The sequence below is a fragment of the SAR324 cluster bacterium genome, assembly GCA_015232315.1.
In the GTDB taxonomy this organism is placed as follows: Bacteria; SAR324; SAR324; order SAR324; family NAC60-12; genus JADFZZ01.
The window spans coordinates 230,686-286,176 of the sequence record JADFZZ010000003.1 but is presented as its reverse complement, the minus strand read 5'-3'; the positions used below and the strand labels follow the sequence as shown (position 1 = coordinate 286,176).

51 protein-coding genes (1 of these 51 only partly in view) are annotated in these 55,491 nt (G+C 45.1%); 29 read left to right on the top strand and 22 right to left on the bottom strand.

Annotated features, from left to right (window positions below; all coding sequences use genetic code 11):
* Positions 1–2,417: fibronectin type III domain-containing protein (locus HQM11_04175; GenBank protein MBF0350200.1), on the top strand; the 2,417-nt coding region annotated here is incomplete at its 5' end.
* Between the two features lie 218 nt (positions 2,418–2,635).
* Complete coding sequence (locus HQM11_04170; GenBank protein ID MBF0350199.1) at positions 2,636–3,475, top strand: alpha/beta hydrolase; 840 nt, start codon at positions 2,636–2,638, stop codon at positions 3,473–3,475.
* Here the strand turns inward: HQM11_04170 and HQM11_04165 are convergent.
* A complete protein-coding gene (locus HQM11_04165; protein MBF0350198.1) occupies positions 3,463–3,825 on the bottom strand; it encodes a PilZ domain-containing protein in 363 nt (120 codons plus the stop codon). The genes HQM11_04170 and HQM11_04165 overlap by 13 nt on opposite strands.
* 814 nt (positions 3,826–4,639) lie before the next feature.
* Here HQM11_04165 and HQM11_04160 point away from each other — a divergent pair.
* Together HQM11_04160 and HQM11_04155 are read left to right on the top strand one after the other, a co-directional pair.
* A complete protein-coding gene (locus tag HQM11_04160; protein MBF0350197.1) occupies positions 4,640–6,286 on the top strand; it encodes an AMP-binding protein in 1,647 nt (548 codons plus the stop codon).
* Positions 6,287–6,453: 167 nt separating this feature from the next.
* Positions 6,454–7,254 (top strand): hypothetical protein, encoded by an 801-nt coding sequence (locus tag HQM11_04155; GenBank protein ID MBF0350196.1) that lies wholly within the window; start codon positions 6,454–6,456, stop codon positions 7,252–7,254.
* Positions 7,255–7,417: 163 nt separating this feature from the next.
* Here the strand turns inward: HQM11_04155 and HQM11_04150 are convergent, their stop codons facing one another.
* Both HQM11_04150 and HQM11_04145 read right to left on the bottom strand, forming a co-directional pair.
* Positions 7,418–8,443, bottom strand: a complete 1,026-nt coding sequence (locus HQM11_04150) for a hypothetical protein (protein ID MBF0350195.1) — start codon at positions 8,441–8,443, stop codon at positions 7,418–7,420.
* A gap of 97 nt (positions 8,444–8,540) precedes the next feature.
* Positions 8,541–8,732: a cold shock domain-containing protein gene (locus tag HQM11_04145; protein MBF0350194.1), complete on the bottom strand. Its 192-nt coding sequence runs from the start codon at positions 8,730–8,732 to the stop codon at positions 8,541–8,543.
* Between the two features lie 371 nt (positions 8,733–9,103).
* Here HQM11_04145 and lnt point away from each other — a divergent pair, with 371 nt between their 5' ends.
* Positions 9,104–10,669 carry an apolipoprotein N-acyltransferase gene (gene lnt / locus HQM11_04140; GenBank protein MBF0350193.1) on the top strand — a complete coding sequence of 522 codons (1,566 nt, stop codon included), beginning with the start codon at positions 9,104–9,106 and terminating at the stop codon, positions 10,667–10,669.
* Positions 10,670–10,703: 34 nt separating this feature from the next.
* On the opposite strand, the gene fabG is transcribed toward lnt, so the two are convergent.
* From fabG to rpsB, 6 genes are all read right to left on the bottom strand, one after another.
* Positions 10,704–11,441 carry a 3-oxoacyl-[acyl-carrier-protein] reductase gene (gene fabG, locus HQM11_04135; protein ID MBF0350192.1) on the bottom strand — a complete coding sequence of 246 codons (738 nt, stop codon included), beginning with the start codon at positions 11,439–11,441 and terminating at the stop codon, positions 10,704–10,706.
* 29 nt (positions 11,442–11,470) lie between these two features.
* Complete coding sequence (locus tag HQM11_04130; protein ID MBF0350191.1) at positions 11,471–12,727, bottom strand: phospho-N-acetylmuramoyl-pentapeptide-transferase; 1,257 nt, start codon at positions 12,725–12,727, stop codon at positions 11,471–11,473.
* Between the two features lie 31 nt (positions 12,728–12,758).
* Positions 12,759–13,328, bottom strand: a complete 570-nt coding sequence (gene frr / locus HQM11_04125) for a ribosome recycling factor (GenBank protein MBF0350190.1) — start codon at positions 13,326–13,328, stop codon at positions 12,759–12,761.
* Positions 13,329–13,334: 6 nt separating this feature from the next.
* Positions 13,335–14,045: a UMP kinase gene (locus HQM11_04120; protein MBF0350189.1), complete on the bottom strand. Its 711-nt coding sequence runs from the start codon at positions 14,043–14,045 to the stop codon at positions 13,335–13,337.
* Positions 14,046–14,053: 8 nt separating this feature from the next.
* Complete coding sequence (gene tsf / locus HQM11_04115; protein ID MBF0350188.1) at positions 14,054–14,902, bottom strand: translation elongation factor Ts; 849 nt, start codon at positions 14,900–14,902, stop codon at positions 14,054–14,056.
* Positions 14,903–15,055: 153 nt separating this feature from the next.
* Positions 15,056–15,856 (bottom strand): 30S ribosomal protein S2, encoded by an 801-nt coding sequence (gene rpsB, locus HQM11_04110; GenBank protein MBF0350187.1) that lies wholly within the window; start codon positions 15,854–15,856, stop codon positions 15,056–15,058.
* A 531-nt stretch (positions 15,857–16,387) separates the two neighbouring features.
* On the opposite strand from rpsB, the gene HQM11_04105 reads away from it, so the two are divergent.
* From HQM11_04105 to HQM11_04055, 11 genes are all read left to right on the top strand, one after another.
* Positions 16,388–17,407: an NAD(P)-dependent alcohol dehydrogenase gene (locus HQM11_04105; protein ID MBF0350186.1), complete on the top strand. Its 1,020-nt coding sequence runs from the start codon at positions 16,388–16,390 to the stop codon at positions 17,405–17,407.
* A 21-nt stretch (positions 17,408–17,428) separates the two neighbouring features.
* Positions 17,429–18,265, top strand: a complete 837-nt coding sequence (locus tag HQM11_04100; protein ID MBF0350185.1) for a PilZ domain-containing protein — start codon at positions 17,429–17,431, stop codon at positions 18,263–18,265.
* Positions 18,266–18,305: 40 nt separating this feature from the next.
* Entirely contained in the window at positions 18,306–19,370 is a 1,065-nt protein-coding gene (gene corA, locus HQM11_04095) for a magnesium/cobalt transporter CorA (protein ID MBF0350184.1), read from the top strand.
* A gap of 138 nt (positions 19,371–19,508) precedes the next feature.
* Positions 19,509–20,381, top strand: coding sequence for a hypothetical protein (locus tag HQM11_04090; GenBank protein ID MBF0350183.1), 873 nt, complete (start codon positions 19,509–19,511; stop codon positions 20,379–20,381).
* A gap of 213 nt (positions 20,382–20,594) precedes the next feature.
* The gene (locus tag HQM11_04085) at positions 20,595–20,822 is read left to right on the top strand and encodes a type II toxin-antitoxin system Phd/YefM family antitoxin (protein ID MBF0350182.1); all 228 of its coding nucleotides are present in this window, start codon (positions 20,595–20,597) and stop codon (positions 20,820–20,822) included.
* 1 nt (position 20,823) lies between these two features.
* On the top strand, positions 20,824–21,237 hold the full coding sequence (locus tag HQM11_04080; GenBank protein MBF0350181.1) for a type II toxin-antitoxin system VapC family toxin: 414 nt from the start codon (positions 20,824–20,826) through the stop codon (positions 21,235–21,237).
* A 302-nt stretch (positions 21,238–21,539) separates the two neighbouring features.
* The gene (locus tag HQM11_04075) at positions 21,540–24,152 is read left to right on the top strand and encodes a hypothetical protein (protein ID MBF0350180.1); all 2,613 of its coding nucleotides are present in this window, start codon (positions 21,540–21,542) and stop codon (positions 24,150–24,152) included.
* A gap of 110 nt (positions 24,153–24,262) precedes the next feature.
* Positions 24,263–24,799 carry a hypothetical protein gene (locus tag HQM11_04070; GenBank protein MBF0350179.1) on the top strand — a complete coding sequence of 179 codons (537 nt, stop codon included), beginning with the start codon at positions 24,263–24,265 and terminating at the stop codon, positions 24,797–24,799.
* Between the two features lie 222 nt (positions 24,800–25,021).
* On the top strand, positions 25,022–25,213 hold the full coding sequence (locus tag HQM11_04065; protein MBF0350178.1) for a hypothetical protein: 192 nt from the start codon (positions 25,022–25,024) through the stop codon (positions 25,211–25,213).
* Between the two features lie 183 nt (positions 25,214–25,396).
* On the top strand, positions 25,397–25,681 hold the full coding sequence (locus HQM11_04060) for a type II toxin-antitoxin system HigB family toxin (GenBank protein ID MBF0350177.1): 285 nt from the start codon (positions 25,397–25,399) through the stop codon (positions 25,679–25,681).
* 12 nt (positions 25,682–25,693) lie between these two features.
* On the top strand, positions 25,694–26,110 hold the full coding sequence (locus HQM11_04055) for a helix-turn-helix domain-containing protein (GenBank protein MBF0350176.1): 417 nt from the start codon (positions 25,694–25,696) through the stop codon (positions 26,108–26,110).
* A 354-nt stretch (positions 26,111–26,464) separates the two neighbouring features.
* Here HQM11_04055 and HQM11_04050 read toward each other — a convergent pair whose 3' ends face one another.
* The 6 genes from HQM11_04050 to HQM11_04025 all read right to left on the bottom strand — a co-directional run bounded on the left by HQM11_04050 (position 26,465) and on the right by HQM11_04025 (position 33,073).
* On the bottom strand, positions 26,465–27,409 hold the full coding sequence (locus HQM11_04050; GenBank protein MBF0350175.1) for a glycosyltransferase family 2 protein: 945 nt from the start codon (positions 27,407–27,409) through the stop codon (positions 26,465–26,467).
* A gap of 47 nt (positions 27,410–27,456) precedes the next feature.
* On the bottom strand, positions 27,457–28,485 hold the full coding sequence (locus tag HQM11_04045; protein MBF0350174.1) for a hypothetical protein: 1,029 nt from the start codon (positions 28,483–28,485) through the stop codon (positions 27,457–27,459).
* A 74-nt stretch (positions 28,486–28,559) separates the two neighbouring features.
* Positions 28,560–29,075, bottom strand: a complete 516-nt coding sequence (locus HQM11_04040) for an O-acetyl-ADP-ribose deacetylase (GenBank protein MBF0350173.1) — start codon at positions 29,073–29,075, stop codon at positions 28,560–28,562.
* Between the two features lie 7 nt (positions 29,076–29,082).
* Positions 29,083–30,369: a hypothetical protein gene (locus HQM11_04035; protein ID MBF0350172.1), complete on the bottom strand. Its 1,287-nt coding sequence runs from the start codon at positions 30,367–30,369 to the stop codon at positions 29,083–29,085.
* A gap of 556 nt (positions 30,370–30,925) precedes the next feature.
* The gene (locus HQM11_04030) at positions 30,926–31,234 is read right to left on the bottom strand and encodes a hypothetical protein (GenBank protein MBF0350171.1); all 309 of its coding nucleotides are present in this window, start codon (positions 31,232–31,234) and stop codon (positions 30,926–30,928) included.
* A 54-nt stretch (positions 31,235–31,288) separates the two neighbouring features.
* On the bottom strand, positions 31,289–33,073 hold the full coding sequence (locus HQM11_04025) for a sigma-70 family RNA polymerase sigma factor (GenBank protein MBF0350170.1): 1,785 nt from the start codon (positions 33,071–33,073) through the stop codon (positions 31,289–31,291).
* Between the two features lie 127 nt (positions 33,074–33,200).
* Here HQM11_04025 and HQM11_04020 point away from each other — a divergent pair, with 127 nt between their 5' ends.
* From HQM11_04020 to groL, 9 genes are all read left to right on the top strand, one after another.
* Positions 33,201–33,536: a hypothetical protein gene (locus HQM11_04020; GenBank protein MBF0350169.1), complete on the top strand. Its 336-nt coding sequence runs from the start codon at positions 33,201–33,203 to the stop codon at positions 33,534–33,536.
* A 77-nt stretch (positions 33,537–33,613) separates the two neighbouring features.
* Complete coding sequence (locus HQM11_04015) at positions 33,614–33,853, top strand: hypothetical protein (protein MBF0350168.1); 240 nt, start codon at positions 33,614–33,616, stop codon at positions 33,851–33,853.
* 13 nt (positions 33,854–33,866) lie between these two features.
* Positions 33,867–35,243: an anthranilate synthase component I family protein gene (locus HQM11_04010; GenBank protein MBF0350167.1), complete on the top strand. Its 1,377-nt coding sequence runs from the start codon at positions 33,867–33,869 to the stop codon at positions 35,241–35,243.
* Positions 35,243–36,148, top strand: coding sequence for a lytic transglycosylase domain-containing protein (locus HQM11_04005; protein MBF0350166.1), 906 nt, complete (start codon positions 35,243–35,245; stop codon positions 36,146–36,148). The genes HQM11_04010 and HQM11_04005 overlap by 1 nt, the downstream gene beginning before the upstream one ends.
* A gap of 37 nt (positions 36,149–36,185) precedes the next feature.
* Positions 36,186–37,028 carry a 3-deoxy-8-phosphooctulonate synthase gene (gene kdsA / locus HQM11_04000; protein ID MBF0350165.1) on the top strand — a complete coding sequence of 281 codons (843 nt, stop codon included), beginning with the start codon at positions 36,186–36,188 and terminating at the stop codon, positions 37,026–37,028.
* A 25-nt stretch (positions 37,029–37,053) separates the two neighbouring features.
* Positions 37,054–39,723 (top strand): methyl-accepting chemotaxis protein, encoded by a 2,670-nt coding sequence (locus HQM11_03995; protein MBF0350164.1) that lies wholly within the window; start codon positions 37,054–37,056, stop codon positions 39,721–39,723.
* 369 nt (positions 39,724–40,092) lie between these two features.
* Entirely contained in the window at positions 40,093–41,772 is a 1,680-nt protein-coding gene (locus tag HQM11_03990) for a hypothetical protein (GenBank protein MBF0350163.1), read from the top strand.
* A 158-nt stretch (positions 41,773–41,930) separates the two neighbouring features.
* Positions 41,931–42,218: a co-chaperone GroES gene (gene groES / locus HQM11_03985; protein MBF0350162.1), complete on the top strand. Its 288-nt coding sequence runs from the start codon at positions 41,931–41,933 to the stop codon at positions 42,216–42,218.
* A 45-nt stretch (positions 42,219–42,263) separates the two neighbouring features.
* Entirely contained in the window at positions 42,264–43,889 is a 1,626-nt protein-coding gene (gene groL, locus HQM11_03980) for a chaperonin GroEL (protein MBF0350161.1), read from the top strand.
* 43 nt (positions 43,890–43,932) lie between these two features.
* Here the strand turns inward: groL and HQM11_03975 are convergent, their stop codons facing one another.
* The 6 genes from HQM11_03975 to acpP all read right to left on the bottom strand — a co-directional run bounded on the left by HQM11_03975 (position 43,933) and on the right by acpP (position 48,493).
* Positions 43,933–44,718: a hypothetical protein gene (locus HQM11_03975; GenBank protein MBF0350160.1), complete on the bottom strand. Its 786-nt coding sequence runs from the start codon at positions 44,716–44,718 to the stop codon at positions 43,933–43,935.
* A 110-nt stretch (positions 44,719–44,828) separates the two neighbouring features.
* Positions 44,829–45,332, bottom strand: coding sequence for a copper chaperone PCu(A)C (locus HQM11_03970; GenBank protein MBF0350159.1), 504 nt, complete (start codon positions 45,330–45,332; stop codon positions 44,829–44,831).
* Between the two features lie 10 nt (positions 45,333–45,342).
* A complete protein-coding gene (locus HQM11_03965; GenBank protein ID MBF0350158.1) occupies positions 45,343–45,909 on the bottom strand; it encodes an SCO family protein in 567 nt (188 codons plus the stop codon).
* Between the two features lie 16 nt (positions 45,910–45,925).
* Positions 45,926–46,897: a pentapeptide repeat-containing protein gene (locus tag HQM11_03960; GenBank protein MBF0350157.1), complete on the bottom strand. Its 972-nt coding sequence runs from the start codon at positions 46,895–46,897 to the stop codon at positions 45,926–45,928.
* Positions 46,898–46,967: 70 nt separating this feature from the next.
* Positions 46,968–48,206 carry a beta-ketoacyl-ACP synthase II gene (gene fabF / locus HQM11_03955; protein MBF0350156.1) on the bottom strand — a complete coding sequence of 413 codons (1,239 nt, stop codon included), beginning with the start codon at positions 48,204–48,206 and terminating at the stop codon, positions 46,968–46,970.
* Positions 48,207–48,253: 47 nt separating this feature from the next.
* On the bottom strand, positions 48,254–48,493 hold the full coding sequence (gene acpP, locus HQM11_03950) for an acyl carrier protein (GenBank protein ID MBF0350155.1): 240 nt from the start codon (positions 48,491–48,493) through the stop codon (positions 48,254–48,256).
* 715 nt (positions 48,494–49,208) lie between these two features.
* On the opposite strand from acpP, the gene HQM11_03945 reads away from it, so the two are divergent.
* The 3 genes from HQM11_03945 (at position 49,209) to HQM11_03935 (ending at position 54,155) form a co-directional block, all read left to right on the top strand.
* Positions 49,209–50,255 (top strand): type II secretion system protein GspG, encoded by a 1,047-nt coding sequence (locus HQM11_03945; protein MBF0350154.1) that lies wholly within the window; start codon positions 49,209–49,211, stop codon positions 50,253–50,255.
* Positions 50,256–50,278: 23 nt separating this feature from the next.
* Positions 50,279–51,118 carry a type II secretion system protein GspG gene (locus tag HQM11_03940; protein ID MBF0350153.1) on the top strand — a complete coding sequence of 280 codons (840 nt, stop codon included), beginning with the start codon at positions 50,279–50,281 and terminating at the stop codon, positions 51,116–51,118.
* A gap of 61 nt (positions 51,119–51,179) precedes the next feature.
* Positions 51,180–54,155 carry a type II secretion system protein GspG gene (locus tag HQM11_03935; protein ID MBF0350152.1) on the top strand — a complete coding sequence of 992 codons (2,976 nt, stop codon included), beginning with the start codon at positions 51,180–51,182 and terminating at the stop codon, positions 54,153–54,155.
* A 226-nt stretch (positions 54,156–54,381) separates the two neighbouring features.
* Here HQM11_03935 and HQM11_03930 read toward each other — a convergent pair whose 3' ends face one another.
* Complete coding sequence (locus HQM11_03930; protein MBF0350151.1) at positions 54,382–54,960, bottom strand: hypothetical protein; 579 nt, start codon at positions 54,958–54,960, stop codon at positions 54,382–54,384.
* Positions 54,961–55,331: 371 nt separating this feature from the next.
* Between HQM11_03930 and HQM11_03925 the strand changes: the two genes are divergently transcribed.
* Positions 55,332–55,491 carry the beginning of a 2-oxoglutarate dehydrogenase E1 component gene (locus HQM11_03925; protein MBF0350150.1) on the top strand. It continues 2,561 nt past the right edge of the window, so 160 of the gene's 2,721 nt are visible here — the first part of the coding sequence; its start codon is at positions 55,332–55,334; the stop codon falls past the right edge of the window.

The window sequence follows — 55,491 nt, the reverse complement described above, 5'->3', positions numbered from 1 at the left end:
CGGCAAGCAGTGTCAGTGTGACCAACACCGATAATGACACCGCGGGACTCACTGTCTCAACCATCAGTGCAAACACCACCGAAGCAGGAGGAACAGCCACCTTTACGGTTAGACTCAACAGCCAACCTAACGGGAACGTAATATTGAATGTGTCCAGTTCCAACACTAATGAAGGCACTTTATCGGTTTCAACCTTAACATTCAGCATTTCCAACTGGAACACAACCCAGACGGTTACAGTTACTGGTGTGAATGATTCTATAGCGGATGGCAATCAGGCTTATACGGTGTCTGTGACTGTAGCCAGTACGACCGACACCACGGGTTATGCAACACTATCCTCAAGCAGTGTGAGCGTGACCAACACCGATAATGACACCGCGGGACTGACGATCCCGGCAATCAGTGGCAACACCACCGAAGCCGGCGGAACTGCCACGTTCACCGTCAAACTCAACAGCCAGCCCACCGGAAATGTTGTTCTGAATATAGCCAGTTCCAACACCAATGAGGGCACTGTCTCACCATCAACTTTAACATTCATCACCTCTACCTGGAATGATACTCAAACAGTTACAGTTACTGGTGTGAATGATTCTGTAGCGGATGGCAATCAAACTTACAGCATATCTGTCTCCATTGATACCACAAGCACGACGGATACCAGCGGTTATGCCTCTCTAGCGGCAAGCAGTGTCAGTGTCACCAACGATGATAATGACTCAGCAGGTTTCTCACTCAGTGCGACCAGTGGAACAACCACAGAAGCAGGAACTTCATCAACGTTTACGGTTCAATTGACGTCACAGCCTACGGCAAATGTTTCTTTCAATATTTCCAGCAATGATACTACGGAAGGGACCGTAACGCCGTCGTCCATGACCTTTACCAGCAGTAACTGGAATACCGCGCAAACCCTAACCGTTATCGGACAACCCGATGATCTTGGTGATGGCACGGTGTCTTATTCCATCGTATTGGCCGCGGCGACAAGTTCTGACGCAACTTATAATTCATTGAATCCCAGCGATATCACCATGAGCAACACCGCGGATAACACGGCACCCACAGTGAGTACCTCCTCATTATCGGTTGCATCGGTAACCAGTTCTAGTATAGCGCTAGCCTGGACTGCCGCCAGTGATACCGTGACAACAACAGCGGCCCTTCAGTACAAAGTAGTTTACTCCACCAGCAATAATATCAGTACTGTGACAGATGCTGGAACCAATGGTACCACAGCCATGAATTATACCGCGAATACCACCAGTTATAACATTACTGGCCTCACAGGTTCCACTACCTACTATGTGAATGTACTGGTCAAAGATACAGAGGGCAACGTCAATGTTTATACGTCAACATCCCAGGCCACTTCCTTTGGAGCGGTTGTTACCACAACCTCAACCTCATTGGGAATTGGGACAGGCACAACAGCAAATATGCTGGACGCGGTGGCGCTGGCCAATGATAGAATTTTTGTGGTGTATGCTCACGATTCCCCCACAGCCAATAATGCCTTATACGCGATTTATGATTCTGCATTAACCCAGCTATCTTCCGGGGCAGTCACAAACGTTAGCGCTGTAAGTAGTGCTGAACTTAGTCGTATTTCTGTAACAAAATTATCAGGTGGGAACATTGTGGTGGGGTATGTGACAAGCAATACGGCCTATTTCAAGATTTATGATGTCAGTTCCTCAACTCTGGGAAACGAACTCACTGTTAAATCAAGCAATAATCCAATATATCCTGTAAAAGTTGTAGCCTTGACAGGCGGCGGGTTTGCTTATGTTTACAACGACGTAGGTTTAACAAACATGTATGTTGGCATTTACTCGGCGACCGGACAGGTAACCGTTACGCCTACAATAGCGGCTGTAGCCGCTGATTCACCTTATTATCTGGACGCAACACCCTTATCTACTGGAGGTTTTGCTGTTGCTTATTCCAAAGTAGCAACCGGAGTTTATTATTCTACGTTTAATTCTTCGGGAACAAGGTTAGTTGGTCCTGTTTCAGTTGATGCCGTAACGCAAAACGTCAAGTATATCACCATTTCAGCCTTTTCAGATGACAAGGTTTTGATCACTTATGAAGGCAGTTCGCGAGGCAATGCGGTGGTCTATTCAGGAGCCTCACAGATCGGTTCTTCTGTGTTATTCAATAATTCAATGGATGTCAGTTATACCAGAACGCTGACACTTGCGGATAATACAGTATTTGCATCTTATCGAGGCAACACGGCTCTCACATTAGGAACCAGTGTCTTCACCTCCTCTTTGAATATAAGTGATGTAACCTCTACCACTGGTTTGACTTCAATTGTCCAAACTGTTCCTGTTCAGTTATCGAATAACGCTGTTTATGTATTTCATATTGATGGGTCAACCATTAAATACGCTATTATGAAATAATTCTGAACTTTGAACATTTTGGGGTTGGTCACATTTTTGGCCATGTGTCAAAAAACGGTCTTTGATTTACCACCTGTTTGGGGTTTTTTCCCGTAGGGGCAGACCTGTGTGTCTGCCCGGGATCAGGGCGAACACACATTTTTGCCCCTACAATGTGTGGCTGAAAATGTGACCAACCCCCTGATTCTCAACAAATCTGATTCCCATAGGTTCGAACCATGCTGAATAACATCCCATACACTGATTTTGGAGGAACGGGGCCGTTGCTCCATTTTGCGCATGCCAATGGATATCCTCCAGGCGCTTATCGCCAACTGATTGAACTGTTGAAACCTCATTTTCACGTCATTGCCATTACCTCACGGCAACTCTGGCAAAATCCTGATCTGCGGTACCAGGTATCCGATTGGCAGGTGTTTGCAGATGATTTGATTGTTTTGCTGGAGACTCAGATTCAGGAACCTGTTTATGCGGTGGGACATTCCATGGGTGCGGTGATGTCGTGGCTGGCGTCAATCAAACGTCCGGAGTTGTTCAAATCGCTGGTGCTGATGGATCCGGTATTTCTGCCTTCCAGATATGTATTCCAAATGAAACTCATGCCAGAATTTTTGAAGACGCGTGTTCCTCTGATCCGTAAAGCATTGAATCGGCCGGATCTCTGGAATTCCCGGCAGGAGGCCTTTGATTTTCATCGAAGCAAAAAAGTGTTTGCGCGGTTATCTGATGAAAGTATGTGGGATTATATCAACCATGGAACCAAGGCTTATGGCAATGGACAATTTACCTTGACCTGCCCTCGAACCTGGGAGGCGCATTGCTATGGAACAGTTCCTTATGTCTGGAAGAAATTAAGGCGGAAAACACCACCATTGTTGGGCTTCCGGGGCGAATGGTCAGACGCGCTTCTTCCTGAGTCGTGGCAACGGTGGCAGTCCCTTCAGCCAGAACATCATTTTGTCGAAGTTCCCCAAACAGGGCATTTGTTGCCAATGGAACGGCCCGCTATCATCGCCCAGGAAATTCTGGCTTTTTTACGGCCAGCTCACTCAGGATAAATCTGTAATATCGCTTCCGCGCTTCTGGTGAATGCGGAAAAAAACTGTTCAAGATTCAGATTTTCTTCAAACGCCAGTCCTATGAGTGATTCATCTTCATGATTTTCGACCCAACGAACCTCAACCCTGAGTTTTGACAGTGTTTTGATTTGCGAATCCTCTATCCGCTGTATGGAAAAGGCCCCGCGGTATCCCACAATTTCGCCTGGACTGTGAGTGAGATACACCTTGATCCCGGTTTCTGAAATATCGACCGTTTTCCCATAAAAATAGGTGGCTCGCTCCTCCAGTTTCAAAACCTGGATATAGTTAATACGATCTGTTTTTCGGTGGTTGTTTTTTTGATCCATAGGGCGTTCCTAAGCTGAAAGATCACAAAAAAATGTTTATTGACCCTCAACAGCAAAAACTGTACCGCAATTATGATAACTCATGTTACGTGTATGAATCTTGCGAAGCCTGTGAAATCTCCTGTTTCATGAATAAACGTTCTGGAGATCAAACTCTTAAATTGACGACATTGCGATCAAGCCGAGGGTAAGCTTTCCCAGGAATGGGAATTCAACAGAAATCCCTCAAATGCAAAATAAGTCGAAAAGATTCTGATTATAACGGGTTTAGGGGAGGGCTCCGATAACCTCCCAAGGAAGCTGAAATCAAGAGATTTTGGAGCCAACTATCATGATAATGGAATTGGTTGAGCCGTTCAGCCGGGCTTTGTGCACCTTTATGATGTTTAACGGTGTTTGGATTGGATGGGGTAAAGTTATGGAGGAGAGCCCATCCCCGGATGCTGAGTTCCGCTGAAGAGAGATTCCCATGGAGATACTGAGTAGAGAAGGGTAGAGCCTTAGCGAAACCCATCGAGTTTTGTTGGGTTTCACTTCGTTCTACCCAACCTACCCACCATGCCAAACTGAAAATTAAACAACCCTGACTTTGAGGGTTGTCTTTTCATTCAGGTTTAGTTCTAATTCTATAGCTCAATCAGATTGGTGATGTTAGCAAGTTTGTCGAAAATTCTTACTACTCTTCATCTGATTGAGTCTCAATCGTTAACCTTTGACTATTGCTATTTTGTCTAAAGTGGCCGAAAATATGACCAACCTCAAATGGTGCGACAGCGACTATTTATTATTTTCAACAACAGCTTGAAGGACTTATATGACTGATTCATACAAACTCCCCCTTGAGGTTTTGTATCAATGGGAACAGCAAACACCTGATAAAATCTATTTCCACCAGCCCCGGTTAGGGAAAATGGAAACGTATACCTGGAAAGAAGTGGGCAATCAGGTGCGTCGGGTGGCCGCATGGCTCAAAGCCTTGAATCTTGAACCAGGCAGCAATATCGGGATTTTATCTAAAAATTGCGCGCACTGGATCATGGCCGATCTGGCAATCTGGATGAGCGGTCATGTGTCTGTGCCACTTTATCCCAATCTGACAGCTCATACAATCAACCAGATCATGACGCATAGTGGTTCCAAATTGCTGTTTGTCGGCAAACTGGATGGCTGGGAAGATATGAAACCCGGTGTGCCCGGGAATGTTCAATGTGTTTCATTTCCTTATGGAACCACGCATGAGTATAAGAATTGGGAAGATATTGTTGCAGAGACACAACCCCTGACAGAAAATCCGCCCCGAGACAAGGATGAAATTGCCACCATTATTTATACGTCAGGAACAACGGGGATGCCCAAGGGCGTGGTTCACAGGTTTTATGCCATGGCGTTTGCCATCACCAATTATGTGAGCCTCATGAATATGTCTCATGAAAAATTCTTTTCCTATCTGCCCTTATCGCATGTTGCTGAACGAGTGTTGGCAGAAATGGGCAGTCTCTATTCTTGCAGTGAAGTCACCTTTGCGGAATCGCTGGATACCTTCGCCCAGAATCTCAGAGATGCCAGCCCAACCGTGTTTCTGGGGGTCCCAAGGATCTGGTCCAAATTTCAGCTCGGCATTCTGGCCAAGCTGCCTCAGGAAAAACTGGATCGCCTGCTATCCATTCCCCTTGTCTCGTTTTTTATCAGAAAGAAGCTCAAAAAAGCTTTGGGGTTGTCCCGTGTGAAAGTCGCGATTACAGGCGCGGCACCCATGCCGGAATCGTTGATGTTATGGTATCAGAAACTGGGAATTGAAATTCTGGAAGCCTATTCCATGACTGAAAATTTTGCCTATTCCCATTTAACTCGTCCTCACATGGTCCATGTGGGTTATGTGGGTCAGCCCTTGCCTCACAATGATGTCAAACTCAGCGCTGAAGGTGAGGTTCTGGTAAAAAGTGAAACAACCATGCTGGAATATTATAAAGAGCCTGAAAAAACCGCGGAAGTGATGACAAACGGTTACTTACGCACCGGGGATCAGGGAGCCATTGATAAGGATGGATATTTGAAGATCACGGGAAGAGTGAAGGATCTTTTTAAAACCTCCAAAGGGAAATATGTGGCCCCGACACCCATTGAGAAAAAATTCACAACCGACCCCATGATTGAACAGGTTTGTCTTGTGGGTGCAGGACTTCCTCAACCGATAGTATTGCTGGTGTTGTCCGATATTGGCAACAGTCTTGCTCATCATGAAGTTTCAGATCGACTGAAAGCGTTGATGGCCTCCATCAATTCCACGCTGGATAGTCATGAGCGGGTTCAAAAAGCCGTTCTGGTAAAATCACCCTGGACGGTTGAGAATGAACTGCTCACACCTACCATGAAAGTGAAACGCAATGTGATTGAGAAGATGTATCAGTCTCAGGTGGAACAATGGGATCAACTAAAAGAATCCATTATCTGGGAACATTGATATAATTCCAGAATCCCTCATCGTGATAAAACTGTTCAGGCCAGAATCCTGGACAGGATTTCATGAACATGACTGTTTATTTCCAGAAAAAAATTGGTTTGTATTCTGCATAAGTTTGATCCATTGTTTTTCCAACCCGTTTCCTGAAACTTACAACTTTTTGTTCCATGACTGCTCCGTTCAGATTGCCGCTAGAAAAAACACATCAGGAATTCATCCTGACCTTCCTGCAGAATATTGAAGATCAAACAGCGATCTCCCTTGTTTATAATAAGCTCTTTATCACGACAGGGCGTAAAAAATTCACAGCAGTTCTTCCACTGGCACATGAGTTTTCCTACTCCGGAAAAATTCCACTTTATGGAAGCGAAGATGTTTTGAAATTTTTCCAAGAACATCATCTTGAAACCATTGCCATCAGTATGGATGAAAGATTTTTATCATTTTATACCGAAGGGGAAGCCTTAAGGTCTGAACGAGTTCAGTCTTTTGTTCCTGAAAAATGGCTTGATCCTGTGTTGACCATGCCTGCCGTTCTGAGTTTTGATCTTAGCAGGGAACAAATTGATGTCATTATACAAAAATTTCACAACATCTATCCTCCTGAAGAACTGAGACATGAACATCGTAAAGCGCAATGGATTCCAACATTTCTGAATAAATTTTTCATTTCTTTCACCCGGGAATCCATTAAAATCAATGATGATCTGTTTTATTACGAGATTAGGGATTTGAACAATCACACGCATCATGTGGACATTTTTCACAACAAACGGATGGGGATTGCTTTTTTCTTTCTATTGCTTTTTCCGGGAGACTATCACGTCAGGGTTTGCCTCGCAGGAGATCATTCGCAGTCATATCTCATACTTCAGCACAAGACTCAGCCCTTTTGCTATATCGCATTCAATGATTTGATTATTGATGTCGGGGAGGAAGTCCGGCACATGAAATTGAATCAGGCATAAGGCCGGTTTTTATCTGGGTTGTTCCGTTTCCGGTAGGATGGATGGGACTACGTGGCCGTCAAACAGACGGTTTGCGCCTGCCATAACCTGATCAGGGATATTGTAAGACAAGTGACTGAAATAAAAGTTTATCTCATGATAAACCTTAGAAAATCACAGGATACTATATAAAACGGTCCAGGTGACTGATCAAGGCTTCGAGTTCAGGCAGATTTTCATCCTGATGGATGGATATTTTCAGCGATGTTGTAATGGGTTCCAGCAAATCATAAGCTAGATCTGAGCCAACAAAGATCTCCTGTGGAAGATTGCCAACTTTTTGCAGAGTGTCAAGAAACGCATTGGGAAGCATTGTTTCAAGATCATCAGGCTTGAACATTTCCATCATGACCATGAATCCCTGCTGATTGATGACAGGAAACGCCACCGGATAAAAAGGCCTTGGGCCTTCCTCAACGCGGACAGGCAACGTGATGCAATCACAAATCCAGGTTCCCAGACGAGGGAGTTTCTGGTTTTTAAGTTTTTTCAGCAAAATCTCATTCACAATGATCTGTTTTTCAGGTTCACTGGTGACTTCTGGTGTATGCCACTCATTGAGCCACTGTCCATTCCGTAACCGGCGAACCAGATACATCTCCTCATCGACTCTTACGGGTTCGAGCAATTCCGGTTTTTTTTTCACTTCCTCTGCCATAATCAGCGCCTGTTCCAGGGCAACCGTCATGAATTGAACATCCTGCTCATTAAAAAACCAGGGGGCATAACCTGACAGGTAATTTCTAAACAGGGGCCAGTTGTGAGAGCCTTTGAATTTCAGATTCAATGATTTGATTTGATCAAGGTCTACTTTTTCGAGGTCCTTCCTATTTTCAAAGGAAGCCATCAGACAAATCTGGCTGGTCATGATTAAATGCATGGGAATATGAACGCCTTCCTCCATTAATTTTGCGTATTCATAGATTTTCCAGTAACTTTCCAACCCTTTTGAGCCTGGATAGACATTCAAGGCGAATACTTCGCCCAGATTGCCCAGAATTGAGCAATAGCCAATTTCTCCTGTTTCAGGATTTTCAACCCCGAACAGGTCTCCATCCATCATCCAGTTCCAGCAGGCATGATCACGAAATTTTATGGCGGCTTGATATAGATCAGATAATTTCGGGGTGTGAGACAGATCTTTTTTCATAGGTAGCAGGAGAGGAATCAGATTGGAGTGAAAAGGGAGCGGTCAACTCCCTTTTTTTGAAAAAGAAGCGGTGCTTACTTTTTTGTAATATGATGGCTCAGACAACTTTTACGTTGATCGCACATGGCCCTTTGCGTCCCGTGCCTACTTCAAATTCAACTGAAGCACCATCGCTCAGCGGGGAGCCTTTTACCTCAGAATAGTGCACAAACAAGTCAGGGCCTTGTTCCTGCTGAATAAATCCATAACCTTTCTGGGAATTGAACCATTTTACTTTACCTTTTGACATATTTACTCCATAAGATTCAAAATATTACACCTTCCCAATACTGTTTCCCCTGATTCCATCATCTTATGAAGTAATAACTCTCAATAAAACTAGGTCTCTGGTGCAGAAAGTTATATTTACAAAATATTGTATGCTCTAACTCTGAAAACAGGTATCAAGATGGCTGTTACTAAAAAGGTGAAACTTCCCACCCTTCCAAGGGTCGAAATAACGTTTTTGTTTTCAATACGCAAGGGGAAAGCCTGTTTTTTTATAAAATTATTGGTGCTTCTTTTCTTTCAATCGACCGTTGCCAATTCCCGGTTTTTATCAATCAGTTTTCTCTAACATGCTGAAAGAGCGCTTTTTCACAAAAGAACTCATGAATATCTATGAAAAACCTTCCCCCGACAGTTGTATCATCCAAGTCATTTTTATATGAAATGACTCTCGCTGCTCTCAGTGGTCTATGCCTGGTCCTTGCGTTTCCAGCCTTTGACTGGAGCCTGCTTGCCTGGATTGGATTTGTTCCCTTGTTGATTTCCGTGAAAAATGTTCCGTTATCCCGTGCCTGGTTGTTATCCTCAATGACAGGCACTCTCTGGATTCTGGGGGGGTACTGCTGGCTGAATTATGTGGCAGAACATTTCATGCAATTGTTTTTTCCACTCAATTGGCTGTTTGCGCTGGGATACAGCCTGTTCTGGTCCCAATTGCCCGCAATCTTTGTGACAGGAACGCTGTGGATCCAGCGAAAAACATCATGGCCCGAAATGTTTGTGTTTCCAATCCTCGCAACAGGTTGCTGGTCTGTTTTTCCCAATATCTTTTTTTTCAATCTTGGTAATGGGACAACACCCCTGCTGACTGCTCTACAAGGAATTGAATGGACAGGAACTTATGGTCTAGATTTCATGATGATGCTGGTCAATGTCACCGTGTGGAAACTATGGGAGTCCCGGGGAAAAGCCTGGAAACAACCGACGTTTATCGCTGCGCTAGTGTTGATCAGTATCTGGTTCGGCTATGGTTCATGGCGATTATCAAACTGGCAAACCCTCATCAGTCAATGGCATGAAACCATCATCGGAATTGTTCAGCCAGACAATGAGGCCTCTTTTCAAACCCTTCCTCCTGAACCCGGATATTCCAAAGTTTACCCCCCTGAAATGGAAATGAGCTTAAAATTGGCCGGTCAGGGAGCCACCATGATCGTCTGGCCCGAAGGAAACTCTTTTTATTTTACCCAGGATCTTGAGGTCCGGAAGGCCTTTCTGAAACAAACCCGTGAGATGGGTGTCCATCTGGTGTTTCATGACAAAATGGTGGAATGGCACGGAAGACAACCCCTCTTCAGAAATTCTACATTCTGGCTGATGCCCTCGGGACTCCTGGGTGGGATTTATCATAAACGAAAGCTTGTTCCCTTTGGCGAATACATTCCCTGGTTGGAGGATGGTACTGCCATCATGGAATGGTTTGGCATTGGCGGTGTTTTGACACCAGGTACAGAAACCGCCGTGTTTGATATTTCCGGGATGCGAGTCGTTCCGCTTATTTGTTACGAAATCCAGTTTCAGGAATTTGTCGGGGATGCCATTGGTGAAGACTCAAAAGGCAAAATTCTGGTGGTGCAAAGCAATGATGGCTGGTATGGGCAGGGAGCACAATCCGCCCAGCATCGGACCTCGAATGTGCTACGTGCTGTGGAAAACAGGGTTCCGGTGGTGCATGTGATCAATAATGGCGCGTCCTCAGTAGTCATGCCTGATGGCGAAACAATATTTTTATCACCCGAAGGACAACGCGGCAGTTGGGCCGTAAAGGTGCCCTACAGTTCAGAACATGGTGGAACTTTTTTCAGCAGACATCCTCACTGGTTTATCTGGTGGATGCGAGGAATGGCCATAGTCATGATGCTGATGGCCATTTTTAAAAGCAGATCAAAGAGGGGATGAACGTGACTGCGTCAAGAAGGTTTGACACTAGCCCTCAGTACATCCCGCCATTCACGTGCAGGACTGTTCCGGTAATGTAAGAGGCTTGTTCTGATACCAGAAAACTGACAGCCTGAGCGATATCGTCTCCGGTTCCCAGACGTCCGAGTGGTATTCGTTCCAGAAGTTGAGTGGTTCGTTCCTCGCTCAAAACATCGGTCATGTCTGTTTTGATAAACCCGGGAGCCACCGCGTTGCACGTAATATTACGGCTGCCCAATTCACTGGCTATGGATTTGGTAAAACCGATGATTCCGGCTTTTGACGCACTGTAATTGACTTGCCCCGGATTTCCGGTGAAACCTACTACGGAGGTAATATTCACAATGCGACCGTAGCGTTTCTTGATCATGGATTTGATCACGGAATGTGTGACATTGAACATCCCGGTGAGATTGATATTCAGAACATCTTCCCAGTCTTCCTGTTTCATTCTCAGAAACAGGTTGTCTCGTGTGATTCCTGCATTATTGACCAGAATATCGATCTTCCCGAATCGTTCCATCGCCTGCTCTGTCATGGATTTGATGGCTGTGGCATCGGACACATCCACAAGACAGGACATACATTCCCTGCCTGTCGCCTCAATTTCCTGTCGAGTCTGATCTGCTTGTTCCGGAGTTCTGTTGGTAAAAATTATATGAGCGCCTTCCCGGGCTAAATGCAGGGCAATGGCTTTTCCAATTCCTCTGCCAGCGCCTGTAACCAGGGCAACCTGTCCTTCAAGTTTCATGATAGTTTTTCCAGAAAAAAGTTAACAAATCATCGGATTTTGAAATAAACGATGATGGCAATCACAAACAGCCAAATGGATTTAAGATGCATCAACCAGATCACACGACTATTCACTTCATGAGGATGAAGGAGTTTTTCTTCATCCGGGATGGGTGGAATTCCAATTTTTTGCAGAATTTTGAGCCATACGGATTCTATTTCCTGTTTTTGTTCAGAATAAGTCCAGAGTTTTTGCAGATGGTGATGATAGGGCGACCGCAGAAAAAAACGGTGTTTTTCCGCATATTGACGACCTTTCCAGCGTAACATGATTTTGAAAAATGTCCGTTGAATGACCGACGACAAGGCTGAGAACACAAAAATGCCGCCAACAATCGGCAAAAATAGCTCGGCTTTTACAAAAATAAACATCGTGGAAACCAGGCTTCCCAGAGCCAAGGCCCCCAGATCGCCCATATAAATGGAGGCAGGCGGAGCATTGAAGCGCAAAAAACTGAACCCCGCACTCAGAATGGCCATCGCGATGACGGTCAGTTCCTTGACTTCAGGTGACAATAAGGGGATTTTAAGCCTGAAGGCCCATTCCGGATCGCCGCCAATATACGCAACAGCACCGATAAACAGGGCACAGGTCATGAGGGGCACCGTGGCCAGAGAATCCATACCATCTGTCAGATTGACCGCGTTTGCGCCACCGACGATGATGAACAGCATGAACGGAATGAACAGGTATTTATAGAGATAGGGATACCAGACTTTGAGTGGGACAAATGGCACCACCAGATGGCCGTCGATATCAATATAGACATATAAAATCATGACCACCAGAAGCGCAATGCCAAATTCCGCACCCAACCTGACTCTGCCGCTGATGCCATCTGCTTTTTCACTATAAAATTTGCGCTTTTCCTGTCCCGATTCCACTCTGCGTTTATGCAGAACCTTGGCGACATCATCAATGGCGCCAATGACACCGAAGGCAACCATGATGGTCATGAGCGCGACAACAAACTGATTCAGTTGACACCAGAAACCCACAGAAAGACAGATAGCGATGATCAGCACGCCGCCCCCCATGATCGGGGTCGCACCGGAATAGGGTTTTGATTCCATATTCGCCGCACTGAAATCTGAAGTGATTCCTTTTCTGCGAAACCAGCGTATGGTGCGTGGCATGAGCCAGGAGATAATGAGGTAAGCCGTGAGGAAGGTCATGCCTCCACGAAACAGAACGGATTTAAAAATCTGATACTGCCAAATAGAATAAAGAAAATTTGCCAGCATGGCGTTCCTGTTTCGTGAAGAGAAGAAGAAATTAGATGGTCATTAATTCTTTTTCTTTTACTTGAATGATCTCACCAATAATTTCAATGTGTTTATCTGTTACTTTTTGAACTTCATCGAGTGCTGTTTTTTCTTCATCTTTGGAAATCACTTTATCCTTTTCCATTTTTTTCAGGTGATCATTGGCATCTCGCCGCACATTTCTAACCGCGATCTTGGCATCTTCTCCAATTTTTTTAACCTGCTTGACCAGATCTTTCCTGCGTTCCTCAGTCAGGGGAGGCATGACCGCACGCAGTACATTTCCATCATTTGAAACACTCAGACCCAAATTTGCCTTGAGAAGAGACCGTTCGATTTCCTTGATCATGTTCTTTTCCCAGGGATTGATCACCAGCATCTGTGGCTCTGGTGTTGAAATGTTTCCCACCTGATTCACAGGCGTGGGGTTGCCATAATAATCAACTTTGATATTTTCCAGAAGGGCTGGACTCACACGACCGGCATGGATACTCCCGAATTCACGTTTGAGAGCGTCCAGGGTACTGTCCATCTTCCGTTGTGTGTTTTTTCTTACATCATTCAAGGATTCTTCATTCATAATCATTCAATGGATAAGGGTTCCGATAGCTTCACCGCAAACACCCTGAACGATGGCATTCGCGGTATTGACATTCAATACAAGAATAGGCAGATCATTGTCTTTGCAAAAAGCGATCGCGGTCAGGTCCATAACCTTGAGATCCTGGTCAAGCACCTGGCTGTAGGTCAGTTTCGCATAATGGATCGCATCACTGTGAATCATGGGATCCTTGTCATACACACCATCCGTTTTTGTCGCCTTGATCACAATCTCCGCGCCAATTTCCGAAGCTCTCAGCACAGCGGCTGTGTCTGTCGTGAAAAACGGATTTCCCGTGCCTGCGGCAAAAATGACAACCCTGTTTTTTTCAAGGTGACGATCAGCCCTGCGTTTGATGTATGGTTCCGCGACCGCACTGATATGTAATGCGGACATAATCCGTGTCACCATTCCCTGCTGTTCCAGAATTTCCTGAAGACAGATGCTGTTGATGACCGTGGACAGCATACCCATATAATCACCGGGAACCCGACCGATATTGCCTTGAGCCGAGCGGGCGCCCCGAAAAATATTTCCACCGCCAACCACGATTCCAACCTGCACACCCAAGTCATGCAACTGCACAACATTTTCTGTGATACGCCGGATCGCATCATAGTCAAAACCGCTGCCACCAGCGCCACCCAATGTTTCGCCACTGAGTTTCAGAAGGACTCGTTTATAAATCGGGGTCAAGGGTTACCTCAGAATTGATATTTGGAAAAAGCTTTGAATGTGATTTTCACACCCAGTTCTTTTGACACGTTCTGGATCAATTGTTCAACAGTTAATTCAGGATTTTTTACAAAAGGCTGAGAATTCACACAAACCTCTTTTTTAAATTTTGACAATCGGCCTTCAACCATTTTGTCAATAATATTGTCTGGTTTCCCGGATTCCTTTGCCTGTTCTTTATAAATGGACTTCTCTTTTTCCAGCACAGCCGGATCAATTTCAGCTTCAGAAATCGCTTCAGCATGCGATGCCGCAATGTGCATGGAGATATCTTTTCCCAGGTCATACAAGGCGTCTTGATCACAGACTTCATTTGTTTCCAGTTGCACCAAAACGCCGATTTTGCCATTGGTATGCACATAACCGGAAACCATTCCGTTCTGTACCGCATAATTGTTACTGCTGACCAATAGAATATTTTCGCCGAGACCCGCGATGATCTGGGTTAGAGACGCCTGGACTGTCGTTCCGTCCATGGTCTGTTCCAGAAGATTTTCGGAACCATGCTCTGCCACTTGACGGGCGACTTTGCGGATGAAATCCTGAAATTTGTCATTTCTTGCGACAAAATCAGTTTCACAGGCCAGTTTGACGAGTCCGCCTCTTTTTTTATCTGGAGAAATATACAGACCAACCGCGCCTTCATTGGTTTCTCTTGAGGATTTTTTGAGAGCTTTAGCCTGACCTTTTTTTTGCAGATAGTCTTTGGCGGCTTCCATATCTCCGTTTGTTTCCACCAGAGCTTTTTTACAATCCATCATGGCAGCGCCGGTGATTTCTCTCAGTTCTTTTACTAAATTCGCAGAAACATTTTGCATAGTCACCTTTTTACGGTCAATGAATTAAATAGTTGAAGTCCTGTCTCAGAGTCACACAGAAACAGGTTGAAACCCGGAAATGATCTGAGAGGAAACATCTAGTTGGAGGCGCAATCCGCCAGGGCGGATTGCTTGACATGTGCGGGAACAGGATTATTCGTCTTCTGATTCGCTTTCAATTTCAGTTTCCACGTTTTCTGGCTCGGGAAGTGCCGGTTCAGCAGGGATCTCTTGTTCAATTTCAGAAATTCCAGTTGCTGCCGCCCGCATTGCCTTGCCTTCCTTGACAGCTCTGGCAATCACGCTGGTGATCAATTCAACAGATCGTGGTGCGTCATCATTCCCCGGAATCACAAAATCAATATGACCAGGCGCACAGTTTGTGTCAACCAAAGCGATAATGGTCATTCCCAGTTTTTTTGCTTCCTGAATGGCGATGTGTTCTTTTTTACAATCAACCACAAACATAATCGAGGGAGGGCGTTTCATGTTTTTAACGCCACCAAGCGATTTTTCCAGCTTCAAACGTTTACTTTCCATTACCAGTGCTTCTTTTTTCAGAACACCGGGATACGTTCCATCAGAACCGCGCAGTTCTTCATATTCATGGTAACGGTTGATGGACTGCCGAACGGTGGTGAAATTGGTCAGCATCCCACCCAACCAGCGAAAGCTGATATAGGGGCTGTTCGAACTGATTGCCTGCTGTTCAACCACCTTCTGAATCTGAGGCTTGGTTCCGACAAACAGAACATCTCGACCTTCAGCAGAGGCATGTTTCACATATTCATAGGCGTCTTTGAGACTATGAAGTGTTTTTCGTAAGTCAACAATATGGATGCCTTGTTTGGCAGCATAAATATAGGGTTTCATTTGTGGATGCCAGCGGCGTGTCTGATGCCCGAGATGAACGCCCGCTTCCAGAAAACTTTTCAGTGAAATGATGTCAGCCATGTATTAACTCCAAATGAAAATGGCTTAATTTTTTGCCTTGATGCAAATGCTCAAGGCCGTCAGCATAGTGATTAAAACAGGGAATATCCCCTTGGTCTCATGATATTTTCCAGTTGAGTCCTGAAAAACTACGAATTAATAGGAGATGCTTGTCAGGATTTCAAGTTTTTTTTATGAAACCATTTATTCCCATTGATTTCAAACACTTGGGTGTGCCCTTGTTTCCATGAAAACCCTGGCAGGGTCCGTTTTCTGATGAGCCCTGCCAAAGCTGCAACTATCTGAACCAGCAGTCACAAAAATTTCTAGCATAAACAACACCAAGATGTTAATACTACGAAAGTCGAGAGACTCAGACCATTCACTTCAGGAGGACACTATTACAATTACATCTGTTCCAAGTGTTCCCTGTTATTTTTTGAACGTTTCTACAGTACAAAACCCGAATCGGGAAACACATCCAAGGCCAGGTGTTGATACATCCAAGGCCGAAAAGATGATCGAGCCCTTCACATTAACAGCTTCAAGGAGATGGTAATGAACATTGATAGTTATGCCGCAAAAAAAGAAGGTTCCACGCTGGAACGTCATGCTTATGAACTCGAGGATGATCTCCAGACCGATGAAGTGACGGTTCAAATAACGCATTGCGGAATCTGTCACAGCGATCTGCATCTGATTGACAATGATTGGGGCATCAGTTCGTATCCGATGATCCCCGGACACGAAATTATCGGCACCATTCAACAGCTTGGATCGCATGTCATGGGACTGACCGAAGGACAACGTGTTGGCATTGGTTGGCAATGTGGCGCCTGTCTGCGTTGTGAACAATGTCTGGAAGGCTATGACAATCTTTGTTCGAGTCAACAGGCAACCTGTGTGGGACGGCCCGGAGGATTCGCCTCGAAAATCAGGGTTTCCAGTCACTACGTTTTTCCAATTCCTGACAATCTTGCTTCGGAAAACGCGGCACCCCTGCTGTGTGCTGGCGCAACGGTTTATTCGCCGCTCAGAATTTATGAAGTGCGGCCCGCCATGAAGGTGGGCGTGATCGGAATTGGCGGTCTTGGCCATCTGGCACTTCAATTTGCCAGTGCGTTTGGTTGCGAAGTGACGGCTTTTTCGTCATCGCCGAATAAGGAAGAAGAAGCACGGTCTTTTGGCGCGCACCATTTTGTCGCATCCCAGAACACTCGACAATTACGGAAGGCCTCCGGTTCACTCGATTTTATTTTGTCCACCGTGTTTGCTAATCTGGACTGGCCGGCTTATGTAAGCCTGTTGAAACCGCGTGGCAGATTGTGTGTGGTCGGCGCTCCTGCTGAACCGTTGCAGATTCCCGCGTATCTGCTGTTGGGGCATCGTTCGGTTTGTGGAAGCCAGATCGGCAGTCGGATCATGATCAGGGAAATGCTGGAATTCGCGGCCCGACATCAGATCCTCGCCAAAACTGAAATATTTGAAATGAAGGACGCCAACCTCGCTCTGGAACGGGTGAGAAAAAACGAAGTCCGCTATCGTGCCGTTCTGAAAAACGTCGTGCATTAACCCACCCATTCCGGAGAGCTTATGTCCAATACAGCCTTGAGAGTTTTTCCCAGGAAAAAATTCGAATTAGCCATAAACATTGTTCTGGATCAGATTGTATACGAGGGGACCTCCACGGATATTTCTCAGGGTGGCCTGGGATTCACCTCCAGATTAAAGATTCCGCAAGGTATGTTTTTATGGTTGAATATGGATATTTACGAAAAAAGCCATTCCTTCGCCGCAGAAGTGGTGGTGAGTAAAAATATTCAGGAGGGCTATTTTTACGGAGTCTCATTTTTTGATCTTTCTGAAGAAGAAACTGAAACACTTGTAATGCATCATGAAGGCATTCAGTCTATCATTGTGGAAATTATCCTCCCTGAAACTCCAATGGCTCTGGAGTCTGAAGACGCACAGGATTTTCAGGTTGAAATGGCTCGTGTAGTCAGTCTTGCGGCACACATTCCTTCAATTTTGGTATCAGCCTCGCAAAAAAACATGGACCATGTGCTGAATGTGATTGAGGAAAAAATCAAAACGCTCGGGCGGGAATATTTCATGAGTTACAAATATGTCCGCAAACACTCGGAAAATACCAGTATGCCGCCGATCCTGATGTCCATGCAGGATGAACAGCATAAACTCATGATGGTTCATGAGGGCTGGTATGGTTTCACGGGTTTTTCCAGAAAACTTTTTTTATGTGTCAAGGGGCCCTGGATTCCGTCCCAATACAAAATCCTTTCGTCCTACATCCAGACTTGTGAAATGGCTCTGGCCCAGTTTGTCCTGTTCCAGTTCTTAAACAATTTTTCAGAAGACTATGAAAAACTGAGACAGCAGGTTGCGTCTTATAAAAACAATGCGGATGACTGAGTAAGCAAAATTGATATTTTATTCTGCATGAAAAGGATTTATGGCTTATCTGAAGGAAGAGTATCTTGAAAAATCTGGAATGCCTCCGGGAACACTGGTGCATATCGGTGAGAAAAAAAGCGACACGGTGCAGATTGCGGTGATGGATTATGATGAATCTCACCTGTGGGAAAGCGAAATGCCGACGCCTGAAGAATTCATGGCGTGCAAAACCTCTTCATCGGTCACATGGATCAGTGTGAATGGACTGCATGTCCCTGCCAGGGTTGAATCCCTCGGCAAATATTTCAATCTGCACTCTTTGTTGCTCGAAGACATCCTTCACACAGGGCAACGACCTAAAATTGATGAGTATGACAACCATTTGTATGTGGTCGCAAGGGTTCTCACTTACGACCAGACGACCCAAACGATCCATCAGGAACAGGTCAGTCTGGTGCTGGGTGAAAATCTCGTCATTTCTTTTTCGGAAAAACCCCGGGGGTTGTTCAACCCCATTCGTGAACGTCTGCGTAAAGACAAGAGTCGTATCAGAAAAATGGGGGCTGATTATCTGCTCTATGCCCTGCTGGATGTGATTGTCGATGACTATTTTGTTCTTCTGAAAATGATTGAGGAATCCCTGGAAAATCTGGAAGATGAATTGATGGAAAAACCCGGCCCAGAAACCTTGCAGGAAATCTATCACATGAAGAAACAGACCATGTCCATTGGCAAACTCATCCAGTCCATGAGCGAATATTTATGGGAACTTTCCAGCGATGAAACCGGCTGGATTTCTGAAAAAACCCGGCTGTTTTTCCGTGATCTGCATGACCACTGCATCCGTGTCATGGATCTGCTGACCCTCTACCGTGAATGGCTCGGCGGTATGATGGAAGCCTACCTTTCACTGATGAGCAACCGCACCAATGAGGTGATGAAAACGCTGGCCATCATCGCGACTATTTTCATGCCGCTCACCTTCATTGCCGGGATGTACGGCATGAATTTCGAGTATATGCCCGAATTGAAACACCACTGGGCCTATCCGACCGTTCTCGGAATCATGCTGATGGTCGGCATCGGCATGTGGTTTTATATCAAGAAAAAGGACTGGTGGTGACCACAAACGGATGCCATCATTTCCCCATGATCTCTGGATATCAGACTTGCCTATGCAACGGCTCATCTCATAACATGATTCAAATATTTGCCTGATACACTTTTGCCATATCCCGCAAATAAACCCTGGAAAGGTGTTATGAAATTGAGTCTCCTCAAAAATTTTCTGCTTATAGGCGTTGCCCTGCTGGTTTCCAGTTGTTCCCAATCTGTTCCGAAGCCGGTTTCAGACTGGCAGATCACAATATCCAGTGGCGATGCCTTCAACGCGATTCAGTGGAACATGCTTGAAAATAACGTGGGTTATCAGCTTTACTGGTCCACAGAACCGAATATTGACGAACGATGGGCCAACCGGATTTCCATGGTTCCAAGCCCCTTGATCCACCGCTATTTGAAAAACGGGCAGACTTATTTCTATCGACTGGTGCAGGTTGATCAGGAGGGAAACATCCTGAGTCGAAGCTCTGAATTTCAGGGTACTCCTCATGTGAAGGAGGAACAATCCTTGAGGCCGACAGAAACCGTGGAAATTTCATCACAACCGGCATCGGCCAATGCTGTTCCTGAGGAAACAAACAAGGAACCGGCACTTCCCGCCATCATTCCATTCACACCCACACCAACCACCGCTGAAATGGTTCCATCCGGACCACTGTCCGTGCAACAGGAGCAGGCGATGATCGTCGGGATGTCGATTGCTGTGTTTGAAAAAGCCGGCATCCAGTGCGTGGAAAACAAACGCTATCCTGACGCTATGGCTCGTTTTAAACAGGAATCGTCAGGAACGGCTGAGGCTCTTGAAAAATTGAAGAACTATGAAACCGAACTTCAGGCACAGGCCGAAATCCATTACCGGGAGGGAATTCAGTATTTCATCAATGAACACTATGAACAGGCCATCAAGGAATGGACTGAAGTTCTGGCGTTATATCCCTGTCATGCCAGGGTGCGTGATAATCTTTCCCGTGCCCATGGAATTCTGAAGAAACTCCAGCAGATGGAACACTGAAAAGCGTCATAACAAAGTTCTGGTCGTTTTATACAAAAATTAATGAATGATCATTTTTTGATTTTTCACAAGATCATCAGATATGTTGACCAACAACAAATCGTCTCAAAATATCACACAAATCTCTTGTTTTCATCGCACACCATAGTGTACATTAATTGCACAATTTACATGACATTTGTACAGTATGGAACTTTTTTGAGAAGAGGATTTATGATTAGTGTCACTTTTACAGAATTTCGGAAAAATGCGTCCGCCTTGATTTCCAATGTAGAACAGGGCGAAGTCATTCAAATTCTCCGACATGGAAAACCCATTGCAGAGATCTCACCAATTCCAGGTCAAGCAAATACCCCAGCCTGGAAAAAACCAGGCCTGAAACTGGTTAGTAAAGGCGATGGATTGTCAAAGGCTATTCTGCAAGAACGTGAGGTGTCCTGATATGAGGGTATTATTTGATTCATCCTCATTTGCGAAACGTTTCATTCAAGAAAACGGCAGTGAAGAAGTTGACAAGATCTGTGAACAGACATCTGAATTGGGATTAAGCATTATCTGTTTTCCTGAAATTATATCCGCGTTAAATCGAAGGGTACGAGAAAAAAATATCATGCGACATGAGTATGTCATTGCTAAGCAACGCCTTGTAGATGAATTGGAAGATGCTCAAATTATTCACCTTACATCCAGTGTGATTGCAACAGCGGGAACCTTATTGGAAACCAATATACTAAGAGCAATGGATGCTTTACACATTGCATGCGCTATTGAATGGAAGCCTGATTTATTTGTAACCTCAGATCAGCAACAAGCTATTGCAGCCAAACAAGTACGATTGAGTGTGAAAATTGTATAAGCTAAGGCCAAAGATGTCTGAAGGTTCTTTCTTCCAGTTAATCAATTAGGACTCAACTATTAATAAAATCCGAAACTCAATCCAGCAATCTCCGCACCTAAAACTCGATGATCTGGTTTTTACATCTTGTCTCTAATCATCACAGATCAAAAATCTTTCCCGTGCCCATGGAATTCTGAAGAAACTCCAACAGATGGAACCATGACAGCAGGTCAAAACATTATATTTTGACTATTTGTCATCTCCTCGATATGCGGAAAAGAGAGTCTCAACATTTTTTAAAAAATAATTTTTGGGAGAAAATGATGAAAAAAAAGGGAGTTATCTGTGGTGTCATGGTGTTCATGTTTTTATTTGCAGAGGCTCTCTGTGCCGCTCCGAAACAAAACAATCGTTTCATCATTCTGATCAATGGAACAGGTTCCATGGTACGGGGCGTTTCTTATCGCTCAGGCGATGGAACCGTGACCAGACAATTATTGCCAAGAGATACAATTTATTCGGAAAGGCGTTCCCGTATCGCAAAACTAATCACAACCAGTTTTTCCATGATTCTGAATCAGGAATCAACTCCCGGATCGCTGATTCCACCTTTTGAGGATGGTGATCATCTGGAGATGTTCAATTTTGGTTGGTTGCCCCAAAATGGTGAGATATTTACTGTGAAAAATTATCTTTCACCCATATGGAACACCTGTGAGAAAGACAAAGTCATTCAGCGGATGAATGATCGGAATCAAACTCTTTCTCCCAATGGCGATCCTGCTCTGGATTATAATTATGACTATGGTCTTTCCGCTCTGGCCGTGCCTTCAATTTTATCTCAAAAAACAACCAACGCTAACAATAACAACTGTCTCACTGTTGAAGGACGTCTGTTTGTTTTTTTAATTACCGACTATGATTTCAATACCTCAGAAGAATATTCTGAACTCGCTTCATTCCAGCGTCTGTATGATATGAGCCAGGCATTTCAAATGCTTGAGCAATTCAAACGTTTTTATCAAACGTCAGTGATCTGGAGTCAAACTGATCCTGATAACGCATATCCTGCGATGACTGATCGTGTGTCAACAATTTTAAAGGGAGAGAACGCAACGGAAAACAGAAATAAAACTGTTGAAGGTGTTGTGAGTTATCTGCTGGGATTTGGCTATGAAGTCGTTCCGAACGTCATTGCGGATTTTGGAAAACTGCTTCAATGGGATAAAACATCAAATCCGACTCAATTGATTTTACACCAAACCGAGAATCAACTCATCTTGTCTGAACCCTTCAGTTTCCCCATTATTCCCAGCAATCGCTATTGTTATAAAAATGATTGTCAGATATTCAGTCTGTTTCAACCTCAGTTTCCTTCCGGTGTCACACCCTCTATTGTCAGCATCCCCGGAGCCTCATCCTCTTCTTTTGATCTGGTCTGGGAAATAACTGGCTCAGATTGGAAAACTCCTGAAGCACTAACTGTGGAAATCACCATCGAAAGTAAAGATCCGCTCCATGGAAAATTCACTCGAACCTATTCCAGGACCTATCCGGAAATTCATATTCTGAACGCACCAGTTCCTGAATCTTCTGAAATCATTGCCGCAGTGAACAATCCATCTTCCACAATTCAGGCAATGTCTTCAGAGTTTCCTCAAACGGATCTTGGCGCTACTCAATCCGGAAACCAGACTTCTGGCGGCTATCTATGGATTATTCCGGGGTTGATGCTGGGGTTGATTGGTGGCTGGTTTTTTTGGAACTCCAGAAAAAAATCGGTATTGGTCGAAAATTTGGAAAATCAGACCTCTGACTTTCAGGAAAAAGAAAAGTTGATTGAGCAACATCAGAAGGACATCGAAAATTTATCGTCAAACAAGACAGAAGAAATCGAACAACAACAGAAAATTATCCGACAACAACAGGAAGAAATCGAGAATCTTCGAAAAGCCTCTCTTGAAAAAGAAAAAGAAATCGAAATTTTTGAAAGAGTTGAACTTCAGAAACAACAGAAAATCATCCAACAACAACAGGAAGAAATCGAGAATCTTCGAAAAGCCTCTCTTGAAAAAGAAAAAGAGCTTCAAATCCTTGAACAGAAAGAACCCGAAAAACTTCAGGCAGAGCCTTTCCCAATTCACTCAACGCCTCAAACCTTCTCAGAGGCAGTGAAACAGGAATCAGGGCGGGTTCAACAAACAGCACCAACTTATATAATAGCGGAAAACAACATGGCGATGGATCGAATCAACAGCAACAACGACTCAACACAAGATACGGGAACCGTGACTGAGCAACAACCGGAGCCGGTACAGGAAAACAACAATCTTGAGGAACACATTTCCCTGATGCAGGAACCAACCCTAAGCACATCCAGTGAGGAAAACATTTCAGAACAACCCGAAATTGCCGACTCTCAGTTGAGAGAAGATCCAATTCCAGAATACAATGAAAATAATGCTTCCTCGCTTTATGCCAGTTTTGAAACAGGGGCAGTTGAGGAACGACCAGAGGTTACGGAAACCATATCAGCCATGATGCCGGCCAAACTGGAAGCAGAGAAGGCTGACTATCCGGAAAAAACCGGATTGGACAAGACCATGATTCATGCCTCACACCGGAAACACAGACAGGTACAAGTGACTTCCTTATTTCCTCATTGGGTAACAGAAGGCACACATCGGAAACACAGACAGGTACAAGTGATTTCCTTATTTCCTTATTGGCATAATCCGTTTAGCAAACCTTTAAAAAGGATAACGTGGACCACAGGTACTGATTATGAACTTATTGTAAAATCCAAACATGATCTGACGGCTCCCCACAAACCCAAACATTTTCGGGCGCAGGTCTCTTCAATTTCCGGCATGGACTCTTTAGAGAGATTCTTTTCGACAAAAACAGTAAATCAGGCGCAATTTTTGCTCTGAAAAATTAGTTCTTGCATTTATTGGCAATATGTCTACACACAGCCAATGATCCATGGGGATCTTGAAGTGCAAGACTGTTTTTGTTGGGGGAACAACATACGAGAAAGAGCATGCAAAAAACATTGGTTTGTGGAATTGGGGCATTTGTTGGAGTCTTTCTGGCATCAGGTCCAGTCGTTGCCAAAGACGCTGTGTCTTCTATCAACTACTCAAAGAAACTCGGAACATTGCATATGGATCGGCTTTATGAACTGGAAACCTACTCTGTAAAAAATCGTGATGATATTTCTGTTTTTGCCGGAATGTCTCCAGAAAAGAATCAAATCAGTATTTTCTTTTTTGAATCCCGTGAACATGTGCTCCGCACAAAAGAAACGGCTACAGAGATATGTTCAAGTACAATCAATCAAATCAAAGAAGATTTAGGGATGCAAATCTATAAAAAGACAAAAAAAATGGTATTACAACTCCGTAGATCTCCATTTCCCAACCATGAAAAACACAGCATAGGTGAGGCTATTGATGAGGCAACCATTATCGGCGGACAGATTCTTTTTGCAAATAGTACGGTTGAATGCAAGTCCTCATTGCTTAACAAAAAAGTCGTTTTCGCGACTAAAAAAATGGAATCCCTCGTAATGAATTGATAAGGTAGCGCTCCACTAAAACGTGGAAGACGGGTAGTGCACAGGTAATGCTTTAGAGATCATTTTCATATTTTTCAACGTATCTGATTATAATGGATTTAGGGGAGTGGTCTTTTCGGAATGAACACTACATGATACTTGCATTCCCATTTGACAGGGGTTTGACTTTGCCAGTCTCTCATTCTGAACGCGTTTTTAGACTATGCCTGGGAAAACGGCTTCATGTATCGTGATAAAATTGTGGATAATTTGACCTTACATAAAGGGAAACTCTATTTGATCGATTTTGGCGTCGCCGATACCTTTGACCCGCAAAGACCTCCCAATCCCGCATCTTACCAGAAACATCGGGAAGAAAAAATTCAATGCTCAGCTCCTGCCGTTTATCATACCATCCGCATAACGACAAAATGATACGTTCCCAAACAAATATACATATATTGTATATTATGCTTGATATAAACAAGCCGCATTGATATTCATTTTATGTATTTATGCCAAAAAGTTTCTTAAACGTTCAGAAAATAAAATGGAAAACTTTCTGGTTTCGAACGGGAAAGTTCGTAACCGTTCCATATTTATTTACGGGAGGAAATAGTGCACATCATATCAAAAAGAAGATTGATCCAATTCTATACAATTCACCCATTATCGAAGTCATCATTGACCCAATGGTTTCAGGAAATTAAAAAAGGGAATTATCAAAATTTAGAAGAAATACGAGCCTTATTTCCTCATGCTGATAAAGTCGGAAGGCGAACTGTTTTTAACATAAGCGGGAATCATTACCGCCTGATCACCCGGATTAATTTTCAGACACAGAAAGTCTTTGTGATCAGTATACTGACTCATGCGGAATACGACAAAAACCATTGGAAATAAAAGGAGAACATCATGGAAACATCTATCGAATCCATTAAAACAGCATGGCCTATCGTTGCTGATTTTCTAACGCCCCCTCAAACACTGTCAGAGTATCAGCTTTTGCAAGCTCGTTTGGATCAATTAGAGCAAGAAGCTGAGGAAGGCAGCAATTTGGAAACTTTGCTGGACTATTTGGGGGAATTGCTGGACGAATATGAATTAAATCATTTTCCAGAGGTTGAGAGATTAGATCAGGCTGAGGTTACCGCAGGCGAAATTTTAAGGCGTTTTATGGAAAAGAACGGAATAAAGCAAATTGATTTAGCTCCTGTTTTTGGTGCCCAAAGCAGAGTTTCAGAAGTATTGAATGGTAAGCGCCAAATCACTTTGTCACAAGTGAAGCAACTTCATGAAATATACAAACTTCCAGTGAATCTGTTTTTATGAAAATTACGGCATGGTTCAGAACAGGGTAAAGGTGCCTCTCGACCGAAGAGAGATCCGCACTGGAGTCCGGGGATCTCTCACATTCGTTCTGGATGACACGGATGCCTGAACAGCCGAAATCAGGCAGAGTTATGACTTTGAATGGCTATCAACGTAAGCCGATACACTTTTGTATTCAATAACTTAGCTCTTCATTTTTTAGGACGCCCACAAGATGTGCTTATACATGTGTTTCTTCTGTAAGAATATTCCTTGTGAGTGCTCAGTCACACCAGATAACTGTATTGGCTTAAATTGGTAGCCGTATGGGTATAAATTGCCCTTGTATTTCTGTCAAGTGAGGAGGATCACAAATCAATCTTCTTCGGATTTGATGGAAAATTCCGGTTGCTGGACCTTGCGCCAATGCACCATTAATTCCGCAAGAAAGCCTGTCATGAAAACCTGGACACCAACACCAATCAGCAGAAAACTGACGGAGAGGAGTGGGCTTGTTCCCACCGATTGTCCCCAGATCCACCTTCCGAAAAACAGGTAACTGAACACGCCCCCACCCATCAGCATCAGCAGTGATCCGATCGTTCCGAATAAATGCATCGGACGCACAAGGTAGGAGGTGATAAACATTACGGTGAGCAGATCCAGTCCACCACGGTAATAGCGTTCAAACCGGTATTTGGAAGAATCATGCAGTCTGGGATGATGGAGAATGGGAACTTCGGCGACCTTGAAGCCACGTTTATGAGCCAGAAAGGGCATGAAGCGATGCATATCTCCATAAAACGCCACTTCCTTAAGCACCTCCCGGCGATAGGCTTTGAATCCGCAATTGAAGTCATGGATATCCAGGCCGCTCATCCGGGATGTCACGTTGTTGAAAAATCGTGAGGGGAGTGTTTTTTCAAGGGGGTCCTGACGGTCTACCCGCCATCCGCAAACCATGTCGGCGCCATTTTCAATTTCTGCCAGAAATTTGGGCAAATCAGCGGGATCATTCTGCAGATCCGCGTCAATGGTCACAATGACGTCGCCCCGGGATTTCTCAACACCGGCAAACAGCGCGGCTGATTTCCCAAAATTTTTTCGCAGGGTGATGACTCTGAGCGGAACAGTATGCGACTGTTTCAGTTCGCGTATCACCCGAAGTGAACCATCGGTGCTGCCATCATTCACAAACATGATTTCAGCGGTTTTGCCGGAGGGGATGACACTGGCGTCAATCCGTTTTACCAGTTCAGGCAGGGAGTGTTCTTCATTGTAAACAGGAATCACAAAGGAAATATCACAAGTTTCTGACATGAGTTTTCATACCGCTAAAGGGGGATTGAAGAAAAAACACCCGAGGACTAGAACCGGAAGCTGATGCCGCCCTTGAGTGTGTACTGACTATACGATTCGTCAAAAACAGTTATTTGCTGAATGATGCCCACCGCATGCCAGCGATAGAAGGCGGCCGAACCTTCCGGGAAATATTCGACACCCAGTTGTAATTCGTTGAGCAAACGATAATCTGTGGGCTGGGCATTTGTGGAAGTGTTGGTGTTGTAACTCCATTTCAGCAACGGCACCAGGGGTGCCAGAATACGATCGCCCTGCTGGACAAAAAGGACTAGGGAAGTGGCCTTATGCCGGGTTCCTTCCTGCAAAACATTCTCTCCACGGAACTCACCCTTAAGATAATCCACATTGATTTTGAAATTGGCCACCTGAAACCGGGTACCCAGGGAAAGCATGTTCAAAGGTTCCAGAGCTTCCCAGTCAGATCCGCAAGCCACCGGGGAAACAGCACAGATTCTGTCCTGTGGAAACAGGCCCAATTGCAGGATTGTATCAAAAAATCCTTCCAGAAAACGACCATACCAGGCAATGTTCAGGGCGGGAGAAGTCTGTTGAGCGTTTCCCCCTCCGGGCTGATTCAGAATCTGGGCAATGATTGTGTGGTCGGCAAGTCCCAGGGATTCCAGTGAATAAATGCCGCTGAGTCCCACTTCATACAGTTCGCGTACCTGTTGTCCGAGCAGGGAATACTGATACACATCCATGCTGTTCAAACTGCCTTCCCAACCGCCCTGGTAGATGAACTGTTTGCCAAACCGCCAGGAAAAATCAGCAGATAATTTTTGTTCGAGATACCAATACTCCAATCCGGCACCTGAGCCATCCGGCCGCTGAGCCAGAGAATCCTTCAGGCTGAAGCGCATGCGGTATTTGAGGGTTTCATCCAAAGTGCCGGAAAGATTCAGATGGGCACGGTCAATTTGAAACAGATAGACCATTTCATTCTGTCCCGGATCAAACGACGAATCACTTTTTCGCAGAACAGTATCCGTGCGGAATTCGGCATCCCAGACAGGAGGCTGAGTTTCAGCAAGCAAGTCACTTGAGAAAAAAAGGAGAAGGATCAGTAGTGATAGAAGGCTTCGATGAGACATGGAACACTTTGAGATCATTAACTGAAAATTTCATTGAATGCGTTTTGATAGCAATGATAAACACGGTCATCAAAACATACAATAATGATTTTCTGAAGAGAGGTCCGTGTTGTGTTTAGAAAATGCCGGATCGTTGTCAGCGCGATTCGGGAGGCCTGTTCCACTGGATATCGAAACACGCCGGTACTGATTGAGGGAAAGGCGATGCTGACCAACTGATGTTCCTGAGCCAGACGAAGTGAATTTTGATAACAGGCTCTGAGCTGATCATTTTCCCCGAGGTTACCACCATGCCAGATGGGCCCGACAGTGTGGATCACCCATTTGGCTGGCAGACGATACCCCTTTGTGATTTTGGCTTCTCCGGTTTGGCATCCCTTCAGTGTTCGGCATTCCGCCAGCAGTTCCGGCCCCGCGACACGGTGAATGGCACCATCCACGCCGCCGCCGCCCAGCAATGAATTGTTGGCCGCATTGACAATGGCATCCACCTCCTGATGGGTGATGTCTCCCTGGACAATGCTGATCGTCATGGTGTTCCTAAAATTGATAATTCCAGGCCAGTCTCAAGCCTTCCGGTCCGGCTGAAATGGATGGCATCAACTGGGAAAAATATCCTTTAACCCGGCCTTCCGCAATCAGTTCGCTGACCAGTTTACGTTGCTGAATATATTGATACCCCGCATACAGGGTGATGCCACCGGCCATATGGGGCAGAAACTGGTTGAGACTGTTGGTGAAGGGACTGAAATCATTTTGTAAGATAATCAGCGTGGCGACAAAACCACCGCCTGTCATGATCATCCAGCGTTTTTCCTCTTCCTTGGCCTTGATCACCCGTCTGGCCCATTTTTCCTTTTCATCATCTTTCTGAACCACCAGTTCCGGAACCAGTGGAATGGGTTTTGTTTTGGGCATTAACCGTTTCTGGGTATCCAGTTCGCTACGGACTTCCGCGATCATTTCAATTTGCCGGGCAAAATTGATGAACGTTTTCACAAAATATCCCGGTTTGATTTCTTCCATTTGCTGAAGCACGATCAATTCGGAGGAGGCGTCATTGAGTCGATGAACCTGGGCAATAGCGATGTTTTCCTGAAAAGCGCCAATCGTCTGTCCATCCAGATTCACCGTGGGGGGTGTTTCCTTGTAGATGACCATCTGCAAGCCTTTTTTAAGGCCATGCGACAGACCGAGGTCGGTTGTGATCCGGTTTTCATTCATATTCAGAACATGCCCTCGAAGCAAGGTGTTTGCAGAAACACGTTGCGCCAGAGCAAACAGGGTACTTTGAATGTCCGCGTCAGTGAACTGCACTTCATCCACAAACGTTTCCCGGTTGGTCACCACATCAATGACCCTGATGGAAAGAATCATCCCATCAATTTCCCGGGCATATTCGTCAAGAATTTTCTGGGCACTGATCCGGCCCACCATTATTTTATCCGCACTGAGCTGTTTTCCCAGATCAATACCGCAGGCAATATCGTGGCAATCAGCCAGCGAAGGATTTCGCATCTGCATCTGGGCATTCCATTCTGAAGGTCCGACCAGTGTGAAATGATTGGTGTTCGAGAGATTAAGATACAGGGATCTGAGAATTTCTTCCGAGGCGGTTTCGGTCATACCGGAGGGCATGAGCGTCAGTAGAAGAATCTTGATTCTGCCATCTTCGCTGAAACCACTCATCAGATCATTCTGATAATTGAAGGATTGATCTAAGGGTTGGCTTTCGGAAAAAAAATCCGTTTGTGCTCTCAGTGAATGCGGGTGCGCCTGCCCAAGGCAGATTATGATTGCCAGCCAGAACCAGATTCGTAGGATCATTCGCTAAATCCATGACACGGAGATTTTTCACAACATCTCCAGTTGTTCAAAATGGAAGTCCCTCAACGGAGAAGGCTCCCGTACAAATTCAATTTTCAGTGATTCCCCCTTCTGGAATATGTTCGCCCTTCCGCAAAAGCCAAGCAAGAAAAAGGCCAAAAAAACGTAGGGTAGTGACCAGGGTTATTCACTTCTCTGGTAGGACGAGACTACGTGCCAATGTCATCAACTTAATAAACAGACGAATCCATTATATATCCCGACAGGCCCATGTGAACCATGATTCCCGCATTTTTCTTACTGGCCACCGTATGAAACTGGCGAAACAACGACTATGGCCATATGGGGTTGTTTAATTTTCAGTTTGGCATGGTGGATAGGTTGGGTAGAACGAAGTGAAACCCAACAAAACTCGATGGGTTTCGCTAAGGCTCTACCCATCCTACGCATCTTTTTTTGGAAAATTAAACGACCCTGATAGCCATATGGGGTTAATCTCCGGGAAAAAACTGTCAGAACCAGACAGGCTCTAGCCTAGCGATTTTCTATGCGCTACTCATAATCCATTCAGTTCAAATTTCAACCACGGAAAAGCTCTGAGAGCCAAATCATTTCGAAAATTCGATTGTTCAAGCATGGTGCTGATCAGAAAAGCGATCAAACAGGCGGGAACAAACGCACTGAACAGTGACGTCATCAGGATGGTGGAATAGTGATGTATCTGCGAAGAATCCGGAATCAGAAGGGGCCATTTGAAAAATGTGAGTGGAGCAAGAAAGGCGGCAATGAGGAAGCAACCACCGGTGCTGATGCTCCAGCATGCCCATGAAATATAACTAAAAATGGAATTCAGATGATGTTTCAAGGGACCCTCGTGTGATACTTGTTGTGAGAGTCCGAAGTTTCATAATTGGAAGGGTTATTTGTCAAGACAACTCAGCAGTATTTTACTGCGGGAAGCATGACTGAGTTTGCTCAGCGCTTTTGCTTCAATCTGCCGGATACGTTCCCGTGTGACATTGAAGGTCTGGCCGATTTCTTCCAGGGTGTGGTCATAATCACATTCAATGCCAAACCTCATTTTGATAACTCGTGCTTCACGATTGCTGAGTGAGTCAAGTGCCATGTTGATACGGTCCTGATCATCCTTGAGTGTGGCCCAGTCGCCAGGTGTGAGGCAATCGTCATTGGACAGAACATCGAGTAACGACATCCCTTCCTCATCTTCAAGAAGTGTGTCTAAAGAGGATGGTTCTTTTACAATACAAAGAGCTTCAAGAACTTTTTCCAGGGCGATACCTGTTTTATCTGCCAGTTCTTCCATGCTCGGTTCACGCCCGAAAAAACTCACCAGACGTCGTCTCACCCGCTGAAGTTTTGCGGTGGTCTCCACCATATGAATCGGAATCCGGATGGTCCGGCCTTTGTCCGCAATGGATCGCACAATGGATTGACGAATCCACCATGTGGCATAAGTGGAAAATTTGTATCCGCGGCGGTATTCAAAAGACTCTACAGCACGAATCAAGCCGATATTTCCTTCCTGAATCAAATCCAGGAACTGAAGTCCACGATTGCAATACCGTCGTGAAATCGTAACAACCAGATGCATGTGGGCTTCAATGAACTGATGTGTCAGTTGGTCGGTTTCCCTGTTGATCTGATTGATATGCCCGATGCTTTCATGGAACGCCTCGAATGACACCCCTGTTTGTCGTTCCAATCGTTCCAACCGATTGCTCTGGATCATCTTGCATTCGACATAGCGCCTGATTTTCCTCAGATCAAAACCGGTTTTCTCAAGATTATCCCTACGGACAGTTTCCTGTTCGTCAGGCGGAAGTTTGAGCCAGAATTCGAGTGGTTCCAGCATGGGTTCATGGATCATCCGCATGTAGTTCTGGAGTTGGTTCCGTGTCTGCACCATGTGTGCGTAATGACGGCGCATCACATGATACAAGCGTTGAATCTGCCGTGGTGTAAACTTAACGGCCATGATGCATTCACTGATTGTCCGGAAGTGCCGTTTGGCCTTGGCCCCTGAACCGTTTTTTTCAACAATTTCATTCCATTTGTCATAGGCCAGTTGCAACTCTTCCAGGGTTTCCATCAGGTTGTCCCGAACCTCATCATCTTCCTGCAATTCATTGTTGTCATGGTTGATCGTGGAAACATATTGCCCCACATCGCCGACCCCCTGTTTCAGGGGTTCAATCCATTCCAGCAGATATTTTACAACGAGAGTTGACTGACTGAGAATTTCCACCATGCTGGTACGCAGGTGTTCAATTTGCTGAGCCATCCGGGTTGCTTCCTCTCGACTGAGAGTCTTGATCCGGCCGATTTCTTTCAAATACTGATTGACCAGATCCTCAAAGGGCGAGGTCAGCGAACCTTCACTTTCGGATTCAATGCCGTACTGGGCAACAGTCTTGCGCTCTGTGGCTATTTCGACAAAATCATGATCGTCATGTTCTTCTTCCTCTTCAAAGGATTCTGGTGTTTCTTTGGCTGTTGAACTGCTGGAAACCACCTGGATTTGAAGTTCTGACAACGCTTTTGAAATGTTTTTCCATTCCGAATTACTCAGACTTTTCTGAGGAAACAACGACTGTAGTTCTTCCTGGGTGATTGTATTTTCTTCCCGGTTACGCAGATAGGCATGAAGCGTATCCATCGAAATGGGAGATTCGTTTGTTTCCATAAAAGACTTGCCCATATTGGCCTTCCATTTATTAATTTTAGAAAAATGTGAGTCCACTCAAACGGGAGTTCCAAACGACCGAAAGTCACAGCAAGATATATACCAACATATTTGTCAAGCCATATTTATGCTTATTATCTATAGACGCTGGCTTTGGATATTTTTCATTTCAATCACTGGTTGTTCTTCCGGTTCGGAAGCCTTTCGTTCCTCGTACAGTGATGAATACAAGTTGCGTGGTTATCAGGCTTCCGATATCAAGGTCACTGGCAGTGCCTGCGCGTTTGATCCACAGCAAGCGGTTATTGATGCGAAAAACACAGCTCAATATAACCTGCGATCCCTCCTTGGAAATGATCATTACCATGCCATTTTCCGGGAACGGAAACGCACCACAGAAGGCAAGCAAACCTGTGTTGAAATCATGGCGACAGTCCGGAAAAATAATAGATCCTCGCAATAGAAATGGAACCGGTTGACATAATCAATTCCGGAATTCCGGCAAAATATTGAATTTTCCCTGCCTGTTGGACGGCCCTCATGACATTGTTAGTGACTGACTTGAAACAAAATTGTGATGTTTGCCAGGGAAGCGGTTTTGTTGCGGGTTTCCATGAATATGGATCGATCCTGCCTAATGCTTCGGGCAAATGTTCCCGCTGTCATGGTATCGGTTATCATCTCACAGAACTCGGGCAGGAAATGCTGGAATTATTTCGTCCCTTCCTGAAAGAAATGATCCGTCAGGAATTTCAGCAACCGGCACGTCCCAAACTATGACACGACCCCCCTCATGCTAATTCCTGATCTGCAAACTCCCCCACATCAGATTTTTGCGTTCCTGCATCAGATGCAGTCCAAAGCTGTCTTCCTTGAAAGCAGTGTCCCGCATCCGGATCATGGCCGTTACTCCATTATCACCTCTTCCCCGGAGACCGAAGTCTATCTCCACAACGGGATCCTGCATGTCATGGAAGAGCCCCCGATTCCCGGAAATTTTGAAGCAATGGCTCGGGTTGTTCGCTCCTGGCTGAATAAATATCCCGAGATGAAATCAGCAACCCCGCCCCCTTATTTCACAGGCGGAGTTATCGGTTTTGTGAGTTATGACATCAACCGCTATTTGTACGACGGACATCAAGTGGGAAAAGTATCGTCATGGCCGGAAGGATGCTTTCGCTTATACCGCTGGAGTCTGGTGTATGATCATCAGCAACAGCAATATTCGGTTCATGGAGTCCCCCCCTTTGATATCCGCGAATTGAATCGGATTTCTGAAAATCGGGCGCAAACTGAAGCTTCTCCCCGGTTGTCGGAAGTCCATCCGCTTTCCAGTTACAAGGAATATCTGGAACAGATCCTGACGATTCAGGAATGGATTCGAAGGGGTGATGTCTATCAGGTGAATCTGACACGGCAGTTTGAATGTTTCTGGAATACAGACTCATGCGCACACATCCATCAATCCACCGGACGACTTTACCAATTGTTGAGGAAACACAATCCGGCCCCGTTTTCCTGCATGTTTCCCCTCATGAATGGACAATACATCCTCAGCAGTTCACCGGAACTTTTTTTTTCATTGAAACAGCGACACGTCACATTGCGCCCCATCAAGGGAACCTCTCCCCGGCACGCTGATCCAATCCATGATCAGACATCCAGAGATTTTTTATGGAACAGTTCCAAGGATCAGGCAGAGTTGCTGATGATCGTGGATCTCGAAAGGAATGATCTGGGAAAAGTCTGTGAATTTGGCAGCATTCATGTTCCACAAATAAAAACCATTGAGAGCTATGCGTCTGTTCATCATCTGGTTTCAACCATTCAGGGCACTCTTAGGCAAAATCTTGATGTATGGGATTTGATCCGGGCGTTGGCTCCTTGCGGTTCGATCACAGGAACACCGAAATTGCGGGCCATGGAACGCATCCATGAACTGGAATCTTTTGCGCGGGGAATATACACAGGGAACATTGGCTGGATTGATTTTTGGGGGAATGCCTGCTTTAATGTGGCGATCCGAACCTTGCTGATTGAAGAAAACCGGCTGATGTTCAATACTGGTGGTGGTATTGTCATTGACAGTCGTCCTGAACAGGAATATCAGGAGACCCTCGACAAAGCCCGTGGAATCCAATTGGCCTTGACTCAATGGAATCATTCATAATGAAGCACTTATCACCGATGCAATTACGAACGTTGAAGCTCTCTGGTGTACTGTTATCACTCATTGGACTCATTGCGTGTTCCGGGTCATCCCATCAATTTCCGGATATACCCAACAATCCCTTCCTTCCGTATTACATCAAACTACATCCTGAAGGCGTCCGGGATAGTCTGGAACGTTTCATGGTGTATCGCGATATGATACGGCAAATTTTTTTAGAAGAAGACTTACCTGTATTTCTGATGGCACTGCCCGCGCTGGAAAGCGGCTTTCGTGCGGATGCCATTTCTCCGGCAGGCGCTGGAGGATTATGGCAATTCATGCCTCAAACAGGGACAACCTTCGGATTAAAGAGCGATGAATGGATGGATGAACGTTTTGATCCGGTCAAGTCCACCCGTGCCGCGGCTAAATATCTAAAAAAGCTGTATGCCCAGTTTCAGGACTGGCATCAGGCACTGACAGCCTATAACGCCGGTGAAGGCAGAGTGCAGAAAGCATTGACGACAGAACAGAAACATACGATGCCGGCAGGATACTGGAAACTGGAGCTCAAAGCCGAATCCAGAGATTATTATCCCAAATTCATGGCTCTGGTTCATATCTTTCTTGACAAGGATCGGGCTGGCTTTGAAGAGGTGCGGTTTGAACCGGAAAATGCACTGGCGTCCCTGAACGTTCCGGTGCTTCTTTCACTGGAGGATGTGGCCCGGCGCCTCAATGTTCCCTATACCGAAATCAGGGAGTTCAACAGTTATCTTAAACAGGGAAAACCGGCACCGGGGCAGACTGAATATACCCTATATCTTCGCAAAGGACAGCAAACCCAACTGCTGGAATCACTCAACAAAAACCCGCCGCTTCCGGCCCCGGCGTTTACGGAAAAAACAACAGCCCGACTTTAACTGCATCAAAAGCGACCTCACAAACAGGAGAAAATGAATGGATAAAATAATCACAGTTCAGGATATTGCCATTTCCAACGCATCCCCGATGGTGCTCCTGGGAGGCATGAATGTGCTCGAATCCCGAGAGATCGCATTGACAGTTGCGGAACAGTTTTGCAATATCACCCGAAAGTTGAATATCCCCTATGTTTTCAAAGCGTCTTTCGACAAAGCCAATCGGTCCTCCATTCATTCATTCAGAGGACCCGGTATGGAGGAAGGGTTAAAAATTCTGGAAGAAATCAAACATACCTTCCAGATTCCGGTGATCACAGATGTCCATGAACCCCATCAGGCAGCACCTGTGGCAGAAGTCGCGGATATTTTACAAGTGCCCGCCTTTTTGTCCAGACAGACAGACCTGGTTATGGCTATGGCACAGACCGGGGCCGTGATCAATATCAAGAAGGCCCAGTTTCTGGCACCACAGGAAATGAAGCATATTCTCAGTAAATGTGAAATGTCTGGAAATTCCAGATTGCTGTTGTGTGAACGGGGTTCGTGTTTCGGTTATAACAATCTGGTGGTAGACATGCTGGGATTTCCCATAATGAAATCGTTTGGATACCCTGTTTTTTTTGATGTGACGCATTCTCTACAACAGCCTGGAGGGCTTGGAAATGCTGCCGGTGGACGCCGTCAGCAAGTGAGAGAGTTGGCTCTGGCCGGTATTTCACAGGGAATTGCCGGTATTTTTCTGGAAGCGCATCCAGACCCGGATCATGCACGGTGTGATGGTCCCTCGGCTTTGCCCCTGGATCAACTGGAGTTGTTTTTAACACAGATCAGAGATGTCGATGCCCTGATCAAATCATTACAACCGTTAACTATCCATTAACCTTCATTGAAAACAAGGAACTCTTATGCAAATAAAAATCCGCTGGAAAATCATGATCCTGAGTTTTACTATGGTCTTAATGGCCGTCGTGTCCATCGGGGTGTATGTGATCGAACACAAACGAAACATTGAAGCCGCTCAAATCGCTGTTTTTCACAAGGAAGAAACGGAAAAACGGAAACGTGAACTGATTGACGTGACCAACGTTGCCATTTCCGCCTTAAAAGCAGCCTATAGTCAGGCTAATGATGAGCAACGTCTTCGACTCAGAACAGAAAGCCAGCTCACATCGGTCATTGACGTGATTTATGCCGCTATCGAAAGCCGCTACCAGCAGGCACTGGAGGATAAGAAAAACAAAAAAGCACAGGAGAACGCACAGCAGGATATTCTGCAATATCTCAACAAATTACGGTTTGGCCCCCAGAATAACGATTATGTATGGGTGCATAATTTTGACAGAAAAAATACAGATCAGATCAAAATGCTCATGCATCCGACGGTTCCCGCTTTAAACGGAAAATCCATTTCAGAATATACCTATGCTTCAGGCGACCGTAAAGGCCAGCTTGTGCGAGCCGCAGGTGTCACAGAAAATATTGGATTTTTTATTCAGATGAACCGGGTTGTCGCACAAAATGGCAAAGGCTTTGTCAGCTACGAATGGCCGAGACCTACCGAAAAAGGACTGACGGATTATCAGCCGAAACTGAGTTATGTGCGGTTGTTTGAACCCTGGGGCTGGGTCATTGGGACTGGCGCCTATATGAGCGCGCTCGAATCAGAAACCCAACAGGACGTTCTACGGATGATCCGTGATTTTAGATATGGAGAAAACAACAAGGAATATTTCTGGATTCATGAAACGTCCCCGGAACATCCTGACAAGGCCACCGTTCTGATGCATCCGGTCACCCCGTCGCTTGAAGGACAGAACATGGCAGAATACCGGTTTGCCCAGGGCCCCAGAAAAGGTGAGCTGGTCTATGCCCGCGGAGAGGGCCCCAGAACCCAGTTCTTTGTAAAAATGAATCAACTGGCGTTGAAACATGGCGAAGGATTTGTAGAGTATGACTGGTTTTTACCCAATGACCGTGAGTTCCAGAAACTTACGACCAAACTGAGCTATGTGAAATGGTTTGAGCCATGGAAATGGACCGTAGGGACAGGGGTTTACATGGACGATATTCAAAAAGCGGTGAATCAGCGTTATGAAGATCTGGACAAGGATGTCAATGAACTCATTCAAACAATAGTTGTCGCGGGTCTTGTTGTGCTGATCCTGGGATATTTGGCGATTCTCTGGTTTTCAAGAAGCATCACACAACCCATCCGTCTGCTGATGGATACTTTAAAAATCAACACCAACGGTGATCTGACACAGCGCATGAATATTCAGACACGGGATGAATTCAGTGAGTTAGGCAACATATTCAATGGTTTTATTCACCATTTGTCAGATATGATTCGTCAGATTGCCGGAGTAGCGCAACGTCTGAATTCTTCTGCCGATGGAGTGACAGAGGAAGCACACCAGATGATCTCGCGTACTGAAACCGTCAAGACACAGGCCTCGGCAATTTTAAATTCAGCCAGTGACATGACTAAAAATATCACTACGATGGTAGCAGCTTCTGAGCAGTCTTCGGTGAATATCACCTCTGTCACAGCAAATGTGGAACAGCTCAGTTCCAGTGTCGCCACTGTTGCCGCGGCGGCAGAAGAAGCCGCGGCCAACATGACAGACATCAATAACAATGTTCTGAGCATTTCCAGAAACATCAAAACTGTTTCAGAGGCGGTTGCCAACATGTCAAATGCTCTTGTCAACATCACCGATCATACCCGGGACGCCTCAAGTGCCTCAAGTCAGGCGGATCAGCACGCACGTGAAACATTACAGGCCATGCAGAAGCTCGGGGAAACCGCCACGAAAATTGGCAGTGTGATCAAACTCATCAGCACCATTTCCTCCCAGACCAACATGCTCGCCTTGAACGCTACGATCGAAGCCGCCAGTGCGGGTGAAGCAGGAAAAGGATTTGCCGTGGTGGCCTCGGAAGTTAAAAGTCTGGCACAACAAACCGCAGAGGCCAATAACCAGATTGCGGACGATATTGAACATATTCAACAATTAACCCAGTTATCACTGAAACGAACTCAGGGGGTTGGTGAAATTATCAAGCAGGTGGTGGAGATCAATCAGTCGATTTCTAAATCCACCGCAGAACAAAGTCAAAATGCGGTTCAAATTGCCGCATCGGTGGGTGAACTGACGGAATCCAGCAAAATTTCAGCACTCAATGTGCAGGAAGCCTCTCAAGGGCTGAAGGAAATCACCAGGTCAGTGGCTGAAGCCTCTGTCGCGGCCAGAGAGGCCTCCCGGAGTCTGTCAGAAAGTTCTGTTGGTATTCGTGAAATAGCCCGTTCCACAACAGTCATGGAACGTTCTGTCAAAACTGTCTATGATAGCATTCAACATATCCAGAATGACATTGAAAACATGGCACAGAGTGTCCATCAAAACGAAGACCAGGCTGAGGTAGTGGCACAAGATTCCAGGGATCTTGGCAATATCGTGGGATTCTTTCAGATAGAAGATTCTCCGGCAAATCCTGAACCGGTGACTATTTCCGGAAAAGCGCCACAGAAACTATCGGCACCGGAGTCACCTTCCAAAAAACTCCTCACCTGAATCTTTATCCCTGTGATTGATATACATCCTTCACAGGGATATATCTGACCTGATTGGCGATTTTTATGGTGTTGTGAGCTATTAATGCCAATCATGGGTTGAAAATACAGAACAACCTGTTTATCCAGACGACAGGCAGCCGTCATCCATGGTCTGTTGGGGGAAAATCTTCCGGCTCGCCCATTCTTTCGTAAAATGATGGTGATGAGCATGAAAATATGCGGCTTAAGGCACAGTTAAAGCAAAGCCGCAAAATACCTTTTTCAAAAATCAACAACCCTGTTTTATAGCCACCCGATGAACAATTCAGCTCGCTTCAAGACTGAAGAAACAGTCATTTTGCCACACTCACTGCTCAGCAGTGAGGATATGGAAAGTATTATTCAGGACATGACCAGCCTCAGGGTTTCAGGAGGTGAGTTCGATTCTGAAAGCATTGATAACGCGATCCGTGTCTGTGAAAAACTGGATCTGGTCTTTGAAGGATTTTCCAGTGTAGAAAAAAAAGTGTTTCTGGAAAACTACGAATTCTTTGATTCCCAGTATAAATTCTCATTATTTCTGAAATTACTGTTTCAGGGGGGATTGGAACACAAGGAGGCCTATTTCCGAATTCTTTTCAGAAAACTGGATGCGTCCCAAAGTGTCATCCGCAGTGTACTGGCCACCAAAACTTTATTTGACTCACCCAATGTTGAGCAACAGATACGCTATGAACTGGAAGCCTTGATTGATTCCCTGACCCAAAGCTTCATCGCGCTGATTCCACCCTCGCTCAAACCAGACCCCAATCAGAAATTGACCTTCCGTTGGCTTAAGGACATTGCTACGCACAAAGGCCCCATTTTTATTGAGGGCGAAGTGCCCTACAGCCAGATGGTCCGAAAATACGCGGATCTGATTCATGATATTCTGGGACATCCCCAACTCCCGATCTACCTGAAATGGCGAGATCAGTTTCTGCAACACTGGCTGCTTGTAGTTCTGCGTAACGAAGATCAGTTCAACACCAATCCTGTACCAACCCTCAATTCGATCAAAGCTGATGTTTATGCGGAATATTCGAGTTGGACCAAGATTTCCAAACAACTCAATACCAACTTGAGACACCGGCAATTCCTGCAAAGTGAACAGGTGATCCAGGCAGAAAAAAACATGCTGGAACGTTTGCCGTCGAATATACTGGGACAGATGGTGTTTGACATCAGAAACAGGATCAAAAAAGAAACGGACGAAAATGTCGAGTTGGGCTTTGATGACGAGATGATCCAGGAGACAAGTATTTACAGCCACATCATGGATGATGTGATTCAATATGCTGAACAGCACCAGGAAAAACCCTCCTCATGGTTTCAGGCATTCATGCATAAAGTAAAAGAAATTTTTGTGCCGCAAGCTCAGGAGAAACCGGTCACCACACAAGAGCGTTCAGATGTGAAGGATCGAAGATATCCGGAAAAATTCATTTCACCTGTCAAAACAGACCGCATGCGCTTCGGAAAAAATTTTCCGCAGGATTATCAGGAAAAAGCGTCCCGTTATTTCACCCTGTTTTTCAGTTATAAAAAAGGAAATCTGAGCAATGAGTTTGAACAGTTTGTACAGGACGTTCTGAATTATTACGAAGAATACTCCCGAACCTCTGTCGTGCCAACCCTCCATAAATTTGCCTCCAGTCAGACAGGCTCTGAAACGACCTACACCGAACGCTGCCTGGCCTTACCCACAGTTCTTGGTCAGCAACTCCTGGTGCTGGGCACCACATGCTTTGTCAAAACCGGTTCAGGGGGACGTCTGTTCACTCCGCAATCTTATTTTTTATGGCTGGAATTTGTTCCCACTCCTGCCAAAGATCAACAAATTCTGCGCTCAGGAACCGATGCTTTTCTCATGCATCCACTGGATCAACTGGGTGCAAGGAAAGAGGTCATCTATGATGCTTTCCTGCAAATCATTGACAGTTTGCCTGACACGCTCCGCACACAACCACACATCCAGACGCTGATTCAGGTTTGCCATGAATACGCGGGCGAAGTTCCAAATTGGTAGTCGTCATTTCATCACTGAAATCCTTTAAATTTTCGTTTGACTTGTGTTAGCACTCATAATAAAAGAGTGCTAACTTGTAGATTCAAGCTACCTCATATCCGACTGACCTCCTCAGGTTTCGGTCGGGTTTTCCAGGATCTCTAAAGAAAGGATAAAAAATGATTCGACCAATGCAAGATCGAGTTGTGATTAAGCGTGTCGTTGCTGAAGAAAAAACCGCAAGTGGTCTCTTCATTCCCGATTCTGCCAAAGAAAAACCACAGGAAGGCGAAGTGATCGCCGTCGGCAAAGGCAAACGTCAAACTAATGGTGAGCGTATTGCCCCGGGCGTGAGCAAGGGTGATCGTGTTTTGTTCAGTAAATACGCTGGCACCGAAATCAAATTTGACGGTGTAGAATATCTGATCATGCGCGAAGATGATCTGTTGGGCGTGATTGTAAAATAATGTGTCTGTGACTAAAAAATTAACTATTTGATATGGAGAACAAAAATGGCAGCAAAAGAAATTTTGTTTGATGAAAAATCCAGAAAAAAACTGCTTTCAGGCGTCAACCAACTGGCAGATGCGGTAAAAGTCACATTGGGTCCCAAAGGTCGAAACGTTGTGATTGAAAAATCCTATGGCGGACCAACTGTGACCAAGGATGGTGTCACCGTTGCAAAAGAAATTGATCTGAAGGATCACGTAGAAAACATGGGTGCCAAAATGGTCCGTGAGGTTGCTTCCAAAACATCCGATGTCGCCGGAGATGGAACAACCACAGCTACGGTCCTGTCACAGGCCATGTATCAACTTGGATGCCAGCATATCACAGCCGGAGCGAATCCGATGGATATCAAACGTGGCATGGACAAGGCGGTTATCGCTGTTGTTAAAAAACTTAAAGAAATTTCCAAACCGATTTCAAGTTCAAAGGAAGTCGCACAGGTTGCTTCAATTTCAGCAAACAATGACCGGGAAATTGGTGAGATCCTTTCTTCAGCCATGGACAAGGTTGGTAAGGATGGTGTTGTGACTGTGGAAGAAGCCAAAGGTGCCGCAACCACACTCGAAGTTGTTGAAGGAATGCAATTTGATCGTGGTTACCTTTCTCCCCATTTTATCACTGACGCAGAGCGGATGGAAGTCGTTCTGGAATCACCAAACATTCTGCTTGTTGACAAAAAAGTATCCAGTTTGCAAGAGTTGATTCCTATTCTGGAAGCCAACGTGCGCACAGGCAAACCCTTGTTGCTGATTGCCGAAGACATTGAAGGTGAAGCACTGGCTGCTCTCGTTGTGAATAAAATCCGCGGAACCATTCAGGCCGCCGCTGTGAAAGCACCGGGTTTTGGTGATCGCCGCAAAGCCATGCTGGAAGATCTGGCTATCCTCACAGGTGCCACCGTGATTTCTGAAGAAACCGGCATGAAACTTCAGGACGCACAACTTACATACCTTGGCAGTGCCGCACATGTCACCATTGATAAAGACAACACCACGATCATTGATGGACATGGTACAAAAGCAACCATCAAGGCACGCGTCAGTCAAATCAGAGCTGAAATGGCAAACACCACGTCAGATTATGACCGTGAAAAACTCCAGGAACGTCTGGCAAAACTGGCCGGCGGTGTTGCCGTGATCAACGTTGGAGCTTATACTGAAGTGGAAATGAAAGAAAAGAAAGCACGTGTGGAAGATGCTCTGCATGCAACCCGTGCCGCCGTTGAAGAAGGAATCGTTCCCGGTGGTGGCGTTGCTTTGTTACGCTGTCTCTCAACGGTAGCCGCGGTTGTTGACTCTCTTGAGGGAGATCAGAAATCCGGAGCAAAACTGATTCTGAAAGCGCTGGAAGCCCCAGCCAGCCAGATCATTCGCAATGGTGCTCTTGAACCTGCGACTATTCTGAGTGAAATCATTAAAAATCCCTCTCTTTCTTATGGCTTTGACGTAGCTACAGAAGAGTTTGGCGATCTGATTGAACGCGGTGTGATTGATCCTACCAAAGTGACTCGTTCCGCTTTGGAAAATGCGGCATCTGTTACCAGTTTGCTGTTGACCACCTCCGCGACAATATTTGACGCGCCTAAAAAAGAATCCTCTGCTCCTGCAATGGATGACATGGATTATTGATCCACGCCGCACTTCGGGTATTCCTTTCGGGGAATACCCTTTCTCACCTCAATCCCGCAAAAACAGCTTCAGTGAAATAACCTGTCAATCCCGTTGTCATCGTTGTATCAGGTTCAAACAACGGATGGGAAATCCCATGGATGGAGCACATCCCGTAAGGATCCACCATCATGATCTCATCCCCCAGTTTGAGCGGAATTTCCGCATTTTCTTCCGTAATTTCCAGAGGAAGTGTTTGAATTTTAAGAATACTTTGAGGCGTTCTTGCCAAAATAAATTCTGAACGTTCCAACGGATGAATCGCCATGATAGAGAGCCCTGTTTCAAGGTGTCCCTTCATTTCCAGTTCAGGAACAGTCAACAGATCTATCGTGTTATATTCTGGACCGGACAGAGCTAAAAATCGGGAATCTCCTGAAAAAATCACTACTTCCGCAGGGTGAGTCAATTGCACTTGATGAATGAATTTCAGAGACGGCAACTCATAAAGAAAAACATTGGGCGGACTATGACGGTCCAATACCGCAATTCGTGAGAAATCAGTACTGAGTGAAAAATGCTGAACAGGAACAGAGAAACCGGCTTGAGCCAGTATCTTTCCAGAAGAATCCAATGCCTTCAAGCCCATGCCATTCGCATCGGTTTTGAAGTGAATCGGAATCAATTCATTAGACAGTGATTTGGAATCAGGTTTTATCACAGACTGCGAAAACCACCACAATGGAACAATCCCGATAAGCAGCAACGCCAACCAGATCATCAGATTTCTGATGATCCATTGAACAGTTTCCCTGGTTATCCGTGGCAAGACCGATTGATGAATTTTCATAAGCGATCATTGAAGTGTAAGTCAGGATCCACCGATACCCCATACCTTCCAAAATATCAGCAAACGAACTGACTTCAGAAGGGATGGAGGGTTCACTCGGCGTTCAATCATCAATGCATCATCTGATGATGTTCATGAGTCTCTAAGGGGGGCATGCTGGAAGGCATCATTTTTTCCTGAACCGGAATGGTGATTTGGAGGTCGTCCGCATCCTGAAACTTGAGTGTTAGATGAATTTGATCTCCGGGAGCCAATGATTTTTTAAGATTGATCAGCATAATATGATTGCTCATGGGCTTGAGCAAAACCTGGCCTTGTGCTGGAATCATAATATTATCAATCTTGCGCATGGACATCATGTCGTTTTCGTGAACAACGGTATGTAGCTCCACAAACTCACTGATATCACTTTCTCCGCCAAGCAAATAAAGATCCCGGGCTAAGGTATTGTGTATTTCCATATAAGCGGCACTGGCCGGTGCATTGGGAGGAACAGCCCGTACCCATGAGTTTGTGATTTGGATTGCTGATGTCGGTTGTGTTGTCGCTGTGGAACAAGCTGAGATGGCTAACATCACACTCACACATACTATCGCCCAAAAAGTTGTCTTCATAATGCTCCTTTCATTGTTTAAGCAAGTGTTGAATTCCTTGTAACAAGGCCTCATTTTCATGAGCCGTTTTAAATCGACCCCGGACATTTCCGTCCTGATCAATCAGATAAACATAGTCTGTATGCGCAAAAAAATATCCTGCGATAGAGGGGCTTTCCTCACGAAAATATCTGGCACGATACAAATCACCCACTTTTTTGATTTCGTCAACGGAGCCTGTCAGTCCCATGAACGTTTCATCAAAATATGTCACATACTCTTTCAATCGTTCGGGAGTATCCCTTTCTGGATCCACCGAAACAAACAATACCTGAACTCCTGATTTCAGGGAACCCAACTGGATCATATCCTGTTTCAGGGCTGACAGGATGAGTGGACAGACATCTGGACAATAAGTGTAGCCAAAGGTAAGCAGGACAACTTTTCCACGATAATTTTCGAGGCTTACGTTCTGCTGATTATGTCCTGTCAAGGTGAAGTCGCCCCCAACGCCACGATACACCTGAAGGGTGTCCTCCGCCGTGGCAGAACAGACAAAAAAAGACAATGAGATCATTAACAAAATCAGATATCGCATGCTTCACCCTGAGTGATTATTGTGCAAACATTTCTTTCACGGAGTCAGAAATACCCTGAATATTCTGCATGTTGGCATAATCGAGATTTGCCTCATCCAGAAAAGCTCCTGTCATATCCACATTTTTCAGATTGGCGCCTTTCAAATTGGTTCCACGCAAATTCGCGCCTTTCAACGTGGTACCTTCCAGATCAGTGTACTCAAGGTTCGCATAGGAAAGATCCGCATAGTTCAGATTCAGCCCCACCATATCCGCACCTGACAAATCCACCCCCTGTAATTTTCGAAAACCATCCCGGATAGATTGTTCCAGAATGCTGTTACGGTGAATTCCCTGTTCATCCATTCCTTTAGTAATCCATTCGGGAATACCACGGGTATTCTGAAAATTAGTATTTTCAATATTGACCAACAGTAACTTGGCGTGTTCCAGACGGGCGTCATGCAGATCAGCCATTTCGAGAGTCGTGAATTGTAAAGATGTTTCTCTCAAATCAGCACTATTCATATTCGCCTCCGTCAGATTCGCTTCATCCAGCACAGCTCGACGAAGATTGGCATGATCCATAATGGATCCTGTAAAGTCCGCACCATATAAAAAAGCACCTGTCAGATCGGCTTTGGACAAATTGACACCGGACATGTCCATGCCTAACGCTGAAACATTATGCATTTTTGCGGTATACAGCAAAGCTTTTCTCCAGATGGAACTGTCTAACTGTGCGCCTGTCAGATTGGCATTTTGCAGGTTCGCCCCTCTAAGATTTGCATAACGCAACTCTGTTTTTTCAAGTATGGCATCCTGAAGATTAGCGTTTTGCAAATCAAAACGATTCAAGTTTTGTCGGGAAAGATTCACACCTCTCAAATCTTTATTTTTCAGAGCGGAACGGGAAGAGAACCGGCAATGGGTTAAATCCGTGTATGGTTTTGGATTTTGACATTGCCCAGGAGGAAGTTCCTTGACGGGATCCGGTGCGGACCACACAACGCCACACGTCGCTGTAAAGGCCAACCCGAATGAAAGCAATTGAATGGCAAATGCCCGCCTCAAGTCACTAACCCTTAAATTTGGAAAAAGCGAGAGAAGCATTGGTTCCACCAAATCCGAAAGAATTTGAAATTGCATGCTCAATGCCCCGTTCCTTACCGGAATTGGGTGTGACGTCCAGATCACATTCCGGATCGATGTTCTCAATATTAATGGTGGGTGGTATAAAGCTATTCTGCATTGCCTTGATAGTGAGTACCGCTTCAAGTGCCGCAGCGGCTCCAAGCAGGTGCCCATGCATGGATTTTGTGGAACTGATTGAAACCTTTGATGCCGCATCGGTTCCAAGTGCTAATTTTATGGCACTCAGTTCATTGATATCACCAACCGGTGTTGAAGTGCCATGCGCATTGATATAATCCACTTGCTCCGGATTTAATCCTGCGTCTTTGAGAGCCATGGCAATGGATCGGGCAGGTCCGTCTGTTGAAGGCGATGTGACATGATAGGCATCAGAACTGAACCCATAGCCTGTCACTTCACAATAAATATTCGCGCCACGAGCCCTGGCAAACTCAAGATCTTCAAGAATCAGTACCGCTGAACCTTCTGACAGGACAAAACCATCACGATCCCGATCATAGGGGCGACTGGCTTTTTCAGGCATGTCATTGCGGGTACTCAAGGCCTTCATGGCTGAAAACCCTCCCATTGCAAGCGGCGTAACGGTAGCTTCAGCACCACCCGTGATCATGACTTTGGCATCGCCTCGTTCAATAATTCTGGCAGCATTGCCAATCGAGTGATTGGACGAAGCGCAGGCCGAAACCGTGCAGGCATTGTAGCCACGTGCCCGGAACAAGATGGATATTTGCCCGGCAGACATATTCAACAATGTCATTGGTAGAAAAAACGGAGTGATCCGTGATGGCCCCTTTGTCATCAAGGTTTCATGACAGGACTCAATGGTAGGAAGTCCTCCGATGCCAACCCCCAGGGAAACCCCCACTTCGGTTTCCAGAGATTCACTGATTTGCAGTCCTGAATCAAGAATAGCCTGTTCTGTGGCCGCAATAGCATAATGGATGAAAGTATCCATTTTTTTAATTTCCTTGGGCGGAATCAGGGCAGGCATGACAAAATTTTTAACTTCTCCCGCAATCTGACAGCGGAAATCTGCCGGATCAAAGCGGGTAATTCTGCTGATTCCTGATTGTCCCTCAGAACATTGTTTCCATGCTGTTGAAACATCATTTCCCAAAGGACAAACACATCCTAGTCCAGTGACTACAACACGTCGTCTCATGATCGTTGAATTAATAATGGTTTAACAGGCAATACCTGAAGCAGGTACTATTTGGACTCCAACGCACTTTTTATATAATCGACAGCGGAACGAACCGTAGTGATTTTCTCAGCGGCTTCATCGGGAATAGATATTTCAAATTGTTCTTCGAGAGCCATGACCAACTCTACAATATCCAATGAATCCGCTTCCAGATCGTCAATGAAGTGGGCATCCAGTTTGATTTTTGATTTGTCAACGCCCAATTGCTCACTGATAGTCGCAAATACTTTTGCTTCAATATCCATATAATACCCTCATGATAATAATTATAAAATTACTGACCAACGTACTGAAGCGTATGATCAAAATGTGAGAATTGAATTAGAAATCCATGAAAAAATGTCACATGGATTTTTGCAAAAACGTTAAAAATTCCAGATCTGAAATATACATTTCTGTTTGTTCTGGATTGCTTGTCAACCCGGGAATTTTCAATTGCTTTGCAACTAAAAAAGACAGGAGGTTTTTTGTCGACTTGTCCTGAAAAGTCAAACTAATTTCCCTCAGTCAGTGATTCAGAAATAGTTTTTTGATAGAGTACTTCTCCACAAGCCAGACACGGGAAGACACAAATCGCTCGCAGACTCGACCGTTTGATTAACAACGATCAGAGCAAGGTGAAGAGAACACAAAAATTCATAGCCTTTCCAGTTTTGTAAATGCCTGTTGACGTCAAACCCCCTCAAGATTAAAAGCAGCAGGATCCTCTGTTTAACGGACATTTGGTGACAACCCACCTCTTTCCACAACAAGAATCTCTCTTATTTTTCAGTTCCTTTCTATATTTTGGCGGACCTGTTCTCTGGCTCTATCATTCAATTAATCCACATGGCAGAATTATAATATTTGACAACTCGCAGATTTATCTCAGGTAAAAGTTGACGTTAACTTGTTTAATTTGCTACAGATTCACTCATCCGCTCAAATTGATCACCTGTTTTATTTGATTGAAGGGGAATTATGCGTTTGAAAAAAGGGTTTACATTGATGGAAATATTGCTGAGTCTGGGGGTCTTGTCCGTCCTGACAGCAGTGATTATGCCCATGGGTACAAAAGTATTGAATCAGACTAATGTGACGGGAACACAAGACAGAATCCTACTTTTGGAACAAGGATTGCTGAGTTATTTCAGAGATATGGGGAAATTACCAAATGATACTTACGGAACGTCCAACACAGGGTTGGATCAACTCATCACCAATGTCGGCAATGTGACGCCCTATTATGGTCCATATGTGACCAGCAGTACGCTGAAAGACAGTTGGAACCAACGGTATGTTTATGACCGGATTGATGGTGGTGATACTGTCCAGACAACGTCTGTGACACCCTATTGGGCAATCGAGGCCAGTGTGGCAGTGCTTGCGTCCAATGGAGCAAATCATGCTTTGGATAATCAGGTCGGCACGCATTGGATTCTGCAAAAAGAAAACAGTGATGATATGGTCTACCCTGTTTCAACACGGATTATCCAGCATCGTTATCTGAAGCATACCATTAGTCAAATCAGTGCCGCCATGGAATATTCAGGACTGGAAACAGTTCAGAAAATGAAAGACCGCTATGGTTTAAGAGTTGCGTCTTCAAATCCTAAAAATCCCAATGAAGCCCCCGATGCCATGATTGAGCTGTTCAATCAACTTTCCAGCACTTCAATTGCAGATCGCTATACCAAATTCATGTATCCCACCAATGCGTTTCTCAAACTCGAGAAAAAAGAGAACGGAGATCCCAAATATACGGATCCTGAGATTGCGGTAATTTTGGCAGAAGCCGGAGTGAGCGGCAGCAAGATCAGTAAATTTAAAGTACAGTGCAACGCCGTAACATCGTTGGAATGTCCCGCTATTTTCCTTCAAATCTTTTTTGATCTCCACACCTCAAAAGATCTTTGGGGAAAACCGTTGCTGTGGGATCGTACCAATTATCAATTTTATAGTTCGGGTCCAAACAGGACCAATGACAGTTTAGCGGCAAACACGGATGACATCCCAGGTTGGTATTAACAAATAATTGAACAAGGGGACATATGAAAAAAACAACGAAGACACAACAACGACGATGGGGTTTTTCCTTAATGGAAGTCATGGTTTCACTTGGCGTCATTTCTATTCTGGCTGGAACCATGGCACCGATCACTTCCATGGTGAATGACACCGTTAAAAGTTCCAACACCAAGAAAGAAGTGTTCAACCTCGAAGCCTCGTTGCAAAGTTATTACAAGGACGAAGGCCGGTTTCCCGCCAATCTGATAGATCTGGTGATTGATCCCACCGTTCCACCTGCTGTCAGTACATGGAAAGGTCCCTATGCGTCAGGTTCCACCACCAGTATTAAGAGGGATGCCTGGGGAAATGACTATATCTACACTCCTGATCCTGCAGTGATGTACAAGGCAACACTCAAATCGAACGGCCCCGATGGAAAGCCCAGCACTTCCGATGACCTGACTTATATGATTTCAGCCAAAACTGTTTATGACAAGGCCAAGGATAAAGTGATTGATGACAATACAACACTGATGAACGCTGGTTTAGGCCAGATTCCTCTGTTTGACGAACTGGTGGATAACAATAACTGTTCTGTTTCCAATTTCCTAAGCATTCCGACAACTGCTATTAAAATTAAAGCAAGCATTGCCAATGCAACGGAATGGATCAATTTAAGAGCAAAATGCGGAACAAACTGTGCCGCTGATAAACATTGTCCTTCCGCATTCATGGAAATGTTTCAGTCTATCCCGGCCAGAGACGCCTGGGGGAATTTCATGAGCTGGGATGTGAATGAACGTCATTTTTATAGTCGGGGACCCGATGGTAAAACATCCACCGCGGCAGAAAAACTGGATGACATTCATCCGGCATACTGATTCAGACCCTTGTGAATACCAACACAGATTTGTTTATAATCCGTCAGATTAAAGGGGAATTATGAAACTTCAACATTGTGTCCAGCAGCATCAAATTCTGGATCATGGGGACAGACAACGTAAACGGTCTGGTTTTTCAGCGGCCATGGTTTTTACCGCATTGATGGGAATTGCCATGACGCTGGTCGTCGCAACTCCCTTGTATTATAAAATTCGGTCACAGCAAAAGCAGGACTGGTCACAGGATAAACTGAAACTAACCGCAGAGGCGATCACGACCTATTATCAGGATACCGGGGCACTTCCGACGTTGTTGGAAGATTTGATCATCAAACCGGGGTCTCTCACTCAGTGGAAAGGACCATACCTGTCAGGATCGCCTAATCAAATCCAGAAAGATTACTGGGGACGGCCGTATATTTATGTTGTTAATCCTGCATTTTATGAAAACGCACAGGTATTCACACCACCAACAGGCCAGACCCATTCTTTCATGTTGATGACTTGTGGCGCCAATGGCGACATTGATACGGATAACAAGGATGGAACCACCCCGGTTCCCAAAAAAGTGTCCATTTGTGACCAATATACCACAATAAAACAATGGAATGCCCGTATTCTCAATAATTCCGGTCTGGATGGAATTGTCGATGTAATGTTCAAAGGCGACGATCGGGGTGTCTGGAAAAACGTCCATCATTTTATTCTGGCGTTTGGCAAGGAAACCACAGACAGGCTGGAAAAACTGGATAAAACCCAGAAAAATGCTGGAATCACTTTGCTCGATGTCAATCATCTAAGTCCGGAATACAATGGCGGCAACTATATTGATTACCGTGATGCGGGCTTGAACAGAAACAATCGGCCAAACATCATCAAATCAGCCTTCACCAACAAAGGTCTGAAAGTGAGTGAGTTCTATCTGAGAGATCCTCTGGGCGAACGATTTCTCTGGGCCAATAAACAAAGTGGTGACTGGACTCTTGCCGTTCCTACCGCGGCTATCGGTCGGCCCTACAGCAAAGGATTCAACAGGCAGGACAATGACAGTGAAGGCGATGATATTCCTTTAGGCTGGAATGAGGGCAACCCAAGTGACTGGCCCAGTCAAACACAAAAACAGGGATTGCTGGATGTGATTTTAGTCAATGCCAAGGTTTCTCCGGGAGATTCCTGCGGAAATGGTTTTGTGTCACGAGGGAACTGGCGCAGCAGTGCGGCTGGAGGAATCTATATTCCAGGAAATCCTGAAGTCAGCATCAATCCTGTAGGTATTGGTAATGGCTGGTTGAGTCTTTGTGTGAAACAGGGCATTGGAACTGAATTTGTAGAAGATGTTTATGTGAGAGGCTACACGGTACAGTTATCAGGCATGCTGAATACGCTGTTGGGTGGTTCATTCCCTAACCAGGAACGGGCGGCATATCTGTGCGATGATGGCGGTGGTTTTAAAGAAATCAGAGGTACTTTTGCCCTGGAAACAGTGGGACATATATCACCAACCTACATTGCCCATCTTGGAATTGATCCCACAATGTGGTGGATGAATGGCAATGCGGCCTTTAACATGTCATTTTTTCAAGGTGACGCGTTTTCTTATTTTGCGCTTTGCGTGAAAAAAGGCCCCGATCCGGCAAAAACGGTAGATGCCTTTTTGTATGCCCAGCCTGAAACATTGGATATTCCTCCGTTGATTCCGATTTGGCATTCAGACTCATCAACAGGAACAATCGGTTGTCCGGGTGCGGATCCACAATGGTTTGATGTCGATCCTTCCAATCCAACCACAGGTGTTGCCAAATGGCCAACCGTTCAGGGTGATTATTTTTATAAGTTCCGTGCAAACTGGCAGCATGGTGCCTGGTCTTCTGTATTGAGTTTGTTGCCAACCGCAGAAGATTATCATGATGATGGTCTCAGGGTCCCTGGCTGTCAGGGCGATCGAAATCCATTGTGTAAAACCAATAATTCAAATGTGTCTTTTGATTTTTCAGACATGGTTTCTCTTTGTACCCGACATGTGAAACAAAATACCTATAAAAAAACATTGACAGCCAAAATCACCGATAATCCTGCCAATCCGGGACAGCAGGACAATTATGTCAGTGATGTCAGCATTCCTGTCAATTTGAGCAACCGCTTATCTTATGGAAGCGTTGTATTTGACGGCAGCAAGATTGCCACCACACGATTTCATTTTTCAGATCTTCATCTGGACTGGATGGGAATCTTTCTAAAAGATAGCATCAAGGTTACAGGCAACCAAACCGTATTGTGGAAACCGGAAATTCATACAGGAAGCAATACTGTTTCGATTGCGGGACAAACACTGGATCTGATCACAGGTCAAAAATTGCAGTTTAATTCGTCACCACCCATTCTTTCTCCACCCAATAACATCAATGTGGAAATTGACTGTGTGGGATGTGCGGCCCGAAGCCTGTGGTCTCTGTTTGGCTGGAAATATGGCGATTTGATCAACAAGGCCACTGCCTTGTATCGAGGCTTCGAAATTGATCAGATCATCTACACATGTTCCGCGGCTAATGAAACGTATTGTCTGGAGCACTGTGTCAATGATCCTGACTGTAAAGCTTATGCCGATCCTGACATGCGATTTGAGATCGGGGTCGCCCAATATCGCATTACCAGTATCAATGTGAAATTGAGCGGTGCTATTTGCGTGGATAATAACATCCGCGGACACATTGACGATCAGAGTCAGCAGATTGCAGGCATTCCTCAAAGTGGAAAAACAAAAAATTACACAACAGCTCCCAGCAATCCTCAAAGCCTGAATTTAAGGTCTGACACCCAGATTAGGGTTAAACTGGAAGGTCGGTTCTTGGTCGCATGGTGGAATCTTGCTGATAAATCGGTTGCGCTTGGCGGTGGTATTCCAAACACTAAAATAGTCACAAAAACCATCAATGATTTTCAGGGAATCAATATGCCTTGGCCAATCCCGGATGTTGGTTGTAACAGTGAAACTACGATCCGGTTTGAATGTGTTTCTAACTGTGAATACCTGCAATAACACATTCTGGCTGAAACAACCTCATTTCAGCCAGATCAGGGAACATTTTGTTCATTCCAAACGAAATGCTATGATGCCTTCACGGGAACTCTATTTTGAACAGGGTACAGAAGAAGTGAAGCTTTGTGACGAATCCGGAAAAATGACTTTTTATAATTCTCAGGGAAATTTAAGCCATTCCGTTCGGCTTCCCTGCTTTCCTGATCATGTGAAAATCTAAAATGAGTTACATCAAGGAAAATGATTTGAGGACTTTGGCGACATTGGTGTCTGTTTGAGCCAAAGTCCGAAAAGCTTCCACAAACTGATGGAATTTTTTGCGGTCTGACAACATTTCCGTTTCGAGGGCGTCCTGCCTGTCCTCAATGTGCTTCACTTTGGTTTCAAAGGGACGAATCATGGTTCTTCTGTCCCAAAGCGCAAAGCTGATGGTAGCGGCCACGATTCCGGCAAACGCAGTGAGAATGCCGATGATCAGATTGTTCATCATCTCAAACCGTTGGTTCACTTCCTCAAACCGCTTATCAACAGCCTCAAACCGCTTATCAACAGCCTCAAACCGCTTATCAACAGCCTCAAACCGTTTATCAACAGCGTCAAATCGCTTGTCCACCGCCTCAAACCGTTTATCCATTTCACGTTGAAGATTCGTGATCTGAAGCTCCAGTCGTTTTTGCCCTTCCTTCAATTCAGTCAGAATCTCTATGAGTTCCCGGTCGGTTATCCGGGGTGCGGTTTCCAGGGCCTGTAGTGGTAAAGCACTGGACAGCATGCATACCAGCGTGAGAATCAATACCCGTGACATAAGGTTCCTTCATTGAGAATATTTTAAAAATAATTCCTGCTGTTTTTTTGATTTATAAACAGTTTACACCATAATTTCAATCTTTAAGGTTATTCGCAGTGTAACATGGAACAGGTTATGGAAAATCCCGTCAATAAAAAGCCACACAGTTTCACCACAACGCTGTCAAATAATTATTTCCGCATCATTGAAAACACCTTGAAAGCATTTGACATAACTAGTAAATCTTCATGCAGGATGACCGCCGGTTTTGTACTCAGACCTCAAACTGTGGTTACGGAATAACCATAACCGAAACCATGCGTTTACCCTGCATCCATCTGTGGAAAACCTCTTGTCCACCCCTGACAACCTTTCACGATTTTTGAATTATGGACCAATATTCGTATCTTGGAAATGCCGATGTTTCCGCAATTGATGAACTTTATCAGCAATATCTGAAAAACCCGACCTCGGTCAGTGCTGACTGGGCCCAGTTTTTCAAGGGATTTGATTTTGCCCGAGAAACTTATGGTGACAGCAGTAATGTGG

What these genes read in the sequence shown, in the direction of transcription:
- HQM11_04170 (MBF0350199.1), top strand. Translation starts at nt 2,636, where the DNA reads ATGCTGAATAACATCCCATACACTGATTTTGGAGGAACGGGGCCGTTG.
- HQM11_04165 (MBF0350198.1), bottom strand. Translation starts at nt 3,825, where the DNA reads ATGGATCAAAAAAACAACCACCGAAAAACAGATCGTATTAACTATATC.
- HQM11_04160 (MBF0350197.1), top strand. Translation starts at nt 4,640, where the DNA reads ATGACTGATTCATACAAACTCCCCCTTGAGGTTTTGTATCAATGGGAA.
- HQM11_04155 (MBF0350196.1), top strand. Translation starts at nt 6,454, where the DNA reads ATGACTGCTCCGTTCAGATTGCCGCTAGAAAAAACACATCAGGAATTC.
- HQM11_04150 (MBF0350195.1), bottom strand. Translation starts at nt 8,443, where the DNA reads ATGAAAAAAGATCTGTCTCACACCCCGAAATTATCTGATCTATATCAA.
- HQM11_04145 (MBF0350194.1), bottom strand. Translation starts at nt 8,732, where the DNA reads ATGTCAAAAGGTAAAGTAAAATGGTTCAATTCCCAGAAAGGTTATGGA.
- lnt (MBF0350193.1), top strand. Translation starts at nt 9,104, where the DNA reads ATGAAAAACCTTCCCCCGACAGTTGTATCATCCAAGTCATTTTTATAT.
- fabG (MBF0350192.1), bottom strand. Translation starts at nt 11,441, where the DNA reads ATGAAACTTGAAGGACAGGTTGCCCTGGTTACAGGCGCTGGCAGAGGA.
- HQM11_04130 (MBF0350191.1), bottom strand. Translation starts at nt 12,727, where the DNA reads ATGCTGGCAAATTTTCTTTATTCTATTTGGCAGTATCAGATTTTTAAA.
- frr (MBF0350190.1), bottom strand. Translation starts at nt 13,328, where the DNA reads ATGAATGAAGAATCCTTGAATGATGTAAGAAAAAACACACAACGGAAG.
- tsf (MBF0350188.1), bottom strand. Translation starts at nt 14,902, where the DNA reads ATGCAAAATGTTTCTGCGAATTTAGTAAAAGAACTGAGAGAAATCACC.
- rpsB (MBF0350187.1), bottom strand. Translation starts at nt 15,856, where the DNA reads ATGGCTGACATCATTTCACTGAAAAGTTTTCTGGAAGCGGGCGTTCAT.
- HQM11_04105 (MBF0350186.1), top strand. Translation starts at nt 16,388, where the DNA reads ATGGTAATGAACATTGATAGTTATGCCGCAAAAAAAGAAGGTTCCACG.
- HQM11_04100 (MBF0350185.1), top strand. Translation starts at nt 17,429, where the DNA reads ATGTCCAATACAGCCTTGAGAGTTTTTCCCAGGAAAAAATTCGAATTA.
- corA (MBF0350184.1), top strand. Translation starts at nt 18,306, where the DNA reads ATGGCTTATCTGAAGGAAGAGTATCTTGAAAAATCTGGAATGCCTCCG.
- HQM11_04090 (MBF0350183.1), top strand. Translation starts at nt 19,509, where the DNA reads ATGAAATTGAGTCTCCTCAAAAATTTTCTGCTTATAGGCGTTGCCCTG.
- HQM11_04085 (MBF0350182.1), top strand. Translation starts at nt 20,595, where the DNA reads ATGATTAGTGTCACTTTTACAGAATTTCGGAAAAATGCGTCCGCCTTG.
- HQM11_04080 (MBF0350181.1), top strand. Translation starts at nt 20,824, where the DNA reads ATGAGGGTATTATTTGATTCATCCTCATTTGCGAAACGTTTCATTCAA.
- HQM11_04075 (MBF0350180.1), top strand. Translation starts at nt 21,540, where the DNA reads ATGATGAAAAAAAAGGGAGTTATCTGTGGTGTCATGGTGTTCATGTTT.
- HQM11_04070 (MBF0350179.1), top strand. Translation starts at nt 24,263, where the DNA reads ATGCAAAAAACATTGGTTTGTGGAATTGGGGCATTTGTTGGAGTCTTT.
- HQM11_04065 (MBF0350178.1), top strand. Translation starts at nt 25,022, where the DNA reads ATGTATCGTGATAAAATTGTGGATAATTTGACCTTACATAAAGGGAAA.
- HQM11_04055 (MBF0350176.1), top strand. Translation starts at nt 25,694, where the DNA reads ATGGAAACATCTATCGAATCCATTAAAACAGCATGGCCTATCGTTGCT.
- HQM11_04050 (MBF0350175.1), bottom strand. Translation starts at nt 27,409, where the DNA reads ATGTCAGAAACTTGTGATATTTCCTTTGTGATTCCTGTTTACAATGAA.
- HQM11_04040 (MBF0350173.1), bottom strand. Translation starts at nt 29,075, where the DNA reads ATGACGATCAGCATTGTCCAGGGAGACATCACCCATCAGGAGGTGGAT.
- HQM11_04035 (MBF0350172.1), bottom strand. Translation starts at nt 30,369, where the DNA reads ATGATCCTACGAATCTGGTTCTGGCTGGCAATCATAATCTGCCTTGGG.
- HQM11_04025 (MBF0350170.1), bottom strand. Translation starts at nt 33,073, where the DNA reads ATGGAAACAAACGAATCTCCCATTTCGATGGATACGCTTCATGCCTAT.
- HQM11_04020 (MBF0350169.1), top strand. Translation starts at nt 33,201, where the DNA reads ATGCTTATTATCTATAGACGCTGGCTTTGGATATTTTTCATTTCAATC.
- HQM11_04015 (MBF0350168.1), top strand. Translation starts at nt 33,614, where the DNA reads ATGACATTGTTAGTGACTGACTTGAAACAAAATTGTGATGTTTGCCAG.
- HQM11_04010 (MBF0350167.1), top strand. Translation starts at nt 33,867, where the DNA reads ATGCTAATTCCTGATCTGCAAACTCCCCCACATCAGATTTTTGCGTTC.
- HQM11_04005 (MBF0350166.1), top strand. Translation starts at nt 35,243, where the DNA reads ATGAAGCACTTATCACCGATGCAATTACGAACGTTGAAGCTCTCTGGT.
- kdsA (MBF0350165.1), top strand. Translation starts at nt 36,186, where the DNA reads ATGGATAAAATAATCACAGTTCAGGATATTGCCATTTCCAACGCATCC.
- HQM11_03995 (MBF0350164.1), top strand. Translation starts at nt 37,054, where the DNA reads ATGCAAATAAAAATCCGCTGGAAAATCATGATCCTGAGTTTTACTATG.
- HQM11_03990 (MBF0350163.1), top strand. Translation starts at nt 40,093, where the DNA reads ATGGAAAGTATTATTCAGGACATGACCAGCCTCAGGGTTTCAGGAGGT.
- groES (MBF0350162.1), top strand. Translation starts at nt 41,931, where the DNA reads ATGATTCGACCAATGCAAGATCGAGTTGTGATTAAGCGTGTCGTTGCT.
- groL (MBF0350161.1), top strand. Translation starts at nt 42,264, where the DNA reads ATGGCAGCAAAAGAAATTTTGTTTGATGAAAAATCCAGAAAAAAACTG.
- HQM11_03975 (MBF0350160.1), bottom strand. Translation starts at nt 44,718, where the DNA reads ATGAAAATTCATCAATCGGTCTTGCCACGGATAACCAGGGAAACTGTT.
- HQM11_03970 (MBF0350159.1), bottom strand. Translation starts at nt 45,332, where the DNA reads ATGAAGACAACTTTTTGGGCGATAGTATGTGTGAGTGTGATGTTAGCC.
- HQM11_03965 (MBF0350158.1), bottom strand. Translation starts at nt 45,909, where the DNA reads ATGCGATATCTGATTTTGTTAATGATCTCATTGTCTTTTTTTGTCTGT.
- fabF (MBF0350156.1), bottom strand. Translation starts at nt 48,206, where the DNA reads ATGAGACGACGTGTTGTAGTCACTGGACTAGGATGTGTTTGTCCTTTG.
- acpP (MBF0350155.1), bottom strand. Translation starts at nt 48,493, where the DNA reads ATGGATATTGAAGCAAAAGTATTTGCGACTATCAGTGAGCAATTGGGC.
- HQM11_03945 (MBF0350154.1), top strand. Translation starts at nt 49,209, where the DNA reads ATGCGTTTGAAAAAAGGGTTTACATTGATGGAAATATTGCTGAGTCTG.
- HQM11_03940 (MBF0350153.1), top strand. Translation starts at nt 50,279, where the DNA reads ATGAAAAAAACAACGAAGACACAACAACGACGATGGGGTTTTTCCTTA.
- HQM11_03935 (MBF0350152.1), top strand. Translation starts at nt 51,180, where the DNA reads ATGAAACTTCAACATTGTGTCCAGCAGCATCAAATTCTGGATCATGGG.
- HQM11_03930 (MBF0350151.1), bottom strand. Translation starts at nt 54,960, where the DNA reads ATGTCACGGGTATTGATTCTCACGCTGGTATGCATGCTGTCCAGTGCT.